The sequence below is a fragment of the Achromobacter sp. FW305-C-30-7 genome (assembly GCF_058783105.1).
This window is the reverse complement of record NZ_JBYSYI010000004.1, coordinates 301931-358034: the sequence shown is the minus strand read 5'-3', so window position 1 is coordinate 358034 and position 56104 is coordinate 301931. Positions and strand designations below refer to the sequence as shown.

At 67.0% G+C, this 56104-nt stretch carries 53 protein-coding genes and 3 pseudogenes (2 of these 56 cut by a window edge); 31 read left to right on the top strand and 25 right to left on the bottom strand.

The window, feature by feature from the left end:
• Both AC3WOB_RS15535 and AC3WOB_RS15530 read left to right on the top strand, forming a co-directional pair.
• A protein-coding gene (locus AC3WOB_RS15535) for an aminoglycoside phosphotransferase family protein (RefSeq protein WP_492275509.1) crosses the window boundary here: on the top strand, nt 1-181 show its end. The gene continues 629 nt to the left of window position 1, outside the view; 181 of the gene's 810 nt are visible here — the last part of the coding sequence; the start codon falls outside the window, past its left edge; the stop codon is at nt 179-181.
• 91 nt (nt 182-272) lie between these two features.
• On the top strand, nt 273-1667 hold the full coding sequence (locus AC3WOB_RS15530; protein ID WP_013393133.1) for a GntP family permease: 1395 nt from the start codon (nt 273-275) through the stop codon (nt 1665-1667).
• On the opposite strand, the gene AC3WOB_RS15525 is transcribed toward AC3WOB_RS15530, so the two are convergent.
• Nucleotides 1646-2557: a LysR family transcriptional regulator gene (locus tag AC3WOB_RS15525; RefSeq protein WP_013393132.1), complete on the bottom strand. Its 912-nt coding sequence runs from the start codon at nt 2555-2557 to the stop codon at nt 1646-1648. The genes AC3WOB_RS15530 and AC3WOB_RS15525 overlap by 22 nt on opposite strands.
• A gap of 116 nt (nt 2558-2673) precedes the next feature.
• Between AC3WOB_RS15525 and AC3WOB_RS15520 the strand changes: the two genes are divergently transcribed.
• Nucleotides 2674-3417, top strand: a complete 744-nt coding sequence (locus tag AC3WOB_RS15520) for an SDR family oxidoreductase (RefSeq protein ID WP_492275508.1) — start codon at nt 2674-2676, stop codon at nt 3415-3417.
• 68 nt (nt 3418-3485) lie between these two features.
• Here AC3WOB_RS15520 and AC3WOB_RS15515 read toward each other — a convergent pair whose 3' ends face one another.
• Complete coding sequence (locus tag AC3WOB_RS15515) at nt 3486-3629, bottom strand: hypothetical protein (RefSeq protein WP_158307665.1); 144 nt, start codon at nt 3627-3629, stop codon at nt 3486-3488.
• A 134-nt stretch (nt 3630-3763) separates the two neighbouring features.
• Here AC3WOB_RS15515 and AC3WOB_RS15510 point away from each other — a divergent pair, with 134 nt between their 5' ends.
• On the top strand, nt 3764-4648 hold the full coding sequence (locus AC3WOB_RS15510) for a crotonase/enoyl-CoA hydratase family protein (protein WP_013393130.1): 885 nt from the start codon (nt 3764-3766) through the stop codon (nt 4646-4648).
• A 24-nt stretch (nt 4649-4672) separates the two neighbouring features.
• Here AC3WOB_RS15510 and pdeR read toward each other — a convergent pair whose 3' ends face one another.
• Nucleotides 4673-6670, bottom strand: a complete 1998-nt coding sequence (gene pdeR / locus AC3WOB_RS15505) for a cyclic di-GMP phosphodiesterase (protein WP_013393129.1) — start codon at nt 6668-6670, stop codon at nt 4673-4675.
• A gap of 287 nt (nt 6671-6957) precedes the next feature.
• Nucleotides 6958-7953 (bottom strand): Bug family tripartite tricarboxylate transporter substrate binding protein, encoded by a 996-nt coding sequence (locus tag AC3WOB_RS15500; RefSeq protein WP_492275507.1) that lies wholly within the window; start codon nt 7951-7953, stop codon nt 6958-6960.
• A gap of 220 nt (nt 7954-8173) precedes the next feature.
• Here AC3WOB_RS15500 and AC3WOB_RS15495 point away from each other — a divergent pair, with 220 nt between their 5' ends.
• The 4 genes from AC3WOB_RS15495 (at nt 8174) to AC3WOB_RS15480 (ending at nt 12696) form a co-directional block, all read left to right on the top strand.
• A complete protein-coding gene (locus tag AC3WOB_RS15495) occupies nt 8174-9949 on the top strand; it encodes an IlvD/Edd family dehydratase (protein WP_492275506.1) in 1776 nt (591 codons plus the stop codon).
• A gap of 8 nt (nt 9950-9957) precedes the next feature.
• Nucleotides 9958-10641, top strand: coding sequence for a GntR family transcriptional regulator (locus AC3WOB_RS15490; protein ID WP_332014374.1), 684 nt, complete (start codon nt 9958-9960; stop codon nt 10639-10641).
• A 123-nt stretch (nt 10642-10764) separates the two neighbouring features.
• On the top strand, nt 10765-11589 hold the full coding sequence (locus AC3WOB_RS15485; RefSeq protein ID WP_492275505.1) for a class I SAM-dependent methyltransferase: 825 nt from the start codon (nt 10765-10767) through the stop codon (nt 11587-11589).
• Nucleotides 11590-11892: 303 nt separating this feature from the next.
• Nucleotides 11893-12696, top strand: a complete 804-nt coding sequence (locus tag AC3WOB_RS15480) for a class I SAM-dependent methyltransferase (RefSeq protein ID WP_492275504.1) — start codon at nt 11893-11895, stop codon at nt 12694-12696.
• Between the two features lie 35 nt (nt 12697-12731).
• Here AC3WOB_RS15480 and AC3WOB_RS15475 read toward each other — a convergent pair whose 3' ends face one another.
• The 9 genes from AC3WOB_RS15475 to AC3WOB_RS15435 all read right to left on the bottom strand — a co-directional run bounded on the left by AC3WOB_RS15475 (nt 12732) and on the right by AC3WOB_RS15435 (nt 23343).
• A complete protein-coding gene (locus AC3WOB_RS15475; RefSeq protein ID WP_492275503.1) occupies nt 12732-14390 on the bottom strand; it encodes a TRAP transporter large permease in 1659 nt (552 codons plus the stop codon).
• Nucleotides 14391-14392: 2 nt separating this feature from the next.
• Nucleotides 14393-15019 (bottom strand): TRAP transporter small permease subunit, encoded by a 627-nt coding sequence (locus AC3WOB_RS15470; protein ID WP_332011477.1) that lies wholly within the window; start codon nt 15017-15019, stop codon nt 14393-14395.
• A 74-nt stretch (nt 15020-15093) separates the two neighbouring features.
• On the bottom strand, nt 15094-15870 hold the full coding sequence (locus tag AC3WOB_RS15465) for an ABC transporter permease (protein WP_492275502.1): 777 nt from the start codon (nt 15868-15870) through the stop codon (nt 15094-15096).
• Nucleotides 15867-16676: an ABC transporter ATP-binding protein gene (locus AC3WOB_RS15460; RefSeq protein ID WP_332011479.1), complete on the bottom strand. Its 810-nt coding sequence runs from the start codon at nt 16674-16676 to the stop codon at nt 15867-15869. Before AC3WOB_RS15460 ends, AC3WOB_RS15465 begins: the two co-directional genes overlap by 4 nt.
• Complete coding sequence (locus tag AC3WOB_RS15455; protein WP_332011480.1) at nt 16673-17698, bottom strand: ABC transporter substrate-binding protein; 1026 nt, start codon at nt 17696-17698, stop codon at nt 16673-16675. The genes AC3WOB_RS15460 and AC3WOB_RS15455 overlap by 4 nt, the downstream gene beginning before the upstream one ends.
• 64 nt (nt 17699-17762) lie before the next feature.
• A complete protein-coding gene (locus AC3WOB_RS15450; RefSeq protein ID WP_492275501.1) occupies nt 17763-18974 on the bottom strand; it encodes a xanthine dehydrogenase family Fe-S subunit in 1212 nt (403 codons plus the stop codon).
• Nucleotides 18975-18985: 11 nt separating this feature from the next.
• Entirely contained in the window at nt 18986-19813 is an 828-nt protein-coding gene (locus AC3WOB_RS15445; RefSeq protein ID WP_492275500.1) for an FAD binding domain-containing protein, read from the bottom strand.
• Entirely contained in the window at nt 19810-22212 is a 2403-nt protein-coding gene (locus AC3WOB_RS15440) for a xanthine dehydrogenase family protein molybdopterin-binding subunit (protein ID WP_332015127.1), read from the bottom strand. Before AC3WOB_RS15440 ends, AC3WOB_RS15445 begins: the two co-directional genes overlap by 4 nt.
• 27 nt (nt 22213-22239) lie before the next feature.
• On the bottom strand, nt 22240-23343 hold the full coding sequence (locus AC3WOB_RS15435) for a TRAP transporter substrate-binding protein (RefSeq protein ID WP_492275499.1): 1104 nt from the start codon (nt 23341-23343) through the stop codon (nt 22240-22242).
• A gap of 403 nt (nt 23344-23746) precedes the next feature.
• Between AC3WOB_RS15435 and AC3WOB_RS15430 the strand changes: the two genes are divergently transcribed.
• Genes AC3WOB_RS15430 through AC3WOB_RS15415 form a run of 4 tightly spaced genes read left to right on the top strand, consistent with a single transcriptional unit; the run spans nt 23747 to nt 27224 of the window.
• Nucleotides 23747-24061: a non-heme iron oxygenase ferredoxin subunit gene (locus AC3WOB_RS15430; protein WP_013393112.1), complete on the top strand. Its 315-nt coding sequence runs from the start codon at nt 23747-23749 to the stop codon at nt 24059-24061.
• Nucleotides 24062-24063: 2 nt separating this feature from the next.
• Entirely contained in the window at nt 24064-25362 is a 1299-nt protein-coding gene (locus tag AC3WOB_RS15425; protein ID WP_492275498.1) for an NAD(P)/FAD-dependent oxidoreductase, read from the top strand.
• 36 nt (nt 25363-25398) lie between these two features.
• On the top strand, nt 25399-26688 hold the full coding sequence (locus tag AC3WOB_RS15420) for an aromatic ring-hydroxylating dioxygenase subunit alpha (RefSeq protein ID WP_492275497.1): 1290 nt from the start codon (nt 25399-25401) through the stop codon (nt 26686-26688).
• Nucleotides 26689-26705: 17 nt separating this feature from the next.
• The gene (locus tag AC3WOB_RS15415; RefSeq protein ID WP_088139888.1) at nt 26706-27224 is read left to right on the top strand and encodes an aromatic-ring-hydroxylating dioxygenase subunit beta; all 519 of its coding nucleotides are present in this window, start codon (nt 26706-26708) and stop codon (nt 27222-27224) included.
• A 78-nt stretch (nt 27225-27302) separates the two neighbouring features.
• On the opposite strand, the gene AC3WOB_RS15410 is transcribed toward AC3WOB_RS15415, so the two are convergent.
• The 5 genes from AC3WOB_RS15410 to AC3WOB_RS15390 all read right to left on the bottom strand — a co-directional run bounded on the left by AC3WOB_RS15410 (nt 27303) and on the right by AC3WOB_RS15390 (nt 31717).
• Complete coding sequence (locus tag AC3WOB_RS15410) at nt 27303-27923, bottom strand: N-carbamoylsarcosine amidohydrolase (protein ID WP_013393108.1); 621 nt, start codon at nt 27921-27923, stop codon at nt 27303-27305.
• A gap of 31 nt (nt 27924-27954) precedes the next feature.
• Nucleotides 27955-29004, bottom strand: coding sequence for a 2,5-dihydroxypyridine 5,6-dioxygenase NicX family protein (locus AC3WOB_RS15405; protein WP_492275496.1), 1050 nt, complete (start codon nt 29002-29004; stop codon nt 27955-27957).
• A gap of 30 nt (nt 29005-29034) precedes the next feature.
• A complete protein-coding gene (locus AC3WOB_RS15400) occupies nt 29035-29859 on the bottom strand; it encodes an alpha/beta fold hydrolase (protein WP_492275495.1) in 825 nt (274 codons plus the stop codon).
• Between the two features lie 20 nt (nt 29860-29879).
• Nucleotides 29880-30842, bottom strand: coding sequence for an amidohydrolase family protein (locus AC3WOB_RS15395; protein WP_492275494.1), 963 nt, complete (start codon nt 30840-30842; stop codon nt 29880-29882).
• Between the two features lie 248 nt (nt 30843-31090).
• Nucleotides 31091-31717: a nucleotidyltransferase family protein gene (locus tag AC3WOB_RS15390; protein WP_492275493.1), complete on the bottom strand. Its 627-nt coding sequence runs from the start codon at nt 31715-31717 to the stop codon at nt 31091-31093.
• Nucleotides 31718-31778: 61 nt separating this feature from the next.
• Here AC3WOB_RS15390 and AC3WOB_RS15385 point away from each other — a divergent pair, with 61 nt between their 5' ends.
• Nucleotides 31779-32768 (top strand): XdhC family protein, encoded by a 990-nt coding sequence (locus AC3WOB_RS15385; protein WP_492275492.1) that lies wholly within the window; start codon nt 31779-31781, stop codon nt 32766-32768.
• Nucleotides 32769-32789: 21 nt separating this feature from the next.
• Here AC3WOB_RS15385 and AC3WOB_RS15380 read toward each other — a convergent pair whose 3' ends face one another.
• Together AC3WOB_RS15380 and AC3WOB_RS15375 are read right to left on the bottom strand one after the other, a co-directional pair.
• On the bottom strand, nt 32790-33257 hold the full coding sequence (locus AC3WOB_RS15380) for a MarR family winged helix-turn-helix transcriptional regulator (protein WP_371818898.1): 468 nt from the start codon (nt 33255-33257) through the stop codon (nt 32790-32792).
• Between the two features lie 209 nt (nt 33258-33466).
• Nucleotides 33467-34375 carry a LysR family transcriptional regulator gene (locus AC3WOB_RS15375; protein ID WP_332012392.1) on the bottom strand — a complete coding sequence of 303 codons (909 nt, stop codon included), beginning with the start codon at nt 34373-34375 and terminating at the stop codon, nt 33467-33469.
• Nucleotides 34376-34497: 122 nt separating this feature from the next.
• Between AC3WOB_RS15375 and AC3WOB_RS15370 the strand changes: the two genes are divergently transcribed.
• Nucleotides 34498-35460, top strand: coding sequence for a 3-hydroxyacyl-CoA dehydrogenase family protein (locus AC3WOB_RS15370; RefSeq protein ID WP_332012393.1), 963 nt, complete (start codon nt 34498-34500; stop codon nt 35458-35460).
• A complete protein-coding gene (locus tag AC3WOB_RS15365; RefSeq protein ID WP_492275491.1) occupies nt 35457-36311 on the top strand; it encodes a beta-keto acid cleavage family enzyme in 855 nt (284 codons plus the stop codon). The genes AC3WOB_RS15370 and AC3WOB_RS15365 overlap by 4 nt, the downstream gene beginning before the upstream one ends.
• Nucleotides 36312-36327: 16 nt before the next feature.
• Here the strand turns inward: AC3WOB_RS15365 and AC3WOB_RS15360 are convergent, their stop codons facing one another.
• The 4 genes and pseudogenes from AC3WOB_RS15360 to AC3WOB_RS15345 all read right to left on the bottom strand — a co-directional run.
• Nucleotides 36328-36858, bottom strand: a complete 531-nt coding sequence (locus tag AC3WOB_RS15360; protein WP_492275490.1) for a SecDF P1 head subdomain-containing protein — start codon at nt 36856-36858, stop codon at nt 36328-36330.
• A 71-nt stretch (nt 36859-36929) separates the two neighbouring features.
• A pseudogene (locus AC3WOB_RS15355) lies at nt 36930-37103 on the bottom strand (YadA C-terminal domain-containing protein); the annotation flags it as partial.
• A 125-nt stretch (nt 37104-37228) separates the two neighbouring features.
• A pseudogene (locus tag AC3WOB_RS15350) lies at nt 37229-41240 on the bottom strand (hypothetical protein); the annotation flags it as partial.
• Nucleotides 41241-41393: 153 nt separating this feature from the next.
• Nucleotides 41394-41726: pseudogene (locus AC3WOB_RS15345) on the bottom strand (hypothetical protein); the annotation flags it as partial.
• A gap of 871 nt (nt 41727-42597) precedes the next feature.
• Between AC3WOB_RS15345 and AC3WOB_RS15340 the strand changes: the two are divergent.
• From AC3WOB_RS15340 to AC3WOB_RS15265, 16 genes are all read left to right on the top strand, one after another.
• On the top strand, nt 42598-43506 hold the full coding sequence (locus tag AC3WOB_RS15340; RefSeq protein WP_492275489.1) for a LysR family transcriptional regulator: 909 nt from the start codon (nt 42598-42600) through the stop codon (nt 43504-43506).
• 235 nt (nt 43507-43741) lie between these two features.
• Entirely contained in the window at nt 43742-43900 is a 159-nt protein-coding gene (gene napE / locus AC3WOB_RS15335; protein WP_013393095.1) for a periplasmic nitrate reductase, NapE protein, read from the top strand.
• 23 nt (nt 43901-43923) lie between these two features.
• Complete coding sequence (locus AC3WOB_RS15330; RefSeq protein ID WP_332014771.1) at nt 43924-44241, top strand: chaperone NapD; 318 nt, start codon at nt 43924-43926, stop codon at nt 44239-44241.
• Nucleotides 44225-46720 (top strand): periplasmic nitrate reductase subunit alpha, encoded by a 2496-nt coding sequence (gene napA, locus AC3WOB_RS15325; RefSeq protein ID WP_492275488.1) that lies wholly within the window; start codon nt 44225-44227, stop codon nt 46718-46720. Before AC3WOB_RS15330 ends, napA begins: the two co-directional genes overlap by 17 nt.
• Nucleotides 46721-46740: 20 nt before the next feature.
• Nucleotides 46741-47217: a nitrate reductase cytochrome c-type subunit gene (locus AC3WOB_RS15320; RefSeq protein WP_041653353.1), complete on the top strand. Its 477-nt coding sequence runs from the start codon at nt 46741-46743 to the stop codon at nt 47215-47217.
• Nucleotides 47218-47233: 16 nt separating this feature from the next.
• The gene (locus tag AC3WOB_RS15315; protein ID WP_013393091.1) at nt 47234-47872 is read left to right on the top strand and encodes a cytochrome c3 family protein; all 639 of its coding nucleotides are present in this window, start codon (nt 47234-47236) and stop codon (nt 47870-47872) included.
• Entirely contained in the window at nt 47859-48533 is a 675-nt protein-coding gene (gene ccmA / locus AC3WOB_RS15310) for a heme ABC exporter ATP-binding protein CcmA (RefSeq protein ID WP_492275487.1), read from the top strand. Before AC3WOB_RS15315 ends, ccmA begins: the two co-directional genes overlap by 14 nt.
• Nucleotides 48499-49164, top strand: coding sequence for a heme exporter protein CcmB (gene ccmB, locus AC3WOB_RS15305; protein ID WP_013393089.1), 666 nt, complete (start codon nt 48499-48501; stop codon nt 49162-49164). Before ccmA ends, ccmB begins: the two co-directional genes overlap by 35 nt.
• Nucleotides 49165-49171: 7 nt before the next feature.
• Nucleotides 49172-49960 carry a heme ABC transporter permease CcmC gene (gene ccmC / locus AC3WOB_RS15300; RefSeq protein ID WP_013393088.1) on the top strand — a complete coding sequence of 263 codons (789 nt, stop codon included), beginning with the start codon at nt 49172-49174 and terminating at the stop codon, nt 49958-49960.
• Nucleotides 49957-50133 (top strand): heme exporter protein CcmD, encoded by a 177-nt coding sequence (gene ccmD / locus AC3WOB_RS15295; RefSeq protein WP_013393087.1) that lies wholly within the window; start codon nt 49957-49959, stop codon nt 50131-50133. Before ccmC ends, ccmD begins: the two co-directional genes overlap by 4 nt.
• Nucleotides 50130-50585: a cytochrome c maturation protein CcmE gene (gene ccmE, locus AC3WOB_RS15290; RefSeq protein WP_013393086.1), complete on the top strand. Its 456-nt coding sequence runs from the start codon at nt 50130-50132 to the stop codon at nt 50583-50585. Before ccmD ends, ccmE begins: the two co-directional genes overlap by 4 nt.
• Nucleotides 50582-52588, top strand: a complete 2007-nt coding sequence (locus AC3WOB_RS15285; RefSeq protein WP_013393085.1) for a heme lyase CcmF/NrfE family subunit — start codon at nt 50582-50584, stop codon at nt 52586-52588. Before ccmE ends, AC3WOB_RS15285 begins: the two co-directional genes overlap by 4 nt.
• A complete protein-coding gene (locus tag AC3WOB_RS15280; RefSeq protein WP_013393084.1) occupies nt 52588-53109 on the top strand; it encodes a DsbE family thiol:disulfide interchange protein in 522 nt (173 codons plus the stop codon). Before AC3WOB_RS15285 ends, AC3WOB_RS15280 begins: the two co-directional genes overlap by 1 nt.
• On the top strand, nt 53106-53630 hold the full coding sequence (locus AC3WOB_RS15275; RefSeq protein WP_492275486.1) for a cytochrome c-type biogenesis protein: 525 nt from the start codon (nt 53106-53108) through the stop codon (nt 53628-53630). Before AC3WOB_RS15280 ends, AC3WOB_RS15275 begins: the two co-directional genes overlap by 4 nt.
• On the top strand, nt 53627-54961 hold the full coding sequence (ccmI, locus tag AC3WOB_RS15270; RefSeq protein ID WP_492275485.1) for a c-type cytochrome biogenesis protein CcmI: 1335 nt from the start codon (nt 53627-53629) through the stop codon (nt 54959-54961). The genes AC3WOB_RS15275 and ccmI overlap by 4 nt, the downstream gene beginning before the upstream one ends.
• 167 nt (nt 54962-55128) lie before the next feature.
• Nucleotides 55129-55917 carry a bestrophin-like domain gene (locus AC3WOB_RS15265; protein WP_492275484.1) on the top strand — a complete coding sequence of 263 codons (789 nt, stop codon included), beginning with the start codon at nt 55129-55131 and terminating at the stop codon, nt 55915-55917.
• Between the two features lie 132 nt (nt 55918-56049).
• Here the strand turns inward: AC3WOB_RS15265 and AC3WOB_RS15260 are convergent, their stop codons facing one another.
• On the bottom strand, nt 56050-56104 hold the 3' end of the coding sequence (locus AC3WOB_RS15260) for a tetrathionate reductase subunit A (protein WP_492275483.1). The gene runs 3146 nt beyond the window's last position; only the last 55 of its 3201 coding nucleotides appear in the window; its start codon lies beyond the right edge, outside the window; its stop codon occupies nt 56050-56052.

The following is a 56104-nucleotide window of genomic DNA, read 5'->3' as shown; positions in this document are numbered from 1 at the left end:
CGGACGCTTCGAAAGCCGGCTGGAGTTCATCGTCGCGCAGTCGGGCCTGGAACGCCGCCGGCTGCTGCAATGGATCCTGGCCTGGTGCGGGCTATCCGCCGCCTGGTTCATGAGCGGCGGCGAGGATGCCACGATCGACCTGGACATCGCGCGCCAGGCACAGGCGCTGCTGGAACGCTGAATCCCGGCCGCTGCAAGCAAGACATCCGGTTTCATGCGGTAAGGTGTAGGCCCTGTTCCCACCCCTTATCTCTTCATTCCTGGAGTATCGAATGACCGGATTGTTCATCGTGGTGGCGGCGCTGGCATTTCTGATGCTGGCGGCGTATCGCGGCTACAGCGTGATCCTGTGCGCACCCATCGCGGCCATGGGCGCGGTGCTGCTGACCGACCCGTCGGCGCTGGCGCCCGTATTCTCGGGCATCTTCATGGAGCGCATGGCGGGCTTCGCCAAGCTCTACTTCCCCGTGTTCCTGCTGGGCGCCGTGTTCGGCAAGCTGATCGAGCTGTCGGGCTTTTCGCGCGCCATCGTGCAGGCGGTGCTGCGCCTGATCGGGGCCGAGCGCGCCATCATGGCCATCGTGCTGGTCTGCGCGGTGCTGACCTATGGCGGCGTGTCGCTGTTCGTGGTGGTGTTCGCGGTGTACCCGTTCGCGGCCGAGATGTTCCGCCAGGGCGGCATCCCGAAGCGACTGATGCCGGGCGCGATCGCCCTGGGCGCGTTCACCTTCACCATGACCGCCCTGCCCGGCACGCCGCAGATCCAGAACATCATCCCCACCACCTTCTTCGAAACCACCACCTGGGCCGCGCCCTGGCTGGGCCTGATCGGCGCCTGCTTCACGCTGAGCGTCGGCATCGCCTATCTGGAGTGGCGGCGCAAGCGCGCGGCCGCCGCCGGCGAGACCTATGGCACGGACCTGCGCAACGAGCCGGTCACGCCACCCAACGAACGCGAGCACCATCCGCTGATCGCGCTGCTGCCGCTGGTGGTGGTGGGCGTTGCCAACTACCTGCTCACGCGCTGGATTCCGGGCTGGTATCCAGCCGGCTCCGAAGTCGCGCTGCCTGGCCTGCCCAAGCCCATGCCCGTCAACGCCGAAGACCAGGTGGCGCTGTGGGCGGTGATGGGCGCGCTGATCGCGGGCATCGTCACCATCCTGCTGTTCTCGTTCCGCGGCATCAAGGCGCACTTCGCCGAAGGCAGCAAGAACGCGGTGTCCGGCGCGCTGCTGGCTTCGATGAACACGGCGGCGGAATACGGCTTTGGCGGCGTCATCGCCGCCCTGCCCGGCTTCCTGCTGGTTGCCGACGCGCTCAAGGCCATCCCCGATCCCCTGGTGGGCGAAGCGGTCGCCGTGACCTCGCTGGCCGGCATCACCGGCTCGGCCTCGGGCGGCATGAGCATTGCGCTGGCGGCGATGGCGCAGACCTTCATCGACAGCGCCCACGCGGCGGGCATCCCGATGGAAGTGCTGCACCGGATCGCCGCCATGGCCAGCGGCGGCATGGACACGCTGCCGCACAACGGCGCGGTCATCACCCTGCTGGCGGTCACCGGCCTGACGCACCGCCAGTCCTATGGCGACATCTTCGCCATCACGCTGATATCGACCACCTCGGTATTCCTGGCGATCGCGGTGTACTACCTGACCGGCATCGTCTGAGCCAGGCCGGCGGCGATGATCTCCGCCAGCCATTGCGTGAAGACGCGCACCCGCGCCGATACCTGGCGGTTCTGCGGATACAGCACCGACACGGGCATGGGCGCGGGCGGCGCGTCGGGCAGCACGATCTTCAATTCACCCGCCGCCAGTTCGCGTTCGACGCGGTAGCGCGGCACCTGCACCAGGCCCAGGCCGGCCAGCGCCGCGCCGGTATAGAGTTCCGCGCCGGTGACGCTGACCACGGCCCTGGGCCGCATCTGCACGTTGCGCCCATCGACCATGAAATCCAGCGGCAGGCTGCGCCCCGTGGCGCTGGACAGGTAGTCCACCGCGCAATGGCCCTCCAGGTCTTCCAGCCGCCGGGGCTCGCCGAAGCGCGCCAGATAGGCCGGGCTGGCCACCGTCACTTGCGGCATCAGCGCGATCTGGCGCCCGACCAGCGACGAATCCTGCAGCGCGCCGGTGCGCAGCACGCAGTCCACGCCTTCGCGCACCAGATCCACCAGGCGGTCGTCCTCGCCCAGCTGCAGCACGATGTCGGGGTAGCGTTGCAGGAACGCGGGCAGGCCCGGCATGACGAAGAACCGGGCCAGCGTGCCCTGCGCATTGACCCGCAGCAGGCCCTTGGGCGAGGTATCCAGAAAGGCTCCGTCGGCCTCTTCCAGATCCGCCAGCAGCCGCACGCAGCGCCGGTAATGGGCCTCGCCATCGTGCGTGAGCCGCACCTGGCGCGTGGTCCGTTCGAGCAGCCGGGCGCCCAGGCGCGCTTCCATCCGCTTGACCAGATTGGTGACCGTGGGCCGGGGGATCTGCAGATCCTCGGCGGCCTTGGAAAAGCTGCGCCTTTCGGCGATGCGCACGAACACCTGCATTTCCTGGAACCGATCCATGCTCCGTCGCTCATTATTAATACAAATGAAATTATGTTAGCGAATATAGAGTAATTATCTTTTTTCTGGAATAGTTCAAGATACGCCTCACCCCCCTATCCAACCGGAGATACCACATGAACATCCAGGCCACGCAACGCATTGCGCTCGTCACCGGCGGGTCGCGCGGCATAGGCGCCGCCATCGTCCGCCGCCTGGCGCGCGACGGCCACGCCGTCGCCATCAACTACGCCTCCAGCGCCGCCGAAGCCGAGGCCCTGGCCGATGAAATCCGCGCGGCTGGCGGCCGCGCCCTGGCCGTGCGCGCCGACGTGTCGCAGGCCGCCGAGGTGCGCGCCATGTTCGACCAGGTCGAAGCCGGCCTCGGCCGCATCGACGTGCTGGTCAACAGCGCCGGCATCCTGAAGATGGTGCCGCTGGCCGAGACCAGCGACGAGCTCTACGAACAGACCTTCGGCATCAACACCCGCGGCACCTTCAACACGCTGCGCGAAGCCGCCACCCGGCTGGCCGACGGCGGCAGCATCGTCAACGTGTCCAGCACCACCATCGCGCTCAACCTGCCGAACTACTCCGTCTACATCGCCAGCAAGGCAGCGGTCGAAAGCCTCACCCAGGTATTCGCCAAGGAACTGCGCGGACGCCACATCACCGTCAACGCCGTGGCGCCCGGTCCCGTCGCCACCGAACTCTTCCTCAACGGCAAGAGCCCCGAGCTGATCGAGCACTACGCCAAGATGCCGCCGCTGGAACGCCTGGGCCAACCCGAGGACATCTCCAACGTGGTGTCGTTCCTGGCAGGCCCGGATGCCGGGTGGGTCAACGGCCAGATCCTGCGCGCCAACGGCGGCGTCGCCTGAACCGGCGCATTCCCAAACCGCAGAACGCAAGCCCGCGCGCGGCCGTCCGGCCGCGCCATCCCTCATCCCTACGCATGAGCGCGCAGCCGCAGGCGCGCGCGCGGCGCATCGCCCGGATCGCCGCGAATTTGCGTGTATCCCTCATCCGTTTTACCCATGCCGCCATCGCCTGATGGGTTGAGCGGCCGCGCGCGCTGATTGCTTTTCTCCACTGATCACTCGGGCCTTTGACTTACGGACAAGTCTGGCCAGCTGGACGAGGTTTGCATGAGACGGAAGCCGGAAGGTCTGTATTAGGCTGACCCCGTAGTACTCCGACTCACCTTGATCAATTGGACGAAAGTAAATGAATCAACTCATTCATCCGGATTGCCACCCCTTCACCGCCGCGGGCAACCTGAAGCAGCTCTCGGCGTTTTATGAGGAGGGACGCCGGGTCATGTGGATGATGCTTCGCGCTCAACCGCGTCCGTGCTTCAACCATGAACTGATCGACGAGATCATGACCCTGGCGCGCGCCGCCAAGGACTCCGGCCTGCCCATCGACTTCTGGGTCACCGGCTCGCTCGTCCCTCAGATCTACAACGTGGGCGGCGATTTGAATTTCTTCGCGGAAGCCATACGCACCGGCAAGCGCGAAGCGCTGCGGGCGTACGCCCGGGCTTGCGTGGATTGCGTGCATGCCGCCACCCGCGGCTTCGACACCGGCGCGATTTCGCTGGCGATGATCGAAGGCACCGCCCTGGGCGGCGGCTTCGAGGCTGCGCTGGCCCACCACTTCGTGCTGGCGCAGAATACCGCCCGCATGGGCTTTCCTGAAATGGCGTTCAACCTCTTCCCCGGCATGGGCGGCTACTCGCTGGTGGCGCGGCGCTCGGGCATGAAGCTGGCGGAAGAACTGATCAGCACGGGCGAATCGCACACCGCCGAATGGTTCCATGGCAGGGGCCTGGTCGATGTGCTGTTCGAGCCGGGCGACGCCTACAAAGCCACCCGCACCTTCATCGACGTGATGCGGCCCAAGCTCAACGGCATGCGCGCCATGCTGCGCGCGCGCCAGCGCGTGCTGAGCCTGCCGCGTTCAGAGCTGATGGACATTACCGAGGATTGGGTCGAAGCCGCGTTCTCGATCGACCCGAAGGACCGCGCCTACATGGAGCGCCTGGTGATGGCGCAGAACCGCCGCAGTTCTTCCAGCGCGGAGTCCGCGCTGGAAGCCACCATGCATTGATGCGGTAAGGCGCTACCGGCTGCGTCAGGCAATGAGATGCAGCCGGCGGCGCTGGGCCAGCCAGGCGGTGAACTCCGCCGCAGGCATGGGCTTGGCATACAGGTAGCCCTGTTTGGCGTCCACGCCCAGGGTGTCGACGAACACGGCCTCTTCGGTCGTTTCCACGCCCTCGGCGATGACCTTCAGCTCCAGCGTGCGCGCCACGGCGACGATGGCGCGCGCCAGCGCCTGCGACACCGGGTTCTCGTTGACGCCGCGCACGAAGCTGGCGTCCAGCTTGATCGCGTCCAGCGGAATGCGGGCGAGCTGCGACAACGACGAATAGCCGGTGCCGAAATCGTCCAGGTGGACGCGCGCGCCCAATTGGCGGAATTGCTTGATCAGTTCGATGGCGGCGCCCTCGTCGTCGATCAGGCAGCTTTCCGTCAATTCGATGTCCAGCAGGCAGGGATCCAGGCTGGCGTCGTTGATGGCGCGCATGAAGTCGCTGACCACGCCCTTGTCGTTCAACTGCCGCGCCGACACGTTGATGGCGATGCGGATGTTCAGGCCGTCGCGCTTCCAGGCAGCGGCCTGCCGGGCCGCTTCGCGCATGACCCACACGCCTAGCGGCGAGATCAGGCCCGATTCCTCGGCATAGGGAATGAAGACGTTGGGGCCGACCATGCCGCGCTCCGGCGAGCGCCAGCGCACCAGGGCTTCGACCCCGTCGACCTCGCCGTTGCGCCCCGCCAGCTTGGGCTGGTAGTACAGCATCAGGTGGTCTTCGGCCAGGGCCTTGCGCAGATTGGTGTCCAGCCAGACGTAGTCCGCGTTGCGGCGGTCCATCTCGGGCTGGAACACGCGGTAAGTATGGCGCCCCGCTTCCTTGGCCACATACATGGCGATGTCGGCGCTGCGCACCACGCTGTCCAGGTCGGCGCCGTGCTCGGGATACATGGCGATGCCGATGGAGCAGCTGGTATAGACCTCGATCAGCCCCTGGCGGAAAGGCTCGCGCAGGCGCTCGATGATGCGCTGCGCGGTGGCCTCCAGTTCCCAGGTCTGGGCGGCTTCGTGCAGCACGATGAATTCGTCGCCGCCCAGCCGCGCCAGGGTCTGGCCTTCGGACAGGCAGGACGAGATCGCAACCGCCACCGACTTGAGCAGGCGGTCGCCGAAGCCGTGGCCGTAGTGGTCGTTGATGCGCTTGAAATTGTCCAGGTCCAGGAACAGCACGCCGCCCCGCCCATCCTGGCCCGCCGCCAGCGCCGCCTTCAGCCGCGTGGTAATCGCATGGCGGTTGGGCAGGTTGGTCAGCATGTCGGTGTTGGCCAACACCCGCAGGCGCTCCTGCGCCTGGCGCTCCTCGGTGATGTCGGTGCCCGAGCAGATCAGGTAGACGCGCTTTTCGCCGCTGCCGCTGGTGACGAACTTGTTGCGGAACAGGAAAAGGCGCGGCCCCTTGACCGTATTGATGAGGCGCTCGGCCTCGTAGGACTGCCCGCGCTTGTAGAACTCGGCGATATTGCGGCGCGAGGCGATCGCCTCTTCACGCGTCATGAACATTTCGAAGACGCTGCGGCCGATGATGTCCTGCTCGCGCTTGCCGGTGTATTCCTCGCTGAGCTTGTTGAAACGCTGCACGCGGCCGTTCTGGTCGACAATGACGATGACCGAGTTGGCCTCGGACACCACGGTCTCGGCGAAGGACAGGCCTTCGACCAGATCCTTGGCCACGGATTCGGTATCGGAATGCGCGGATGCGGTGCCCGCCCATTCATTCGGATTGATCTTGCGGCCCACCAGATGGAGCCGCAGCATGTCGCCGTACAGCGCGATGTCGATGCGCACGCTGGAAGTGATGCCCGTCAGGCTGCGTATCGTCTCGGCCTGTTCCGGACGCAGCGCCATCGCGATGTTGGCCGCGCCCTTGACCGCTGCGAGTTCGAACGCGTCGCTATCGGCGGACAGGCGCCAATAAGGACTGTGCGTTCCGAAATGCGTGTACAGAATCGACTTCTCGTCCTGGTCGTCTGTCATTGTTATCCCCCTTCTGCCGCCCTGGGAAGGCCCGCAAAGTACATTACGGCCTAGTCTATTCGGGGTCAACCACTGTATACAATCTCGCGCAGCCTTTGTTGCGGTTTATTGCGTCCCCATTGGTGGTTCATAGCGCAAAACTTTGCATGTGCAGCTTTTTCAGTGCGTCTTGCGTACTTGACACGCAAGCCTTGTTGCGTCTTTCGCGACCGCGCGCGCAAACAAAATCGCCGGGAGTTCCAAGCGGAACTTCCGGCGTATGACGTAAAGCCGCAACCTTGGGAGGTTTAGTCCCCCTTCACGCCCGATTCGTCGATGACTTTGGTCCAGCGGGCCAGTTCGGCCGAAACGCGGGCGCCGGCGTCGGCCGGCGTGGTCCAGGTAGCGATGGCGCCCTGGTTCAGCAGAGAGGCCTTGACCTCGGGCTTGGCCAAGATTTTCTTCAGCTCGCTATTCAGGCGTTCAATCACGGGCGCCGGGGTATTGGCAGGCGCCACGATGCCAAACATCGAACTGACCTCGAAATCCTTCAGGCCCGCCTCGGCCGCCGTCGGCACATCCGGCAGCGCGTCCACGCGCGCAGCCGACGTCACCGCCAGCGCGCGCAGCTTGCCGGCCTTGATGCTGCCCTGCGCCGCGGGCACGGTTTCGATCATGCTGAGCACCTGTCCGCCCATCAGGTCGGTCATGGCCGGACCGCTGCCCTTGTAGGGCACGTGCAGCACTTCCACGCCGGCGGTGCGCTTGAACATTTCGGCGGCCAGATGCTGGGGCGAGCCGTTGCCGGCCGAACCCATGGTGATGTAGCCGGGCTTGGACTTGGCCAGCGCGATGAATTCGGCCAGCGTTTTCGCCTGCACCGACGGGTTCACCACGAACACCAGCGGCACCGTGCCGACGATGGAAACCGGTGCGAAGCTCTTCTCCACGTCGTAGGTGACGCGGCCGCGATACAGCGCGGCGTTGATGGAATGGCTGGTCAGCGCGCCCATCAGCAGCGTGTAGCCGTCGGGCTGCGCCTTGGCCACCTGATCGGCGCCGATGTTGCCGGCGGCGCCGGCGCGGTTCTCCACGATCACCGACTGGCCGAGCGCGCCGGTCAGTTCCTGCGCCAGCACGCGGCCGATCACGTCGGTCGCGCCGCCGGGCGGGTACGGCACGATCATGCGGATGGGCTTGTCGGGGTAGGCGTCGGCGGCCAGGGCGGGAGCGGAAACGCCGGCGCACAAGGCCAGCAGGGAAAACAACACGGCGCGGCGCGGCCGCAGACGCAGGTCTGACATGTAGGTCTCCTGCCGGGATGGGTATAGGAATGAAACGGACGCCCGGCTCGTCAACCGCGCCAGTGTAGGGTCCGGAACTTGATTGAAGAAGCAGAATTTTTCTATCGACTGATCTATATAGAAGATCAATTGAACAGCACCGATAAATCGCTTGCGGGCGCTTTCAAAGGCTGGATATGATGCTCCCGTTAAATTATCAATAATATTATCGAGATCAAAAATGAAGGACCAGACCAAGAACGGCGCAGCGGCACCGGGGCCTTTCGACAGCGCAGGCACGGCCGCGCGCGGCGTGGCCCGGGGGCTCACCAACTACGGCGACACCGGCTTTTCGCTGTTCCTGCGCAAGGCCTTTATCAAGGGCGCGGGCTATACCGACGACGCCCTGTCGCGTCCCATCATCGGCATCGTCAACACGGGCAGCAGCTATAACCCCTGCCACGGCAACGCCCCGCAGTTGATCGAGGCGGTCAAGCGCGGCGTCATGCTGGCGGGCGGCCTGCCCATGGACTTCCCCACCATTTCGGTGCACGAGAGCTTCTCCCAGCCCACCAGCATGTACTTGCGCAACCTCATGTCCATGGACACCGAGGAAATGATCCGCGCCCAGCCCATGGATGCGGTGGTGCTGATCGGCGGCTGCGACAAGACCGTGCCGGCCCAGCTGATGGGCGCGGCTTCCGCCGGCGTGCCCGCCATCCAGCTGGTCACTGGTTCCATGCTGACCGGCTCGCACCGCGGCGAGCGCGTGGGCGCCTGCACCGACTGCCGCCGCTACTGGGGCCGCTACCGCGCCGAAGAGATCGACGCGGCCGAGATCGCGGACGTGAACAACCAGCTGGTCGCCAGCGTGGGCACCTGTTCCGTGATGGGTACGGCCAGCACCATGGCCTGCATCACCGAAGCCCTGGGCATGATGGTGGCCGGCGGCGCTTCGGCCCCGGCCGTCACCGCCGACCGGGTGCGCGTCGCCGAGAAAACCGGCGCCACGGCGGTCGCCATGGCCGCTACGCGCCAGACCCCGGACCGCATCCTCACCGGCAAGTCCATCGAGAACGCGTTGCGCGTGCTGCTGGCCATCGGCGGGTCCACCAACGGCATCGTGCACCTGACGGCCATAGCCGGCCGCCTGGGCATAGACATCGACCTGGCCGGCCTGGACCGCATCAGCCGCGAGACGCCCGTGCTGGTGGACCTGAAGCCCTCGGGCCAGCACTACATGGAAGACTTCCACCACGCCGGCGGCATGCCGGCGCTGTTGCGCGAACTGCGCCCCTACCTGCACCTGGACGCGCTGACCGTGTCGGGCCGCACGTTGGGCGAGGAACTGGACGATGCCCCTGCCGCCTTCCCGCAGGACGTGATCCGCACGGCAGCCTCGCCCATCTACCCGGTGGGCGGCCTGGCCGTGCTCCGCGGCAACCTGGCCCCGGGCGGCGCCATCATCAAGCAATCCGCCGCCAACCCCAAGCTGATGGAGCACGAGGGCCGCGCGGTGGTGTTCGAGGACGCCGAGGACATGGCGCGGCGCATCGACGACGAAGCGCTGGACGTCACCGCCAATGACATCCTGGTGCTCAAGCGCATCGGCCCGACCGGCGCGCCCGGCATGCCCGAAGCCGGCTACATGCCCATCCCCAAGAAGCTGGCGCGCGCCGGCGTGAAAGACATGGTGCGCATCTCCGACGGCCGCATGAGCGGCACCGCGGCAGGCACCATCGTGCTGCACGTCACGCCCGAAGCCGCCATCGGCGGCCCGCTGGCCTATGTGCAGAATGGCGACCGCATCCGCCTGTCGGTGGCCAACCGCGAGATCGCGCTGCTGGTGGACGACGCCGAACTGGCGCGCCGCGCCGAGGCCCAGCCCATGGTCCGCCCCACGGCCGAACGCGGCTACCGCAAGCTGTTCCTGCAGACCGTGACCCAGGCCGACCAGGGCGTGGACTTCGACTTCCTGCGCGCCGGCGTCACGCACGACACCGTGCCGAAGAAGTAAGCAGGCCCATGGACGCCATCACGCCCGACGCCTTGCAATCCCAGGCCCTCGACGCCGCGCAGGCGGCGGTCGCCATCCTGGAAGAAGACATCGTCTTCGGCCGGCTGCACCCGCGCCAGCGCCTGACCGAGGACGAACTGATGGCGCGCTTCGCCCTGAAGCGCCATGTGGTGCGCCAGGTCCTGGCCGACCTGGAAGCGCTGGGCGTGGTGGAGAAAAAGCGCAACATCGGCGCGGTGGTGCGCGCGTACTCGGTGCGTGAAGTCATGGAGCTGTACGCGCTGCGCCAAGTGCTGGAGGTGCATGCCGCCAGCCAGATCCCGCTGCCCGTGCAGCAGGCGCGGCTGGCGGCGCTGGTGGCCGTGCAGCGCGAACACGACGCGGCGGTCGCCGACGGCGACGCGCGCCGCGTGTTCCGCAGCAACCAGCGCTTTCACCGCGAACTCTTCGGCCTGCTGGACAACGCGGTGCTGGGCCAGGCCATCCAGGAATACGCCCGCCGCACCCACCCCATCCGCTTTGGATCGCTGGCCGCCGCCGGCTACCGCGAACGCGCCCGCCAGGAACACTGGGCCATGATCCACGCCCTGCGCGATGGCGACCGGGAGGCGTTGATGGTGCTATGCCGGGAGCATCTGCTCCCGTCGCGGGATGCCTATCTGGCGGCGGAACAGGCGCGGTTGGGGGCATAGGTCCATGCCGAGCGCCTGTCGCCAGGCGGTCTCGCCTCGCCTAAAATAGAGTTTCCCAGCCGCCGGACGCGGCTGCGTTCAATCTGAAGACCGCCCCGCGCGGCCGCTTTGGAGTCGAACACCATGAACACTTCCACTGGCGATCGAGTCTTCTCCGGATCCATCCCGCAGTTCTATCAGCGGTACATGGTTCCCCTTATCTTCGAACCCTATGCCACGGACCTCGCCCGGCGAGCGGCGGCGCTGCGTCCTGCGGCCGTCCTGGAAATCGCGGCCGGCACGGGCGCGGTGACACGGCAGCTCGCGGAGCAGTTGCCCGCCGCCACGGCCATCGTCGCGACCGACCTCAACCCGGCCATGCTGGAGCAGGCCCAGGGCCTGGGCACCAGCCGCGCCGTCACTTGGCGCCAGGCCGACGCCTTGCAGCTGCCTTTTGAGGACCAGGCTTTCGATGCCGTGGTGTGCCAGTTCGGCTACATGTTCCTGCCGGACAAGGCCGCCGGCTTCGCTGAGGCCCGCCGGGTCCTGCGACCAGGCGGAACATTCCTGTTCAACGTCTGGGACCGCATCGAGGACAACGCGTTTGCCGACACCGTGGAACAGGCCCTGGCGCGGCTGTTTCCCGGCGATCCCCCCAAGTTCATGAGCCGGGTGCCCCACGGCTACTATGACGCGGCCGTCATCGGCGCCGATCTGGCTCGCGCTGGATTCAGCGGGCAGCGAACGTTGGAAACCGTCGCCCTTGAAAGCCGGGCGGACACGCCACAAACGGCCGCCATCGCCTATTGCCAAGGCACGCCGCTGCGCAACGAGATCGAGGCCCGCGGCGCGGACATGCTGGAGCAGGCCGTCGATGTCGCGACCGATGCGCTGCGTGCACGCTACGGCGCGGGGCCCATCGCGGGAAAGATCCAGGCGCATGTGATCACGGCGCCGCGCAGCGCATAGCTGCGCGACGACCGCGTAATGAACCGGCGGCGGGCAGCCATTTGTCCCCGCCGCGCCGTCCGGGTTAAGCTTGCAACCCTCTCCCACATCCACCGGAGCACTCAGAGTGAACAAGTAAATGCCGGGATGCCCACGCATCTTGCCTCCCCTCGCTGCCTGGCGCGCGAGCCGCATTGCTTGTTCCATTCTGATGTCTTGCAGGTCCCGGCCCCTATCGGCGCGCCGCGGCCGGCTCTTGTGAGGCACAGGCTCGCGGATTGCGCGTCCATCGGCAGTTTTCCCCATCAACAGAAGGAAAACGCAATGCCTGCCCCGCAGACTGACACTATCGATATCTACCATCACAACCGCGCCGCCTGGGACCGCCAGGCCGCGCAGCAATGCGCCTGGTCGCAACCGGTAAGCGCCGAAACGATCCAGGCCGCGCGCCGCGGCGACTGGCAGGTGCACATCACGCCGCGCGCCCTGCCCGCGGATTGGCTGCCGGCCATGAACCCGGCGCCGCGCATCCTGTGCCTGGCCTCGGCCGGCGGCCAGCAGGCGCCCGTGCTGGCTGCCGCCGGCGCCGAGGTGACCGTGTTCGACGCTTCGCCGCTACAGCTGGCCCAGGACGAAATGGTCGCGCGCCGCGATGGCCTGACGCTCAAGGCCGTGCAGGGCGACATGCGCGATCTCTCGGCATTTGCAGACGCGTCCTTCGACTGCATCGTGCATCCGATCTCCAACCTGTATGTGCCCGACGTGCGGCCTGTGTGGCGCGAGTGCTTCAGGGTGCTCAAGCATGGCGGCAGGCTGCTCAGCAGCTTCTACAACCCGGTCGTGTTCGTCGGCGACCGCGCGCCGGAACTGGCGGAACAGGGCTTGATCCGCCCGCGCTTCAAATTGCCCTACTCGGATGTGCGCGACCTGACTGCGTCCGAGTTGGCCGAGAAGCAAGACCGGGGGGATGCCCTGGTGTTCGGACACAGCCTGGGCGAGCAGATCGGCGGCCAGTTGGACGCCGGGTTCCTGCTCAAGGGGTTTTATGAGGATGAACAGCCCCAGCCGCGGTTCCTGATCGACCGCTTCATGCCGACCTTCCTGGCGACGCACGCGGTCAAGCCCTGAGGACCAAGGGGCGCCGCTTGGGCGCCCCTTGCGTATCACTTGAACGGGTTGGAATCCGTCCCGTAGGCGCTGGCGCCGTAACCGCTACCCCCGACCTCCAGCGAGACCGAACTCGGATCGACGACGGCGGCCGTTCCCTTGTAGTGCATCACCATGCCCGGGAAGGCCATCACGGCCGCGACCATCAGCAGCTGGATCACGATGAACGGCACCGAGCCCCAGTAGATCTGTCCGGTCGTGACGGGCTCGATCATCTTGCCCGTGACCCTGTCCTTGTAGCGGTCCCGTGGCGCCACCGATCGCAGGTAGAACAGCGCAAAGCCGAATGGCGGATGCATGAACGAGGTTTGCATATTGACTGCCAGGATCACGCCGAACCAGATCAGGTCTATGCCCAGCTTGTCGGCCACCGGCCCCAGCAGCGGCACGATGATGAACGCCAGTTCGAAGAAGTCCAGGAAGAAGGCCAGCACAAAGGTCAGGATGCTGACCACGATCAGGAAGCCCCACTGCCCGCCCGGCAAGCCGGTCAGCAGATGCTCGACCCACAGGTCGCCGTTGACGGCGCGGAAGGTCAGGCCGAATACAGTGGAACCCACCAGGATGAACACCACGAAGCAGGACAGCTTGGTGGTGGTGTCCATGGCCTGCTTGAGCAGGTCCAGCGACAGGCGGCGTCGCGCCACGGCCATCAGGATGGCGCCCACCGCGCCCATGGCGCCGCCTTCGGTCGGCGTGGCGACGCCGATGAAGATGGTGCCCAGCACCAGGAAGATCAGCGCCAGCGGCGGGATCATCACGAAGGTCACCCGCTCGGCCAGGGCCGACAGCAGGCCCAGGCCCAGCGCCTTGTTGATCAGCGCGATGACGAAGGCCGTGGCGCCCCAGAACAGCAGCGCCACCACGATGCGCTCGTCCATCGGCGCCGTGTTGTTCTCGACCCAGAGGCCCAGGAAGTACGCCGACACGGCGGAAATCACCATCAGCACCAGCAGCGAACGTCCGCCGCGGCCGCCGTTCGGCTCCTGGAAGCGGCGCGCCTCTTCCGGCAGCGCGGGCGCGGAGTCCGGCTTCAGCAGGCTCACGATGACGATGTAGACGATGTACAGCCCGGCCAGGATGAAGCCAGGCACCATGGCCGCGCGGTAGATGTCGCCGATGGAGCGCCCGAGCTGGTCCGCCAGGATGATCAGCACCAGCGAAGGCGGGATGATCTGCGACAGCGTGCCGGACGCGGCGATCACACCGCTGGCCAGCTTGCGGTCATAACCGTTGCGCAACATGATGGGCAGCGAGATCAGGCCCATCGAGATGACCGAGGCCGACACCACGCCCGTGGTCGCGGCCAGCATCGCACCGACGAAGACCACCGCGATGGCCAGGCCGCCGCGAACCGAGCCGAACAGCTGGCCTATGGTCTCCAGCAGATCCTCGGCCATGCCTGACCGCTCCAGCACCAGTCCCATCAATGTGAAGAATGGCACCGCCAGCAACGTGTCGTTGGAAATGATGCCGAACACCCGCTGCGGCAGCGCTTGGAACAGTGAGGAATTGAGCAGGTCCAGCTCCATCCCCACCAGGCCGAACAGGATGCCGTTGGCCGCCAGCGCGAACGCCACCGGAAAGCCCAGCAGCAGAAAGATGATCAGCGTCGCGAACATGATCGGCGCCAGATTGGCAATGAGAAACTCCATGATCAGCGGCCCTTGTTGTTCAGTTCGTTCTGCGCGGCCGCTTCGCGCGCCTGCGCCTCGCGGGCGATTTCCTCGGCCAGCTCTTCTTCGGCGCTCCTGGCGCCCTCGCGTTCGCGCGGGTCGCGGCAGCGTCCCATCAGGAAGCCCACGCACTTGATCAAGTGCGACAGTCCGGCCAGCACCAGCAGCGCGAAGCCCACCGGAATCAGCAGTTTGACCGGCCAGCGGATCAACCCGCCCGAGTTGGAGGAATGCTCGTTGCTGAGGTACGAATCCATGAACACCGGCCAGGACAGGTACATGATCAACAGGCAGGCCGGCATCAGGAAGAACAGCACGCCGAAGATCTCGATCCCGATCTGCGCGCGGCGCGACAGCCGCGAGGAGATGATGTCCACCCTGACGTGGTCGTTCTTCAGCAAGGTGTAGCCTGCGGTCAGCAGGAACATGGCGCCGAACATGTACCACTGCAGCTCCAGCCAGGCATTGGAGCTGTCGTGGAATATCTTGCGCATGATGGCGTTGCCGGCGCTGACCAGGACCACCAGCAGCGTGACCCAGGACACGATCCGGCCCATGCGCAGATTGATCGCGTCTATGCCACGCGACAAGGCGAGTAGTGCTTGCATCTGTTTTCCCCAGAATTGTTTCTAATCACGCACCTGCCCCAAACACAGCCCGTGGTGCCCCGGGCTTGAAACTGTCAATCGTCTTCGCGGTCATGCCGCAGCCAGGGCGTCACGCGCCGTTCCAGCCACACCAGCAAGGCGAACAGCAGCATGCCCATCAGGGCCAGCACGAAGATCGCGGCGAACACCCGCACCGTGTCGAAGGTGCCCTGGGCGCTCATGATCACGTAGCCCAATCCGCGCTGCGAGGACACGAACTCGCCGACGATGGCGCCCACCAGCGCCAGCGAGATCGAGACCTTCATGCCCGCCAGGATCGAGGGCAGCGCGCTGGGCAGCCGCACCTTGAAGAAGAAATCGAGGCGCGAGCCCTTCAGCACGCGGCCCAGGTCCAGCACGTCCTGCGGCACGGAGCGCAGGCCGTGGACGGTGTCGACGATCATCGCGAACACGGCGATCAGGAAGGCGATGGCGATCTTTGGCTCCGCGCCCGTGCCCATCCAGATCACGAACAAGGGTGCGATGGCGACCTTGGGCACGCTGTTCAGGGCCACGATCAGGGGATAGATGAAGCGCTCGAACCAGCGCGAGCCCACCAGCATGACGGCGATCGCCACGCCGGCCGCCACCGCCAACGCAAAGCCGGCCAGCGTGGTCATCAACGTGTAGGCGGCATGGCCGGCATACCAGCTCCACTCCGCGGCCAGTTCCAGCGCTACCTGGCCCGGCAACGGCAGCATGATGGCGCGCACATGGAACACCCGGGCGGCAGCCTCCCACAGCAGCAAGAACACCAGCACCGAGACCAGCCCGGCCATGCGCCGGCCCGCCCCTTTCAATAGCGCGCTCATTGGACGGACTCCAGGCCGGATGCGGCGCGCACGCCCTCGTCTATCAGGCCCATGTTCTGGAACATGCCGCGGATGTGCCGCACGTACTCGCCGAACTGCGGCGTTTCGCGCAGCGCCAGCGGCCGGGGCCGCGGCAGGTCGATCTCTATGGTTTCGAGGATGCGGCCCGGGCGCGGCGAGAACACCATCACCACGTCGCCCAGGAATACCGCTTCGGCGATGCCATGCGTCACGAACAGTACCGTGTTGCGCGTCTCCATCCAGATCCGCTGCAGCTCGACGTTCATCTGGTCGCGCGTCAGCGCGTCCAGCGCGCCGAAGGGCTCGTCCATCAAGAGCAGCTTGGGATCGTCCACCAGCGCCCGGCAGATCGCCGCGCGCTGGCGCATGCCGCCGGACAGTTCGCGCGGATAGCTATCGGCAAACTTCTCCAGGCCCGTCAGGGCCAGCAGCGCCCGCACCTTGTCGGCATAGGCCGCCACCGGCTTGTGCGCAAGCTCCACCGGCAGCAGGATATTGCGGCGCACGCTGCGCCATTCAAGCAGCGCGTCGCGCTGGAACACCATGCCCATGCCGTCCGGCGGCCCCTGCACCGGCACGCCCTCTACCCGCAAGTCGCCGCTGGAGACCGTCTCCAGGCCGGCCACGCAGCGCAGGAAGGTGCTCTTGCCGCAGCCGCTGGGGCCCAGGATGCTGACGAAGCGGCCACGCGGCACCTCGACCGACACCGATGCCAGCGCCTCCACTCCAGCCGCGCCGGGATAGCGCTTGCGCACGTCTGTTGCGGCCACGGCCCACTGCGTCATGGCTGCACCAGGCTGTCGTAGCGTTCCGCGTGCACCAGGCCGGGCACATAGAACGAAGAGGCCTCGGCGCTTGCGCTGATCAGCCCGACCGTCGACAAGGTCGTGACGGCCTGGGTCCAATCCTGCGGCACGATGGCGCCCAGGCGCGCGCCCGCCGCCGGCTGGCCGAAGTACGGCTGCAGGGCGTCGATCTGGCCGCGCAGCACCTTCTTGTCCAGGCGCGCCTGCGGCCGCTGCGCCAGGATGGCGGCGACCGCCTCGTCCTGGTGGCCGGCATAGATGTATTCCCAGGCGCGTGCGCTCACGCTGGCGAAACGCTCGATGGCATCGCGCCGCTGCGCCAGCTTGGATTCATTGGCGAACAAGCCGAAGCTGGGCATGTTCAGGCCGAAGTCGGCGAAGCGCACCGCGCTGGAGGGGCGGTTCTGCGAGACCACGGGAAGAAAGAACGGGATGGTGGAGAACGCCGCATCGGCCCGTCCCACCGCATAGGTCGAGGCCTTGCTGGCGGCGTCCACGTTGATCAGTTCCAGATCGCTCTTCTTTAGCTTGCCCGCGGCCAGGAAGGCATCGATGAATGGCGCTTCCAGCGAGCCAGCGGTATAGGCCACCTTCTTGCCCTTGAGCTGCGCAGGCCCGGTGATGCCGGCGTCGGCAGGCACCAGCAGCCCGATGTCGCTCTGCCTGGCGAACACGGCCACCGCCTTCACCGGCATGCCTTTCTCGCGGGCGATCATGGCCGAGGCCAGCGCGGCATGCCCCAGGTCGAAGCTGTCGCCGGCGCCGACGATCTGCACCGTCGTCACCGAACCGTTGCCGTCTTCCAGCGACACGTCCAGGCCGGCCTGTTTGTACCAGCCCTTCTGCTGCGCCAGGTGGAATGCGCCGTGCACGCCCCAGGGCGTCCAGTCCAGTCGCACCCGCAGCGGCTCCAGGGCCTGCGACCAGGCGGGCGCGCTCAGCGCGACAGCCGCCAGGCCCAACAATGCGTTGCGCCAATTCCTTGCGAATACCGCGAGCATGATTTTCCCCGTTATGTGCCGACACTGGGCGGCCGCGCCCGCGGCCGCCGGTACTACGTCGCGCTCAGCCGCCGCGGCCGAACCACCGTTTGATGCGCGCCCACAGCACGCTGAAGAACATGGCCGTGGGATTGAAGCTGGCCTGGGCCGGCGCCTCGCCCGCCGCGACAGGCCGGCGCAGCCGGGCGGTGACGTTGTTGCCGAAGTCCGCGATCATCCGGCGCACGAAGTCCTGCACCAGGCCGGACCGCGAAAACTGCGCCAGCGGCCCCTGCAGCGAATACAGCAGGTTCACGTGGACCTGCGTCTCGGTGGCCGACAACGCTTCCAGGCGATAGGTGATGTCGCCGTTGGCGCGCGATTGGCTGAGCGAGTCCTGCCCTGCCCCGCGGAACACCGCCTGCATGGCGGCATCGTCGCGTTCCAGGCGGGCCGCGCCATTGAAGGCGGCGGACATGGGACCGAACTTGATGGCGATCTTGCCCTTGACGCGGTCCCCTTCGTGCTCTTCGATCGAGGCGCCCGGCAGGCAGCTGGCCAGCGCCGGCAGGTCCACCATGAAGGCCCAGACCTCGGCGGCCGGGAACGGCACCTTGAAGCCCCCGTCGATCTGGCTGCCGCGGCCTTCCTTCTTGCCCGCCGCGGCAGCGGGCGCAGCCGCAGGAGTCGGCGCTGCAGCCGCGCTTGCGGCCGGCTGGCTGGCCGCCGCCGGCGTGAATCCCGCGAAAGCCACTGGTTTTTCTGCTGCAGGCGCGGCGCCGCGCCCTTGCGCCTGGGCTGCGCGCAGCGCCTTCACCGCGGGGTCGGGCTGTTCCCTGAGTTCGGCCAGCACCGACATGACGGCGGCGACGATGCCCATGTAGCCGGTGCAGCGGCACAGATTGCCGGACAGTTCCACCCGAACCCGGCTCTCGTCCGCATCCGGCAAGCGCAGCACGATATCGCGCGAAGTCGCCAGCATGCCCGGAGTGCAATAGCCGCATTGCAGGGCGTGGTGCTTGGTAAAGGCGGCGCGCAGCCGCTGCATCACCGGATCGGCGTCATAGCCTTCGATGGTGGTCACCTGCCGGCCTTCGCAGGCCACTGCGAAGGAAATACAGGAACGCACCGGCGCCCCGTCCACCAGCACCGTGCAGGCGCCGCAGACGCCATGTTCGCAGCCGAGATGGGTGCCGGTCAGGCGCGCCTGATCCCGCAGGAAATCCCCCAGATGCATGCGCGCGGGCGCCTCGTGCGATACGCGCTTGCCGTTTACTTCCAATGTCACCTGAACCATGGTCTTTCCTGTCAAGCCAGAGCCTGCGCCAGGCAGCGCGTCACCGCGGTCCCGTGCAGCTTGCGATGGTGTTCGTCCTTGTCCTGCATGATGCCGGCCAGCTCGCTGGCCAACAGCGTCTCGTCCAGGCCCGCCAAGCCCTGCTGCGCGATACGCGCGGCCAGTTGGGGCAGCAGCCTGGGCGCGCCGTCCAGGGCTCCCACCGCGATGCGCGCCGTCTTTGAAGACGGATCGAACCATGCGGCGCAACTGGCCTCGGCGAACTCGCCGGTCTTGCGGCAGAACTTGTAATAGCCCCAGCGCGCCTGCGGCCCGGCTTCCGGTATGTGCACGGCGGCGATCAGCTCGTCTTCGCGCAGTCCGGTGGTGTAGGCGCCCTGCATATAGTCTTCCGCCGCCAGCATGCGCACGCCGTCCGGCCCCGCGATCTCCAGCGTCGCGCCCAGGCCGACCACGGTCAGCACCCAGTCGGCCGCCGGGTCGGCATGCGCCAGGCTGCCGCCCAGCGTGCCGCGGTTACGGATGGCGCGATAGGCGATGCCCGGCGCCACCTGCTGCAAGGGCGTGCCGCGCAGCAATTCGTGCACGCCATCCTCGATTTCGGCATGGGTCACGGCCGCGCCTACGCGCAGCTTGCCGTCCTTGCGCGAGACCGTGCGCAGTTCGGACAGGCCGGAAATGTCGATGACGACCGGCGGACGCGCCAGGCGCAGGTTCAGCATCGGCCCCAGCGATTGGCCGCCGGCCATGAGCTTGGCACGGCCCTCGTGTCCGCGCAGCGCCCGCAAGGCGTCCTGCAGCGTGTCCGGGCGGGTGTATTCGAATGCGGCCGCCTTCATGCCGTCACCTCCGCGGCAACGGTTGCGGTCTTGCGGCTGCCCTCTGCGATGGCGGCCAGCACGCGGGTCGGCGACAGCGGCGTGCGCAGCAATTCAGCCGCGCCCAGCGGGCGCAAGGCGTCGTTGACCGCGTTGAACAGTACCGCAGGCGGCGCGATGGCGCCGCCCTCGCCCATGCCCTTGGCGCCGAACTCCGTATGCGGCGACGGCGTCTCGAAGTGATGCAGGCGCATGTTCGGCACTTCAGTGGCGCCCGGCAGCATGTAGTCCGCCAGCGTCGACGCCAGCGGCTGGCCGTTGTCGTCGTAAGGCGTTTCCTCGTAGAAGGCGGTGCCTATGCCCTGGGCCACGCCGCCTATGGTCTGGCCTTCGACCACCATGGGGTTGATCATGGTCCCGCAGTCCTCCACCACCACATAATCCAGGATCTCCACGCCGCCCGTGCCCGGATCCACCGCCACCACCGCCGCATGGGTGGCGTAGGTGAAACAGCCGGTGTCGACCTTGGGCTTGTAGCCCACGGTGACTTCCAGGCCGCTGGGGTCCACGTCCGGCGGCAGCAATTGCGGCCGCAGATACCAGGCGTCGGCCACGTCCTTGACCGACACCGACTTGCCGCCGGATTCCAGCCGGTCGCCGTTCCAGGCCACGTTGGCCGGATCGGCCTGCAACAGATGCGCGCCGATATGCGTGAGCCGCGGCAGCAGGCGTTTGCAGGCCTGCGACACCGCGCCGCCGGACATCACCAGCGAACGCGAGGCGTAGGTCCCGGTGGAGAACGGCGTCTGCCCGGTGTCGCCGTGCAGCAGCTTGATGCTGGCCACGTCCACGCCCAGAATCTCGTTGGCGATCTGGGCAAACGTGGTTTCCATGCCTTGTCCGTGCGAATGCACGCCGACCCGCAGCTCCAGCCCGCCGTCCGGCGTGACCCGCGCGGTGGCCTGGTCAAAGCCCGGAATCACCGGCGTGCCCCAGGCCGCGAACACCGAGGTGCCGTGCGCCGCCTGCTCGGTATATGTCGCCAGGCCCACGCCGATGAGGCGGCCGTCGGCTTCCCCCTGGCGCTGGCGCGCGCGGATGGCGTCCACGCCTATCATGTCCATGGCCTGCTGCAGGCTGGCCGGATAGTCGCCGCTGTCCAGGTGCTTGCCGGTGACGTTGACGTAGGGCATCTGCTCGCCTGGCACCAGGTTTTCGTGGCGGATCTCCCAGGGTTCGCGCCCGACCTCGCGGGCGATCGCGTCCATGGTCAGTTCGATGGCGAAGCAGACGCCGGTGCGCGCCACGCCGCGATAGGGCACGAAGCCCGGTTTGTTGGTGGCCACCGCCCGCGTCACGCAGCGATAGCCCTTGAATGCGTACGGCCCCGGCAGGTTGCCGATGGCCTGGCCCGGTTCCAGGCCGATGGTGAACGGCCAGACCGAGTAAGCCCCACCGTCGATGGTGATCTTGGCGTCCAGCGCCAGCAGCTTGCCGCGGCGGTCGGCGTAGGCCACCATTTCATAATGGTGCTCGCGCGAATTGGCGCCCGCGGTCAGGTGCTCGCGGCGGTCTTCGATGAAGCGGAACGGCTTCTTGAAGGTCTTCGCCAGCCAGGCCACGCACAGTTCTTCCTGCTGCAGCACGCACTTGTAGCCGAAGGCGCCGCCCACGTCCGGCGACACCACCCGCACCCGGCCCTGCTCCAGGTCCAGGCACTGGGCCAGCACGCTGCGGATCATGTGCGGCACCTGGGTCGCGCTGACCACCACCAGCTGGTCGGCCTGGTGGTCCCAGTAGGCCAGCACCGCCTTGCCTTCCATCGGCACCATGCATTGCCGCGACAGGTCGATCTTGCGGCGCACGACCACATCCGCCTGCGCCGCCAGTTCATCGAACTGTTTGTCGACATTGAGCGTGACGAAGACGTTGTCGCGCCATTGCTCGTGCACAAAATCGCCCTGGGCGGCCTGGGCGCTGACTACGTCCGCATACACAGGCAGGTCGTCGTAGTCGACCTCGATCAGTTCGGCGTAGTCTTCTGCCTCGGCCCGGGTCGGCGCGAACACCATGGCGATAGGCTCGCCCACGAAGCGCACCTTGCCCGAGGCCAGCGGCGGCTGGGCCGAGACCTGGTAGCTGGGCAGCGTCGAGTCCGCCACGATGTCGCGCGCGTCGACCATGGCCTGGCGCACAAACGCCTTGTCCGCGATCTGCTCGGCCACGCGCACCGAAGTGATGCGCGCGTGCGCCAGCGGACTGCGCAGGAAGGCCACCTCGCACAGGCCGGGCATGGCCATGTCAGCCACGAAATTGCCCTTGCCGTGCAGATGGCGCGCGTCTTCCTTGCGCGGCACCCGCGCGCCCACTCCCTGCGGCTTGCCTGGCCGGCCGTGCGTATCGGCGTTTGCTGTCGTCATGACTACCCTTTGTCTCCTGCTTGCTTGTTACTTGGCCTGGGCCTTCGCCACGGCGGCGAAGGTGTAGTTGTCCAACGGGCTTTCGGCCACCCGGAACCAGCCCGCCTGCTCGGCCTGGAATTTCTTCCAGTCGGGGAAGATGGCGGCGAAGTCGGGGTTCTTGGCCGAGAGTTCAACCCACAGTTCCTGCGACGCGTTGTACGCCGCGTCCATCACTTCCTTGGGGAAGAAGCTGACCTTGGCGCCGCCGGCGATCAGTTTGCGTAGCGCCAGCGGATTGCGCGCGTCGTAGTTGGCCAGCATGCGCATGGTCTGTTCGCCCGCAGCGGCCTCGAAGGCGGCCTGATAGGCCGGCGGCAAGGCTTCCCAGGCCTTATCGTGCACCATGCTGGTAATGGAGGCGCTGCCTTCGAACCAGCCCGGCGAGTAGTAGTACGGCGCCACCTTGTTGAAGCCCAGCTTCTCGTCGTCGTAGGGGCCGATCCATTCGGCCGCGTCGATGGTGCCCTTTTCCAGCGCGGGATAGATGTCGCCCGGCGGGATCTGCTGCGGCACCGCGCCCAGTTTGGACAGCACCATGCCGCCGATGCCGCCGATGCGCATGTTCAAGCCCTTCAGGTCGGCGACCGACTTGATTTCCTTGCGGTACCAGCCGCCCATCTGCACACCGACGTTGCCACAGACGTGGTTGACGATGTTGTACTTCTTATAGAGCGCGCGCAGCATCATCAGGCCGCCGCCGGAATGGATCCAGGCGTTGTGCTGGCGGGCGCTCAGGCCGAAGGACAGGCCGGTGTCGAAAGTCAGCGCCGTGTTCTTGCCGATGTAGGCCGTGCTCAGCACGTGGTTGCATTCCACCGTGCCGTTGCTGACCGCATCCATGTTCTGCGCGGCCGGCACCAGTTCGCCACCGGGAAAAGCGCGGATCTCGAACTTGCCGTCCGTCAGCTGCGCCACGCGCTTGCACAGATCCTCGGCCGAGCCGTAGATGGTGTCCAGGCTCTTCGGCCAGCTGGTGGACATGCGCCAGCGCACCGACGGCGCGGATTGCGCGACGGCAGGCATGCCGACGGTGGCGAGGCCCGCGCCGGCTGCGCCGGCGGCTTGTGCGAGGAAACGGCGTCGTTGCATTCATTGCTCCCGATCTGGTTCGATTGAGTCCCTTTGGACCCGCCTCAACTCATGCCAACGCCACTCGCGTACATCCGAAAAAAACGTTAGCACACTGAATTGTTGATCAGCATACTGACAGTAATTTTGAGTGTCAACAAGGTAAATCCCCACTGCTGACACCCGCGGAATGCCTAGCTTTTCCCCGTTTCGGGCGGCATTTTCCGCGAGACTCGCGTGCTGTTTGTGGGTACTCCTTACATATAGTGGACACCCGCGGACATGGGCCGAATCAGGCGTGCATAATAGGCCCGCGCCGCAGCCCTTTCCGCCGCCTCATGTCGGGGAAATCCCTAGCTCCTGACTTGTTTTTTTAGGCAGTACACTGACGACAATTACTCAGCATACTGACGAGCGAGTTGATATGAACTGGATCCGCATTGCCTCTACCGACCAACTCACCGACGACGACGAGGTGATCCCCGTCGCAGCCGGCGAAAAGCAGCTTGCGCTGTATCGCAGCGAAGGCGAGTTCTACGCCTCCGACAACGTCTGTACGCACGCCTACGCGCTGCTGTCCGACGGCTATCTGGAAGATGGCTGCATCGAATGCCCGCTGCACCAGGCCAGGTTCGACATCCGCACCGGCCAGGCCATGTGCGCGCCAGCCACCAGCGGCATCCGCGTCTATCCGGTCAAGGTCGAAGGCCAGGACATCTACGCCAACCTGCAGGGCTGACCATGGCTGACGCAGATCCTATCCTCATCATCGGCGCCGGCCAGACCGGCGCGGTGGCGGCCGCCACGCTGCGCGACCTGGGTCACGACGGCCCCATCACGCTGATCGGCCAGGAAGCGCATGCGCCTTACGAGCGCCCGCCGCTGTCCAAGGCCGTGCTGCAAACGGCCGACGCGCGCGGCCAGACGGCGGTGCATGCCGGCGACTTCTACGAACGGCAGCGCATCACGCTGCTGACCGGCACCGAAGCACAGGCCATCGACGCTGCCCGCCGCCTGGTCCGGCTGGCCGACGGCGGGGCCCTCCCCTACAGCCGCTGCCTGCTCGCCACCGGCGGCCGCGCACGCGAACTGCCCAGCCTGCCGCGCGGCACGCCGGGCGTGCACTACATCAGGACGCTGGACGACGCCGCCGCGCTGCGCACCGGCCTCACGCCGCAGGCGCGTGTTGCCGTCATCGGCGGCGGTTTCCTGGGCCTGGAAGTGGCATCCACCGCGCGCGCCCTGGGTGCCACGGTCACCGTCCTGGAAAGCGCGCCGCGCTTGCTGGAACGCGTGCTGCCCCCGGCGCTGTCGGATTGGCTGGCCGAGCGCGTCCGCCATGCCGGCGTGGACCTGCGCCTGGGCGCGCGGATCGCGCACAGCGACTGGCAGCCTCATGCCGATGCCGCGACCCGGCATCAGGCACGTTTCAGGATAGAACTGCAGGATGGCGCCACGATGGAAGCTGACGTCGTGGTGGTGGCCATTGGCCTGGTGCCGGCAGTATCCCTGGCCGCCCAGGCCGGCCTGGCGCTGGACCCCGCCAATGGCGGCATCGCGGTGGACGCCGCCTGCCGCAGCAGCGATCCCTATATTTACGCTGCTGGCGATTGCGCCAGCCAGCACCGCCGCCACCTGAACATGGCGCTGCGGCTGGAGTCCTGGCAGAACGCCAATGAACAGGCGCGCGCGGCCGCAGCCGGCATGCTGGGCCAGCTCGCGCCCGCCGAGCCCTATCCCTGGTTCTGGACCGACCAATACGGCTGCAACGTGCAGATGCTGGGCCTGCCCCAGCCGGACCTGGTCTACGCCTGCCGCGGCGTACCGCAGGTCCAGGCCGAGGCGCCCAAGTTCATCTGGCTGGGCCACCGCGACGGCGTGCCGGTGCACGCCATCGCCATCAACGCAGGCGGCGATCTGCGCCAGCTGCGCGTGCTGTTCGAACAAGGCATACCCATCGACCCGCAGCGCTATGCCGATGAGTCCGTGGCGCTCAAGCCATTGGTGAAGGCCTGCCAGCAAAGCGCCGCCGCGTCCTGAAATTCATTATCGCCCCCGCATCGACAGGAGCTTTTCATGTATCAATCACAAACCGTCATCGGCCTCACGGTGGCGTCCAAGGACGCCGCGCTGGCCGACTGTGTCTGGCCGGAAGACGCGCTGCATTACATTCCGGACTGGGTCTACACCAGCCGCGCCGTCTACGATCAGGAAGTGGAAAAGATCTTCCGCGGCAAGACCTGGAACTACGTGGCCCTGGAAGCCGAACTGCCGAATCCGGGCGACTACAAGCGGTCCTATGTGGGGCCGACCCCGGTGGTGGTATCGCGCGCCGAGGACGGTTCGGTCAACGTCTTCGAGAATCGCTGCGCCCACCGCGGCGCGGAGTTCTGCCGCCATAGCCAGGGCAATGCCAAGGAATTCGTCTGCCCCTACCACCAGTGGTCCTACGACCTGAAGGGCAATCTGCAGGGCATTCCCTTCAAGCGCGGCGTGAACCGCGAAGGCGGCATGCCCAAGGACTTCAAGAACGAAGAGCACGGCCTGCGCAAGCTGCGCGTCACCACGCGCAACGGCGTCATCTTCGCGTCCTACAGCGATGAGGTCGAACCCATCGAGGAATACCTGACGCCCGAGATCCTGGCCGATTTCGACACGGTCTTCCCGGGCAAGAAGCTCAAGATCCACGGCTACTACCGCAACGAGCTGCCGTGCAACTGGAAGATGTACCACGAGAACCTGAAGGATCCGTACCACGCGACCCTGCTGCATTCGTTCCTGGTGGTGTTCGGGCTGCTGGTGGCGGGCAACAAGTCCGCCATGCTGGTCGATCCGGTGCATGGCCGCCACGGCACCATGGCCTCGGCCAAGAGCGAGGACAAGTACGCCAGCGTCAGCGAAGAGAATAAGAAGGAAATGCGCTCCTTCCACGACGGCCTGCACCTGCAGGACGACCGCTTCCTGGAATTCGTCAAGGAGTTCGACTCGCCCTGGTCCGTCACCATGCAGACGGTGTGGCCCAACCTGATCGTGCAGCGCGAAATGAACACGCTGGGCGTGCGCCAGATCGTGCCCAACGGGCCCGACAGCATGATCATGCAATGGACCATGTTCGGCTACGAGGACGACACGCCCGAGATGGAGCGCCACCGGCTGCGCCAAGGCAACCTGATGGGCCCGGCAGGCTTCCTCGGCCTGGAGGACAACGAGGCCATGAAGTTCGTGCAGGAAGGCGTGCGCCGCGCCAGCACCGACGTCAACGTGCTGAAGCTGGAATCCGGCAAGCAAGGCACCTCCAACACGCTGATCTCGGAAGCCGCGATCCGCTCCATGTACAGCTATTACCGCGGCGTGATGGGCTTCTGAGGCAGGAACACAGACACATGAGAACCCGATTCGAATATTCCCCCCGCAAGATCGATCCCGCGCGCGCCATCGCGCTACGCCTGGAGATCGAGGAATTCCACGCCGATTACTGCGCCGCCCTGGACGCGGGCCAGGTCGAGGCCTGGCCGGACTTCTTCACCGAGGACGGCCTGTACCGCGTCACCGCACGCGAGAACGCCGAGCTGGGCCTGCCCGTCGGCCTGGTGTACTCCGAAGGACGCGCCATGATGCACGACCGCGCCGTGGCCATCTCACGCACCCAGATGTTCGCCCCGCGCTACATGCTGCACCTGGTCAGCAACACCCGCGTCATCAGCGAATCCGCCGACGGCGAGATCGAGTCCCAGGCCGCGTTCATGCTGATGCAGACGCTGGTGGAAGGTCCCACCACGCTGCACCTGGCCGGCACCTACTACGACCGCCATACGCGACAGGACGGCGTGCTCAAGCTGAAGGAACGGCAGGTGGTGTATGACACCACCATCCTGGCCAACGACCTGGTCTATCCGGTCTGACAGCAGGAGCGTCACTGAAAAAGGGTTGCGCCGCGAGAGGCGCAACCCTTTCTTTTTGTGCAAGCGCCAGGCGCCGGCTCAGGCCTGCGTGGCGCGCACGGCCTCGTCGCGCGTCAGCACGGTGGCGTACTTCTGCTGCATGTCGAAGAGATTGGCGTCGTGAGGGCCGATGGCGCGATCGCCCACGCAGTCCGACACCACCAGCGGCCGGAAGCCGTATTGCATGGCATCCACCACGCTGGCCCGCACGCAGCCGCTGGTGACCGCGCCCGCCACCAGCAGCGTCTGCACGCCGCGCTGCGACAGCCAGGCCGCCAAACTGGTGCCGAAGAACGCCGAGGGCACCGTCTTGCGCACCACCAGCTCACCAGCGGCGGGCGCGAGTTGCGGCACGATGGCGCTGTTGTGGTCCGCTTCCTTCAAGGTCAGCATCCCCGGTACCTTCAGGGTGAAGATATTGTGGTCCGCGTCGTCGTCGGCGAACACGATGCGGCTGTGCGCCACCGGCCAGCCCTGCTTGCGCGCATGCGCCAGCAGGCCCGTCGTCTGCTCGATGGCCTGGGGGATATTGCCGCCGCCGAACACCGCCGGATCGGCAAAGCCGTTGACCAGGTCCACGATCAGCAGGCCGTAGGGCGGCTTGGGCGCCATGGCCGCGCCGAAGCCCTGGCGTTCGTAGGCGGAGATATCGTCATTCATGGTTGGAACTCCTTGAGCAGTGATTGCGTGCTTAAGCCTGGGGGCCGCCGCCGTCCAGCACCTTGCCCTGGCGCACCACGTCTTCCCCGTCCAGCCGCACCGTGCAGGCGCGCAGCGGAATGTCGATGTGGCAGGTGGTGGTCCGGTTGCCGCCAGCCTCGTTGTTGGGTCCGAGCGAGAACAGGAAGTTGCCCTCGTAGGCCCGCGCGTCCATGCCTATGGTGGCTTCGCGGTCGTACAGGCCCAGCGTGGTCCAGTGCGCGCGCGGCTGCAGGCCCCAGCCTATGTGCGAAATCGCGTAGGCTTCCGGGTCCTTGAACGAGGCCACGTACTCGCGCAGCAGTTCCGCGTCCACGCCGCCGTCGATGCGCGTGGCATAGCCGTTTTCGACCGTCAGTTCGATGGCCGAGCGCACATAGAGCTTCTGCGGCAACAGGATGTCGCCCACGTCGATCACGATCTTGCCATGGGCGCCGCCTTCGTTCGGCCAGGTCAGCACGAAGCCACTGGGCCAATGGTCCCAGCGGCCCGGCTCGTCGACGAAGCCGTATTCGCTGATGGCCGGGAACTCGCCCAGCGGGCAGCGCAGGTCCGTACCCGCGTCCGAGACCACGCTCATCTCGCGCGCCGCGCCGATGCGCGCGGCGGCCGCCTTGACCCGGGCGCGGTCAGCCTCGGTCGGCACCAGCCGCGCCAACACTTCCGGCGGTTCCACCGCCAGCAGGATCTTGGTGCCCGTGGCCAGGATCTCGTGCTGTTCCGGCGAGAACAGCAGCGTCATCAGATCCAGCACCAGGTCGCTTTCCTTCAGCGCGGCGATCGCGGCCTTGTTGCCGGTCAGCGGGGTGGTGCCCAGGTAGGCCAGCGAATCCCGGCTCAGCGCCCGCTCGCCATTGATGGGCGGCAGGTCCAGGCGGTTCACGATGGCGCCCATGGCTTGCGTCGCGATCAGCGCCGTGGCCAGGGTTTGCGGATGGGTCGCCGCACTGGTCAGCACCGTGACGGTCTGCCCCGCTTGCAGCTTGGACAGGGTCAGCACCTGCTGCCAGGCCTTCACCATTTCAAAATCGCTAATAGGCATGATGCCCTCCTTGCCAGTCAGTGCCGCGCTTCATGCGCGCGCCAGCGGCGCACCCAGGAAGTCGCCGAAGGCCGCATAAAAGCCTTCCTCGTTGTCCCACGGGATCATGTGGCCGGCGGCAGGCACGCGGTGATGCTGCGTGCCGGGCGCCAGCCGCTGGATCTCGGCCACGTCGGCGTCCAGCACCACATCGCCCCGCTCCGCCGTCATCAGCAGGACCGGTACGTCCAACAGCGGCAGGTCGGCGTGGATATCGTCGCTCTGGAAGGCCTCGAAGCTCTGGATGATGGCGCGCTCGTCGCAGGTATGCAGCCATTCGGCACGCAGCTGGCGCTGCTCCTCGGTCCAGGTCGGGCAGAACGCGCGCATGGCCTCGGCGTCCATGCCCAGGCGCGCCTGCGCCATGGAGTCGACGTACCAGGGCAGCTTGGCGGGATACGGCCGGCGGCCGGGACCGGACACCGGCGGGTCCACCAGGACCAGACGGCTCAAGCCGGCAGGCTTGCCGCGCCCGGCGCGCACGCCGATGCGGCCTCCCATCGAATGGCCGACCACGCTGTAGCGCGCCAGGCCCAGCGCCTCGGCAAAGGCCAGCACGTCGGCGGCCTGCGCGTCCAGGCTGTAGTCCAGCCCCGCGCCGGCTTCCGACAGGCCGCGGCCGCGCACGTCCAGCACATAGGTGTCGAAGGACTGGCCGAAGCGCTCGCCCACGAAACCCCAGGTGACCGCCGGGCTGGTGATGCCCGGCACGATGATGACCGGATCGCGCCCCGCGCCACGTTCGCCGCCGTAGCGCAGGTAATGCTGGCGAATGCCGTTGGCGTGGACGTTGCCGCCGTACAGGAAGTTGCTCATGTCAGTCTCCCAGGCTGGGCTCAGAGTTTGAACAGGCGCCGCGCGTTGCCGCTGCAGATCAGTTCGCGGGTCGCGTCGTCCATCGGCGTCTGCTCGATGAATTCCACGGCCAGCGCGGTCGATTCGTAGGGATAGTCCACCGAGAACATCACCGCCTCGCGGCCCATTTCGGCGATGGCGGCCATCAGCGTGGGAGGCGAACAGACGCCCGAGGTGGTGATGAGGATGTTGCTGCCCAGATATTCGGAGGGCGCGCGCGCCAGCTTGATGCCGTGCGAATACACCGCGAAGCGGCTGTCGAAGCGCCAGCGCAGGAACGGCAGGCCCTCGCCCATGTGCCCGAGGACCAGCTTGACGCCGGGGTAGCGGTCGAACACGCCGCCGAACAGCAGCCGCAGCGCATGGGTAGCCGTTTCGACGCCCCAGCCCCAGCACGCGCCCACCAGTTCGGGATGACCCGAGTAGGCCTGCGGAATGACGTAGGGATCGGACGGATGCAGGTAGACGGGCACGTCCAGTTCCTGCACCTTTTCCCAGAACGGATCGTAGGCGCGGCCGTCGTAGTACACGCCATTGGTGTGGCCGTTGATCAAGGCGCCCTTGAAGCCCAGCTGCTTGACGCAGCGTTCCAGTTCGGCGGCTGCGACCAGCGGATCATGCATGGGCACGGTGGCGAAGGCGCCGTAGCGCGTCGGGTGCCTGGCCACCTGCTCGACCAGGAAATCGTTGTTCTCCTTGGCGCGGCGCAGCGCGACGGCGGCGTCGGCTTCGGCCTGCACGCCGGGTCCGGTCTGCGACAGGATGACGTAGTCGATGCCGCCACGGTCCATTTCGCCCAAGCGCACCTCGTCGAAGTCCACCAGGCGCGCAGCCAGGTCGGCCAGCACGGCGGGATCGATGTGCTGCGCGAAGCTCTTCGAATAGTCCTTGAATCCGACCGCGGTGTAGTGCTCCTCAAACGCGATCTTGCGTACTTTGCTCATTCCCCTACTCCCAGTTTGATGGCCAGGACCCTGTCCTGCCACGGCGCGCCAGCATTGTTTATCAGTACACTGACTATTAAATCGGAAATACCGGAATCGCGCGCAGCCGCTTTCCCATTGGGAAGAGTCCTGCGAGGGCATCCGAATTTACGTCAGTATACTGACTTTATAGTCAGCGTACTGACAAATTAGGGAAATCCCGGAGCGCAAAAAAAGGCCGCCGCAGCGGCCTTGCCAGCAGGCGGCGCTCAGCCGCCGCCGTCCAGGTCGGCTGGCGTGTCGACATCGCGCAACACGCCGGGATCATCCACCAGGACCAGCTGCAAGCCGGGCTGCTTGAGCACTCGCCGCGCGCCTTCGTCGCCGCTCAAGGCAGCCAGCTGCGGCAGCAGTTCCGCGCGGAACCCTACCGGATGGCCGCGCTGCCCTTGGTACGAAGGCGCGGCCATCGGCGCGTGGCGCAGCGCGTCCAGCACGCCCTCCAGGCTTGTGCGGCGAATCCAGGGCATGTCGGCAAGCGCGACCAGCACGGCTTCGGGTGTGTCGGGCAAGTCCTGCAGATACTGCGCCGCGGCGGCCAGGCTGGCCCCCATGCCCTCCCCCGCCCGGTCAGTCTCCAGCACCCGGCAATCTTCCGTCCGCAGCAAGCCGGCCAGGGCGGCGCTGCCGGGACGCACCACGGCGACGACCAGGTCTACCGCCGCGCGCAGCGCCCGGGCGCTGGCCACGGCCACGCACACGCCTTGCGGCAAGGGCGCCAGCAGCTTGTCGGCGCCCGGCCGCTGTGCGGCGTAGCGCGAGCCCTGCCCCGCAGCCAGCAGGATGCCGACTCGCAAGGGGCCCGGGTAGGGATAGACACTAGAGACATTCGCCATAATGATCAGTATAGTGAATATAAGCCGTGACAGCGCCACGGCCCTTCACTGTGAGAAGCCGATGAACGCTCTGGATCTGGACGTATTGCAACATGCCCGGGACTGGGTGGCCGCGGGCAGCCGCGTGCACCTGGTGACCGTGGTGCAGACTTGGGGCTCGGCGCCGCGCCAGGCGGGCGCCATGCTGGCCCTGCGCGACGATGGCCGCATGGCCGGTTCGGTTTCCGGCGGCTGCATCGAGGACGACCTGATTCTCCGCGCCCGCGAGGGCGCGCTGGAAGACGCCCCCGCCCGCCTGACCTATGGCGTCACGCGCGACGAGGCCGCGCGCTTCGGCCTGCCTTGCGGCGGCACGCTGCGCCTGATCAGCGAACCGCTGCGCGACACGCAATGGCTGGACCTGGTGCTGGAAGCCGTACGCGGCCATCGCCTGGTCCAGCGCACGGTGGATCTGCACGACGGCAGCAGCTCGGTATCTGCCGCCGGCCCGGCCGATGGCCCGGACTTCGACGGCCGCATCTTCCGCAGCGTGTACGGCCCGCGCTGGCGGCTGCTCATCATCGGCGCCAACCAGACTGCCCAGGTGCTGGCCAACGTCGCCGCGACGCTGGATTTCCACGTCACGGTCTGCGACCCGCGCGAAGAATTCTTCGGCGATTGGAATCTGTCCCAAACTACCCTGCTCACCAGCATGCCCGACGACGCGGTGCTGGAGATCGGCACCGACGAGCGCACCGCCATCGTGGCGGTCACCCACGACCCCAAGCTCGACGACATGGCCCTGCTGGAAGCGCTGAAATCCCCGGCGTTCTACGTGGGCGCGCTGGGTTCGCGCGCCAACCAGCAAAAGCGCCGCGAACGGCTGCGGCTGTTCGACCTGGACGACAGCCAGATCGCGCGCCTGCACGGCCCGGTGGGGCTACGCATTGCCAGCAAGACCCCGGCCGAGATCGCGGTGGCAATCGCCGCCGAACTGATCTGGGTGCGCAACACCTTGGGGGACGGCGAGGCTGCGCGCAGCGCGCCTCAGGTCAACGCGCTGCAAGGTTGAGACAGGCGGCCGGTTCCCGCCCTACATAGGCTTGAGCGTAGTGCGGCTGTACTGGTTGTTGGCTTCCACCAGGGTGGAAAGCAGCTTCATGAAGATTTCCTGATTGCGCGTGGACAAGGGCTCCAGCAGGCGCTGCTGGGCGCGCGCCATGCCTTCCTGCAGGATGCCCATGATGCGCAACCCTTCCTGGGTGATGACAGCCTGGCGCGAGCGCTTGTCGTTGGGATTGACGCGCCGTTCCACCAAGCCGCGCTCCTGCAGGCGCTTGACCACGTCCGCGGTGGTGGTGCGGTCCAGTCCCAGTTCCATGCCGATGGCGGTCTGGTCCAGCCAGGGGCTGAGCGACAGCGCGGTCAACACGCCATACTGCACCGGCGTCACGTTCTGCGTCTTGCACTCCTCGTAGAACATGGCGTAGTGGATCTGGTTCAGGCGCCGCACCAGATAGCCTGGACGCGACCAAAGTACCTGCTTGGCCGGATCGAAAATCTTGGTGTCCATCTTATGAGTTGCGACGCGCTTCAGGGACGTCGTCTTTTTCTGTACATCCGGCACGTTGAGGCAGCTCCAATTTAGTTAGTGCACTGAGGATAATACCACCGGGCGCTTCCTGTCGAGCGGCACGCTGCAAGCGTTTGCCTGAAATCAAAACCGCGCCGCGCAGAAGCGCGCGGCGGGTCGAAAATACGCCGCGACGCCTAGCGCGACTGCTCCGCCAGATAGTCCTTCAAAGACTGCACCAGCGCCGCCGCGGCCGGCGACAGGCTGCGGTTGCGCGCGGTCACCAACCCGATGGAACGCTCGGCCACGGGGCCGATCAGCGGACGCTGCACAATGCCATTTTGCGCCACCGCGCTGGCGGCGATTTCAGGCAATGCCGCAACGCCGAATCCGCACTCGACCATGGCGACGATGGTGGTCAGATGCTCGGCCTCGAACGCCGGCGTGAAGCGGATCCGGTTCTGCAAAAAGGCCCACTCGGTATATTGCCGCACGCTGCTCGGCTGCACCATCGACACGTGCGCCGCGTCGGCGGTATCGGCCCAGCGCAGCGGGCCACGGGCGCGCGCCAGCGGATGGGCTTGGGGGATCAGCAGCAGAAAGCTGTCGGACATCAACGGCACGTAGTGCAGGTCCGCATGCTGCGGATCGGCAGCGGTCAGGGCGAAGTCGACCTCACCCGCGCGTACCAGATCGAAGGACGGACCCGACAAGGTGTCGCGCACCTTCAGGGCGACCTGCGGGTGGGCCTGGCGGTAGGCCATCAGCACCCGCGGCAACAGACGGGCGGCGATCGAAGGCAAGGCCGCCACCGACACCTGGCCCTGCTCCGCATTGACGATGCCGCTGACGGCGGCGATGGCGTCACGGAAGGCCACTTGCAGGACGGCGGCCTGTTGCATGAAGACTTCGCCGGCGGCCGTGAGGCGGACCGTGCGCGTGGTGCGGTCGAACAGGCGCACGCCCAGCGCGTCCTCGATACGCTGGATCTGCGTGGACAGGGCCGATTGCGACAGATGTAGCTGCGCGGCGGCCTGGCGGAAGTTGAGCGTGCGGCCCAGCACCAGGGTCGTGTCGATATCGCGCATCGAAAGATTGATCTGCATGCCGGCAGCGGCCTCTTTATTGATCTAAATTGACGATCATTCTATCCAAAAAATCTGATTCATCAATCAAATCGGGTTCTCTACACTCGCCTCCAGCGAAATTTCAGATGAAGGAGCAAACCATGCAGACGGACGCGATAGCGCTGCCCAATCCGGGCGCGGCGCATGCGGTGGTGGTGGGCGGCGGCACCATGGGAGCCGACGTGGCGGTGGTGTTGACCCGCGCGGCCTGCCGCACGACCGTGATCGAATCGAATGCCGGACGCGCGGCGGGCCTGCCCGCCCGCGTCGCGGAAAACCTCAAGACCATAGGCCGGGACGCGAACGCCGCCCTGCTATCCACCGCATCCAGCCTGGACGAGGTGGACTGGTCCGGCGTGGACCTGGTCATCGAATGCATCCCCGAACGCCTGGACATCAAGCAGGCGCTGTTCGCGGACCTGGCGCAACGCGCCCGGCCCGGCGCCATCCTGGCCAGCAACAGTTCCAGCTTCCCGATCAGCGCCATCAGCCAGGGCCTGGACACTCGCGGCCGCATGCTGGGCTTGCATTTCTTCATGCCCGCGCATCTGGTACCGCTGGTGGAAGTGGTGCTGGGCGAAGCCAGCGACCATGCCTGCGCGGATACGCTGATCGAATTCATGCGCCGCTGCGGCAGCGTGCCGGTCAAGGTGCGGCAGGACCTGCCGGGCTTCCTGGCCAACCGCCTGCAGCACGCGCTGTCGCGCGAGGCCTTCGACCTGATCGACCGCGGCATCGCCTCGCCGGAAGACGTGGATGCGGCGGTGCGTTTCGGCTTCGGCTTCCGCTTCCTGGCGGCCGGCCCCGTGATGCAGCGCGACCATGCCGGCATCGACGTGCACGCCGCGGCCGGCGCCACCATGTACCCCACCTTCTGCAACGCCAGCGAGCCGGCGCGCTGCCTGACCGAACGCGCCCAGGACGGCCGCCACGGCATGAAGACCGGCGAGGGCTTTTACGCCTGGACGCCCGAGACCATCGCCGCCGAACGCGCGCGCTACGACCGCCTGTTGCGCGCGGGCCTGGACCTGATTGCGCCGGAACTGCCGGAGATCAAGCCATGAGCAACGCGCCCCTGCCCCGCGCCGCCCTGGCCGACTCGCCCGTCATCATCACGGTGGCGCCCAATGGCGCCTACAAGAAGGCGGCCGACCACCCGGCCGTGCCGCTCACGTCCGAAGCCCTGGCGCGCGAAGCGCGCGCCTGTCTGGACGCCGGCGCCGCCATGATGCACATGCACGTGCGCAAACCTGATGGCAGCCACCTGCTGGACGCGCAGGCCTACCGCGACGCCCTGGCTGCCGTGCGCAACGCCGTGGGCGATGAGTTGCTGGTGCAGGTGACCAGTGAAGCCGCCGGCGTTTACAAAGCGGCTGAGCAGATCGCCCTGGTGCGCGAACTGCAGCCGGAGGCCGTGTCCATCGGGCTGCGCGAGATCGCAGTGCCGGACATCCCGGAGACCGAGCTGGCGGCCTTCCTGGCCTGGATCGCGGAGCGCCGCATCATGACGCAGATCATCCTGTACGACGAAACCGACGTGCGCCGCTGGCTGTCGCTGCGCGCGCGCGGCCTGGTGCCGCCGGGAGCGTGGTCGGTGCTGTTCGTGCTGGGCCGCTACAGCGCAGGCCAGACCTCCTCTGCCTACGACCTGCTGCCCTTCCTGGCCGCGTACGACCAGTCCCTGCCCTGGGCCGTCTGCGCCTTCGGTCCTGAAGAAAACGCCTGCGTCACCACGGCCGCGGCGTTCGGGGGCCACATGCGCGTGGGCTTCGAGAACAACCTGAAGCTGCGCGACGGCAGTACCGCGTCCGGCAATTCGGCGTTGGTGCTGCAAGCCGCGCAAGGCGCGCAGGCGCTGGGCCGCCCGCTGGCCACGGCCGCCGACGCGCGCCGCATTTACGGGGCGGTCGGCTGACGCGGCCACGGCGGCGCTAGTGCGCCGCTCCCAGGATCGCTTGCGCGACGTTGATCGCCTGCTCTTCCGAATTCATCGTCAGGTTCAGGATGCCCTCGTCCATGGGCCCCGCGATGCGCGGCACGCCCACCAGCTTGCCGTCTATGGTGAAGACCAGCCACTTGCCCGGGTACTGGCGGCCGATCTGCGCAAGCTTGCGCGCGCCCGGCGGCGTGAAGCGCAGGCTCACGAAAGGCTGCCCCGAGCGGGACCTCATAGGCGTGGCGGCATTCAGGTCGGCGCGGGTAAGCGCGGGCGCCAACAAGAAGTAGTAGGTCTTGTCGGACATGCGCAGTTCGCGCAGATCGTCACCCGGCTGGTCCTGCGCCAGGCGGAACTCGACGGCAGGCGCGGCGGGTCGCGTCTGCGTGGCGGCGTCTTGCGCCGCCGGCGCGGACTGGGCGGCGCGAGGCGCCGCATTGGCGCCCTTCTGGGCCGTCATGGGCTGGCAAGCGGCCAGCAACGCGCTCGTTGCAATCAAGGCTGGAAGAATGATGCGACGTGTCATGGCTGTGTACCTCTCAGGAATCCTTGAGGATGCGGCGACTGGCCGCGTGCCTGCGTTCGTGCTGCACCTGCTCACCATTGATACCCCACGCCCACGCTCGCGCCATAGTCGCCGCGCGAACTGCTGCTGGCCAGGCCCTTCACCACCCATTTGCCGCTGTCGGAAACCGTCGACAGCCCCATGGCGAAGCCGCTTTCGCCGCGCCACGTGCCGCCGCCCATGCTGAGCATGCTCCTGCCGGGCAGGTACGCCTGGGGCAGCGCGGACATGGCCATGGCGGAAGCGACGCCGGCGCTCAGCCGGTTATCCAGTCCTTGCACGTCCTTGCGCAAGCCCGCCACCTGGTTGGTCAGACCGTTCTCGATTTCCCGCAACTGGTTCACATTGACCGCGTCGGTTCCCGCAGTGCCGCGGGCCAGGTTCGCGATCTGGCGTTCCGACCCTGCGACGCCGACCGACACGGTGTTGTCGCGGTCGGCGACTGAGCCTGCCCCGAGGGCCACCGCATTGCTGCCGGATGCCTTGCTGCCGTTGCCCAACGCCGTCGCCCCCTTGCCAGACGCCTGCGCACCGTTGCCGATCGCGGTGCTGTTCTTGCCCGAAGCCACGGCGCCCGCGCCACCCGCTGCCGAGTTGCCGCCGCTGGCCTTGGGCGGCTTGGCCGCCTTTTCTTCCTGGCTGGTCTGGAACATGCCGGCCGCGCCGTTGCTGATGTTCGTCACATCGCCTTCGACGCCGGCCACGCGCTCGTCCAGCGCGGTGAGCTGGTCGCCGACCTGAAGCACATTGCCCGCCACGTCCTGCAAGCGCTTGTCGGTGTAGTCGTTGGCCTGCTTGAGCGCGCCGTCCAGCTGCCGCAGGTTCACGGCGTCCGTGGCCTCGCGGCCGTCAGCCAGGTTGCTGAGCGTGCGCTCCGCGCCCGACGTCCCCACCGACACCGTGCCCACCGACTGGTTTTGCGCATCCGAGTACTTGCCGGCGTAGCTCTCTGCGCCCCGGCCCGCCACGGCGCCTGCGCCCAGCGCCACATCGCCCTCCTTGCCTGCGGCGGCGCCGTTGCCCAAAGCCACCGTGTTGGCGCCGTTGGCCGCCGCGCCCGGGCCCATTGCGATGCTGCCGAGACCGTTGGCCTGGGAATCCGGCAAGGCCGCCGACGCTCCGCCATTGGCGTGGAAGTACTTGATGCCGGCCCCGCCCTGGGTGAAGGTATCGATCGTATCGCCTATCGATTTGACGTACTGATTGGTCTCGAACAATTGCGAGCCGTTGACCGCCTCGGTGCTGTCCGCCGACAAGGCGCCCCGCGCCACGTTCCTCAGCACCGTAGCCGAGCCGCCAGGGTTCAAGGTCACCATGCCGTAGTTGATGGTGCCGTCCGGATTGCGGTCGTACTTCACTCCCCCTGCGTCGAGCCCGCTCACGTTCGAGGCCAACGCTTTCAGTTGGCTGACGTTTACCGCGTCGGAATCCACCGTCCCCGCGGCCACTCCGGTGATCTGCCGATAGTTGCCGGCATCGACGTCACCCACGGAAAGCGCCGCCAGCTTGCTGCGCGTGGCGTTCACGGCTGCGTCATCGCCGCCCAGGGGCATATACCCGGCAGCTCCGGCTGCCACTTTGGCGATCGAGCCCGCGCCCAACGCTACGCCGCCACCCGTGATGACCCTGCTGCCCGCGCCCAGGGCCACCCCCTGGACCGCATCGGACAATGCCTGCGTGCCCACCGCGATGCCATCCGCGGATGTCGCGCGTGCCTGTTGCCCCAGGGCGATACCGCCGGGCGCGGTCTGCTCCACCACAGCCCGCTCGCCAATTCCCAAGCCGCGATCGCCGTTGACAACCGCCTGCGGTCCGATGGCGATCGACTCCACGCCTGTCGCCAATGAATCAGTAGCCGTCGAGTTGGCGTGGAAGTACTGGGTACCCGTGGACGTCAAGGACCCGATCGCCCCGGTCAACTGGCGCAAGGTCACCGCGTCATGCTCCTCGGTACCGTCCGCCACGTTGGTAATCTGGCGATACGCGCCGTCGTGGCCCACGGACACCGCCCCCAGCAATGTGAGATCCGCGGTGTTGAATGGCACCAGGGCGCCACCGCTGCCTACCGCAAGGCTGCCAGTGATCGGCGCCGACGCCCGGTCGGAGATGGAACCGGTACCCAACGCCACGCTCCCTTCCTGGCTCGCCACGGCATCGTGGCCCAGCGCCAGCGCGTTGCCGGCCGTGGCCCGCGCGGTGTAGCCCAGCGCCGTGCTGCCCACGCCCTGCGCGTACGCGTCGTCTTCCGCCAGCCCCGACTCGTTGGTCCGCGCATAACGCAGGCCAAGCCCCTTGTCGGCCTTGCTGATCAGATTGGTGTCTCCCGTCAGGTTCGTGAACGTATCGCCCATGTTCGTCAACGTGTCGCCCATCCGCTGCACGCCCTGATTGATATCGTAGAGCTGCGAACCATTCACCGCATCGGTGCTGGCGGCCGACACGGCCCCGCGCGCCAGGTTGGTGAGTTTGGTCCCGCCCGTCACGCCGCCATCCGCGGACGCAGGACCGGCCAGGGTGATCAAGCTCTTGGGATCACCCGACCTGCCGTCGTAGGTCACCGCCCGGTCGCCCAGGCTGCCGACGCTGTCGGCCACGGACTTGAGCTGGCTCACGTTCACCGCGTCCGTGTCGACCGCGCCCGCAGCCAGGTTGGTGAGGCGCCGTTCGGCGCCTGCCGAACCTATGCTCACCTCGCCAACCGGCGACGCGCCGGCCACCGCTGTCGTGCCCGGCCGATACGCTCCGTCCGACAGCGTGGAGCCACTGGCGACCGCATTGGCGCCCAGCGCCACGCTGCCGGCATGGCTGGCCTGCGCTTCGCGGCCCAGCGCCAGCGCGTTGTCGGCCGCGGCCCGCGCGTTGTAGCCCAACGCCGTGCTGCCAGGATTCTGGGCATAGGCGTCAGCGGGCGTCAGCCCACGCTCGTTGGTCCGCGCATAGCGGATGCCCAGGCCGTTGGCGTCCGTGTACGCCAAGCTCGTGTCGCCGGTCAGGTTCACCAACGCGCCGCCAAGGCTGGTGAGCGTATCGCCCAGGGTCGTGACCGTGCCTCCCATGTCCGTCACCGTGTCGCCCATGCTCGTCACCGTGTCACCCAGATTCGTCACGGTATCGCCCATGGTCGTCACCCTGTCGCCCATCCGCAGCACGTCCTGGTTCGTCTCGTGCAGCTGCGAACCGTTCACCGCATCGGTGCTGGTGGCCGACAGTTCTGCGCGCGCCAGGTTGGTAAGCTTGGTCCCGCCCGTCAGGCCGCCATCCGCGGACGCAGGGCCGGCCAGCGTGATCAGGTTCTTGGGATCTCCCGACTTGCCGTCGTAGGCCACCGCCCGGTCGCCCAGGCTGCCGACGTTGTCGGCCACGGACTTGAGCTGGCTCACGTTCACCGCGTCCGTGTCGGCCGCGCCCGCGGCCAAATTGGTGAGACGCCGTTCGGCGCCCGCCGAGCCTATGCTCACTTCGCCCACCGGCGCTGCGCCAGCCACCGCCGCCGTACCCGACCGGTACGCTGACGCGGCCAGCGTCGCGCCATTGGCGACCGCATTGGCGCCCAGCGCCACGCTGCCAACATGGCTGGCCTGCGCTTCGCGGCCCAGCGCCAGCGCGTTGTCGGCTGTGGCCCGCGCGCTATAGCCCAGCGCCGTGCTGCCAGGGCTCTGGGCGTAGGCGTCAGCGGGCGTCAGCCCACGCTCGTTGGTCCGCGCATAGCGGATGCCCAGGCCGTTGGCGTCCGTGTATGCCACGCTCGTATCGCCGGTCAGGTTCGCCAAGGTGCCGCCGAGACTCGTGAGCGTATCGCCCAGGGTCGTGACCGTGCCTCCCATGTCCGTCACCGTGTCGCCGAGATTCCTCACGGTGTCGCCCAGGTTAGTCACCGTACCGCCCATGGTCGTCACCCTGTCGCCCACCCGCAGCACGTCCTGGTTCGTCTCGTGCAGTTGCGAACCGTTCACCGCGTCGGTACTGGTGGCCGACACGATCCCGCGCGCCAGATTGGTGAGTTTGGTCCCGCCCGTCGCGCCGCCATCCGCGGACGCGGGGCCGGCCAGCGTGATCAAGCCTTTCGGGTCACCCGCGTTGCCGTCGTAGGTCACCGCCCGGTCGCCCAATGCATCCACCGCCTGATTCGTGGCATGGAGCTGCGAGCCGTTGATGGCATCCGTGCTGAGAGCGCCGAGCCGCCCTGCCGCGACATTCGTGACGGAGCGCTCCGCGCCTGTGCTGCCCACGCTGACCGTGCTGGTGGGCGCCGACCCGGCGAACGAATAGGAGCGTCCCGCGATTGCGGCGCCGGACGTGCCGACGGCTGCCGCGGTCGCGGATCCCGCCCCGAGCGCGACGTCGTCCGAGTTCGTCGCGACCGAATCGAACCCTAACGCCATGCTCCGCGCCGCCAGCGCGTTGGCATCGTTGCCAACGGCTAACGCCGCGGCACCTGTAGCCGCCGAGCTATTGCCCAGCGCGACGGCCCCTGGTCCCGTGGCCCGATTGGCATTACCGAACGCCACCGAGTTTTCACCGATCGCCGAGCTGTCGCGGCCGATGGCCACCGCGGAGAAGTTCCCTGTGGAACCATCAGCCACGCTGCCTATGCCGATGGCCACGTCGCCATCGCTACGCGCCTGCGCCCGCGTGCCAAGGGCGACGGAGTCAGAGCCCAGGGCGCGCGACTCTCCGGCAATCGCCACGGCGCCAGGGCCCGATGCCTGCGCGCCCGCCGCCGCCGTGTTGGAAGACGTATTGCCGCCTATGGCAATGCTGCCGGCCGCCGTGGCGCGGGCCCATTGGCCAAGCGCGGTAGCGCCCGCCGCCAGGGCACTGGCCTGCATGCCCACGGCGGTGCTCCGGATTGCCGCGGTCGCCGCAAAACCCAGGGCGGTCGCACCGTTGCCTGTCGCCGCCGCATTGAAGCCAAAGACCTGCACGCCGGTGTAGCCGCCGCCGTCGGCATCGCAGCCGAGCACGTTGGACCACAGGCCGGACCCGTCTTTCGGATTCTTGCCCGCGGGATAGGCCACGCCGTCCGGCCCCGTCCCTTTGGGGGAACCGCAATTGGTCGGGTTGTACGTTGCTGCATGAGCCTGCGGGTCCGCGCCCATCAAGCCCGCGAAGAGCGCAAGCCCCGCCGCGATGGGCGCCAGGCGCATGTCCCGCTTCAGGTGCTTCCGAACGGACTGCCCGCGTACCATCGCGTACTCATCCGCATCGATCCATACGTTCCCCAACATCTTGTTCATGAATGGTTGCTCCAGTTCAAAAACTCAATGGAATCTCTCATCTCCGCGGCCCATCGCGACGGCCCTGACAGGACCGGGAACAAGCCGCGGCTACTTTCGCCACGCTGCCTCGCAAGCGCTCCAGGCGAAGCCGGGCTGGCGCTAACTGTGTCTAACTAGCGGTCGATCTATTGATGAAGATGGAAAAGGAAGTGAGCCGAGATCATCGCGGGACGCCTGGCTAGCCGGCGGAGGAGTCCCGCAGCGACTGCATCGGGTGATGCATTGAGGCAAAGACTACGGCGCGCAATTGCAACCGCACATTGCATTCGGGCCTATGGGACGTATCGGCCTGGACTACCTATACCGGCACGCCGCTAGCGGGTAGCACACGGAATTAAGATTTCCAGCACCCTGCCGTTGGTAAACAAATGGACCGCTCATTCGTCCTAGTGACGACATGGGTTTCATGAGGAGCGGCTCCATGGATTTGCTGGCAACAATACGCATCTTTCTCCGCGTGGTGGAACGCGGAACGATCTCTGGGGCAGCGCGCGATCTCGACATGAGCCAGCCGTCCGTAAGCGAACGCATCGACAAGCTGGAGCGTTTCCTCAGCGCCCGCCTGTTGGTGCGCAGTTCTCGCAAACTGACCTGTACCGCCGAAGGCCGGACATTCTACGAACAGGGCAAGCACCTGATGGATGCCGCCGAAATAACGATAAATTCAGTATCACTAAGCAATAATAAGATACAAGGAAGCCTGAGGCTCGCCGCACCGCAGTGCCTGGGCGAGATCGTCGTGCCCAAGGCTTTGATGAACGTGCGCGCAGCCCATCCTGAGCTGCGCATGGACCTCACGTTGAGCGACGCCATCTCCGATCCGGTCATCGAAGGGGTCGACATCTCGCTGCGGCTGGGCCGTCTCAACGAAAACGGGGGCTATATCGCTTTTCCGCTGGGATGGGTGGGCCGCAAGCTGGTCGCAGCCCCCTCCTACCTTGCGACTTGCGGCCCGCTGGAAACGCCGGCGGACCTGGCCTGCCACCCATTCATCCGCGTGAAGGCCGCTTTCATGAACGACCTGATGCCGCTGATGCGGGAGAACGGGCCGGCGGTCCAAACGCGAATCAAGACCGCCATGACGGTCAGCCACTGGCGTCCCATGTACGACCTGATCCTCTCGGGCGGCGGCATCGGCGTCCTGCAGCATCCCGCATGCGCCAGGGCGCTGGCGCAAGGACGCCTCGTGGAACTACTGGACGGCTATCGCGTCCCGCCTCTTCCGCTCAATGCGCTGGTTCCCCCCCTGCGGCCATTGCCGCTACGCGTGCGGACGGTCCTCGACCTGCTGAAGCGGGACATCCCGGCGTTCCTCCAGCCCGCTGCTTGAACTGGCCCGAGGCCTCCGCGTCGTCACGCATGAGCGCCGCTTGCCCATGCGCCACCAGGACCGTTCATCGGTAACGTTTTTCATCGTTGCCCTACCCGTTTTGCATCTCGCTATACAGCGCTGGCGCGCATTGTTACGCGGTGGTGCAACATTGACGCCCTTCAAAGCCATCTGCTAAAAGCTTCGGTATCCGCACGTTAAACGCAATGCCCCAACTGTCGTAGTGAGGTGGTGTGTGCAAAACGAGTCCGATGGCTACACCAAGCCTCAGGAGCTACGTAGTTTCCTGTTCCTGACGGCTGTCATGGCCCCCGTCCTGTCGGTCATCATCGTGGCAGGCTACGGTTTCCTGGTCTGGTTCTATCAGCTGATCGCCGGCCCCCCCGGTAGCTGATGCGACGCGACGGAACCCCTCCCATGTCCGCGTCCCCCCACTCCGCGCCGCTTGCGGCGCCGCCAGAGCTGCATATCGCCAGCATGGTGGTGCACGCCTCGCCGCGCCGCTTGCCCGACGTCCGCCTGGCGATTCTTGCGATCGCCGGCGCGGAAATCCATGGCGCCTCCGACACCGGGAAACTGGTGGTCACCCTGGAAGCCCCCTCCACCGACGACATGATGGCCCGGATCTCCGAGATCCAGCGCCTGGATGGCGTGCTGGCTTCGGCGCTGGTGTACCAGCATGCCGACTCGCTGGACGCGATGAACGAGGAGATTGACGATGGCAATGGCTCGTAGAGACTTCATCAAGCAATCCGCCGCCGCCGCGGCCGCGACGGTGGCCGGCATTCCCATCGTCGGCTACACCCAGAACATCGTCACTGAATCAGAGGCCGCCAAGCTCAAGTGGTCCAAGGCGCCCTGTAGGTTCTGCGGGACCGGCTGCGGCGTGAACGTCGCCGTGAAGGACAATCAGGTCGTGGCCACGCACGGCGATTTCAACGCCGAGGTGAACAAGGGCCTGAACTGCGTCAAGGGCTATTTCCTGTCCAAGATCATGTACGGCAACGACCGGCTGACCACGCCGCTCCTGCGCATGAAGGACGGCAAGTACGCCAAGGACGGCGAATTTGCGCCAGTGTCCTGGGACCAGGCCTTCGACGTCATGGCGGAACAGTTCAAGCGGGTGCTCAAGGATAAGGGCCCGGAAGCCGTGGGTATGTTCGGCTCGGGCCAATGGACCATCTGGGAAGGCTACGCCGCGCTCAAGCTGATGAAGGCGGGCTTCCGCACAAACAACTTGGACCCGAATGCGCGCCACTGCATGGCCTCGGCCGCGGTGGGCTTCATGCGCACCTTTGGCGCCGACGAGCCCATGGGCTGCTACGACGACATCGAAAACGCCGATGCCTTCGTGCTGTGGGGCTCCAATATGGCGGAGATGCACCCCATCCTGTGGACCCGCGTGACCGACCGCCGTTTGTCCGCGCCCAAGACCCGGGTAGTGGTGCTGTCCACCTTCGAGCACCGCTCCTACGAGCTGGCCGACAGTGCATTGACGTTCACGCCGCAGACCGACCTGGCGATCCTTAACTACATTGCCAACCACATCATCCAGACCAAGCGCGTGAACCGCGACTTCGTCGACAAGCACACGGTGTTCCGCGAAGGCAATACCGACATCGGCTACGGGCTGCGCCCCGATCATCCCTTGCAGAAGGCCGCCAAGAACGCGGGCGACGCCGGCGGCTCCAAGCCGATGACCTTCGATGAATTCGCCAAGTTCGTCTCCAAGTACGACCTGGACTACACCGCCAAGCTGAGCGGAGTGCCCAAGAAGCAGCTGGAGGAGCTGGCCGAACTCTATGCCGACCCGAAGGTGCGCGTGACCTCGTTCTGGACCATGGGCTTCAACCAGCACACGCGCGGCGTGTGGGCCAACAATATGGCCTACAACATCCATCTGCTGACCGGCAAGATCTCCACCCCGGGCAACAGCCCGTTCTCGCTGACCGGCCAGCCCTCCGCCTGTGGCACCGCCCGCGAAGTGGGCACGTTCTCGCACCGTCTGCCGGCCGATCTGGTGGTGACCAATCCCAAGCACCGCGCGCACGCCGAGGAAATCTGGCAACTGCCCGACGGCACCATCCCCAGCAAGGTGGGCGCGCATGCGGTGTTGCAGAACCGCATGCTCAAGGACGGCAAGATCAACGCCTACTGGGTGATGGTCAACAACAATATGCAGGCGGCCGCCAACCTGATGAACGAGGGGCTGCCGGGCTATCGCAACCCCGAGAACTTCATCGTGGTCTCGGACGCCTACCCCACGGTCACGACGATATCGGCCGACCTGATCCTGCCCACCGCCATGTGGGTGGAAAAGGAAGGCGCCTACGGCAATGCCGAAAGGCGCACCCAGTTCTGGCACCAGTTGGTCAACGCGCCGGGCGAGGCGCGCTCGGACCTGTGGCAGCTGATGGAATTCTCCAAGCGTTTCAAGGTCGAGGAAGTCTGGCCCGCCGATCTGCTGGCCAAGAAGCCCGAATACCGCGGCAAGACGCTGTTCGACGTGCTGTACGCCAACGGCAAAGTCAACCGCTATCCCAACACCGAGCGCGCCAAGGACTACGCCAACCAGGAGGCCGAGGCTTTCGGCTTCTATGCGCAGAAGGGGCTGTTCGAAGAATACGCCGAATTCGGCCGCGGCCACGGCCACGACCTGGCGCCGTTCGACACCTATCATGAAGTGCGCGGCCTGCGCTGGCCGGTGGTCAAGGGCAAGGAAACGCTGTGGCGCTACCGCGAAGGCAGCGACCCCTACGTGAAAGCGGGCGCGGGCTTCGAGTTCTACGGCAACCCGGACGGCCGCGCGGTGATCTATGCCCTGCCTTATGAACCGCCCGCGGAATCGCCGGACAAGGAGTACCCGTTCTGGCTGTCCACCGGGCGCGTGCTGGAACACTGGCATTCTGGCTCGATGACCCGGCGGGTGCCGGAGCTGTACCGAGCCTTCCCCAACGCGGTCTGTTTCATGCACCCCGACGACGCCCAGGAAATGGGCCTGCGGCGCGGCGTCGAAGTCGAGGTCGTATCGCGCCGCGGCAAGATGCGCACCCGGCTGGAGACCCGCGGCCGCGACAAGCCGCCGCGCGGCCTGGTCTTCGTGCCCTGGTTCGACGCCGGCCAGCTGATCAACAAGGTCACGCTGGACGCCACCGATCCGATCTCGTTCCAGACCGACTTCAAGAAGTGCGCGGTCAAGATCGTCAAGGTCTGAAAGGCGAACCGGAGACAGCCATGAACCTACGCGCCCTTACTCTCGCGACGTGTGTCATCCTCGGTTCGGCCGCGTGGGCGGCGCCACCGCTGGAGGTCGAAGACCCGATGCGCGGCCCCACCCCGATCGCGCAGGAAGCCGACCCGCCGCTCATCAGCCCGGTCGAAAACAAGGACATCCGGCGCATGCGGACGTATTCGATGCAGCCGCCCACCATTCCGCACAAGATCGACGGCTATCAGGTCGACAAGGACTTCAACCGCTGCCTGGCCTGTCACGCGCGCGTGAACACCGAGGAAACCCAGGCCCCGCCCCTGAGCGTGACCCACTATATGGACCGCGACAGCAACGTGCTGGCGGAAGTCTCGCCGCGCCGCTACTTCTGTGTGCAATGCCACGTGCCGCAAACGGAGGCCAAGCCGCTGGTGTCCAATACCTACCAGGACATCGACGTGATCCTCAAGCGCCTGACCGCCCCGGCGCCCGCCAAGAAGTAAGCGACCGGAGGCAGCCATGCTCGGACTCATCAAGCGCTACTGGAACATCATCCGACGGCCCAGCGTGCATTTCAGCCTGGGCTTCCTGACGGTCGGCGGATTCATCGGCGGCATCCTGTTCTGGGGCGCCTTCAACACCGCCATGGAGCTCACCAACACCGAGAAGTTCTGCACCGGCTGCCACGAGATGCGCGACAACGTGTACGCCGAACTCAAGGGCACGATTCACTTCACCAACCGTTCCGGCGTGCGGGCGCTGTGCTCGGACTGCCACGTGCCACACAACTGGACCGACAAGATTGCGCGCAAGATGCAGGCGTCCAAGGAAGTGTGGGGCAAGATCTTCGGCACCATCGACACGCGCGAAAAGTTCGTGGAAAAGCGCCTGGAACTGGCCCAGCACGAGTGGGCACGCTTCAAGGCCAACGACTCGCTGGAATGCCGCAACTGCCACAACTACGAGTACATGGACTTCACGCGCCAGAGCCCGCGCGCGCAGAACATGCATTCCACCTATCTGGCGGACAAGAGCAAGACCTGCATCGACTGCCACAAGGGCATCGCCCACAAGCTGCCCAATATGGGCCCGGGCCCGACCTCGATGGCGCCCGAGCCGGCCGGCCCGGCCAAGGAAGTGGCGCATGCGGCCCGCTGACGCGCCGTTGCCCCTGCTCTGCGCGCGCGGCCTCGCCAGCCGTCGCGGCCATTGCGCGCCCGTGGATTTCGAACTGCATGGCGGCCAGCTGCTGCACGTGCGCGGTGCCAATGGCAGCGGCAAGACCAGCCTGTTGCGCATGCTGGCCGGCCTGTTGCGGCCGCTGGCGGGCAGCGTGCTGTGGCGCGGCAGCGACGCGCGCCGCGATCCCGCAAGCTACCGCGCCTGCATGGCCTACCTGGGACACGGCAATGGCCTGTGCGGCGAGCTGAGCGCCGCCGAAAACCTGCGCTACGCCCTGCATGTCGCCGGCACCCCGCAGGCGGAAACACGCCTATCGGACACCTTGCGCGCGTGGCGCCTGGAGTCCTGCGCCGATGCTCCCGCGCGGCGCCTGTCCCAAGGCCAGGGCCGGCGGCTGGCGCTGGCTGCCGTGGTGCTCGGCGGCAAACCCTTGTGGCTGCTGGACGAGCCCGATGCGGGCCTGGATTCGGCCAGCCTGGAACAGTTGCGCCTGGCGCTGGCAACCCATCTGGCAGCCGGCGGCGCCGTGGTGCTCGCCTCGCACCGCGAGCCGGGCACCGCCGCCGCGCATACCCAAACCCTGGACATGGATGACTACGCGGATGCTGGCTACGCTGTCGCAGTTGGCGTTGCGTGAAATCCGCCTGGCCTGGAGACGGCCCGCGGACACGCTGGGCGCCACCTTGTTCTTCATCGTGGCCGGCACGCTGTTCCCCCTGGCGGTCGGTCCCGATCCCGCGCTGCTGCTGGCCATCGGGCCGGGCGTGCTGTGGGTCTGCGCCCTGCTGGGCATTCTGTTGACACTGAACCGCCCCTTCGCCCAGGACTACGACAACGGCGCGCTGGAGCAACTGCTGGTGTCGCCGCATCCGCTGCCGCTGCTGGTGGGCGCGAAGCTGGCGGCGCACTGGTTCAGCAGCTGCCTGCCCTTGATCCTGGCTAGTCCGGTGCTGGCCCTGCAGTTCGGCCTGTCGCCGCAGGCCATCGGCATTCTGGTCCTGTCGCTGCTGCTGGGCACGCCGACGCTGGCGCTGGTGGGCGGACTGGGCGCGGCGCTGACGCTGGGCCTGCGCGGCGGCGCCCTGCTGCCGCTGCTGGTGCTGCCGCTGTACGTGCCGGTGCTGATCTTCGGCGCGGGCGCGGTGTCGGCCTCGCATGCCGGCATGGGCGCCGGGCCGCAACTGTCGCTGCTGGGCGCATGCCTGTGCCTGGCCATCCTGTTATGCCCCTGGAGCGCCTCGGCGGCGCTGCGCGTGGCGCTGGACTGAGGACGCCATGCACAAGCACCCTGCCCTGGACGCGTATCCGCCCGCCGCCGCAGCAGGCGCGGGCTGGCTGCGGTACGCCTCGCCCGCCGCCTTCTATCCGCTGGCAGGCCGGATGATTCCATGGCTGGCGTTGGGCGCCGCGCTGTTCGCGGCTGCGGGCCTGTACGTGGGGCTGGCCGTGGCGCCCACCGACAGCCAGCAGGGCGAGGTCTACCGCATTCTGTTCATCCACGTCGGGGCGGCGTGGATGTCGATGTTCCTGTATCTGGTCATGGCGCTGTACGCCGCGCTGGGGCTGATCTTCAATACCCGCTTGTCGTTCATGATGATGCGGGCGCTCGCGCCCACCGGCGCGCTGTTCACCTTTCTGACCCTGTGGACCGGCGCGCTGTGGGGCAAGCCCACCTGGGGCGCCTGGTGGGTATGGGACGCGCGGCTCACCTCCGAACTGATACTGCTGTTCCTGTACCTGGGCTTCATGGCCTTGCAGGCGGCCGCCGACGACGACACGCAACGGGCCGACCGCGGCGGCGCCATCCTAGTGCTGGCCGGCGTGATCAACGTGCCCATCATTTATTTCTCGGTGCGCTGGTGGAGCACCCTGCACCAGGGCGCGTCGATCAATCTCACCACCGCGCCCAGCATGGCCCACATCATGGTGACGTCGATGCTGCTGATGGTGGCGGCGTTCTGGCTCTACAGCGCGGCGGCGGCGCTGGCGCGCGTGCGCGGCATCATCGCCGAGCGCGAGCCGGGCGCCGTCCGCGCGGGCCGCGCGCGGCGGGAGGCGCCATGAGCTGGGAAGCGCTGTTTTCGCTGCAGGGCCATAGCCCCTACCTGCTGGGCGCCTATGGCGTGACGCTGGCCCTGATCGGACTGGAAGCCGCGCTGTTGTGGCGCCGCAGCCGCAGCCGCGCCCGGCGCGCGGCGCAGCAAACCGCCAGGCGCGCGGACGGGGCTGCGTCATGAGCCCGCGCAAGCGCCGCGCGCTGGCCATCGTCGGCGGCCTGGGGCTGCTGGCCGCGGCCGCCGCGCTGGTGCTCAATGCCCTGCAATCCAATCTGGTGTTTTTCTTCAGCCCCACGCAAGTGGTGGCCAGGGAAGCGCCGGCCAGCGGCAGCTTCCGCGTCGGCGGCCTGGTGGAGCAAGGCTCGCTGCGCCGCGAGGCCGACGGCCTGACGCTGCGCTTCGTGGTGACGGACACCGCGCACACCGTGCCGGTGACGTATCAGGGCCTGCTGCCTGACCTGTTCCGGGAAGGCAAGGGTGTGGTAGTGGCCGGCAAGCTGGGGCCGGACGGCGTGTTCCGCGCCACCGAGGTACTGGCCAAGCACGACGAGAACTACATGCCGCCCGAGGCCGCCGACGCGCTCAAGCGCGCGGGCGCCGGAGCGGGCACCATGCGGGCGGAGGCGCAATGATTCCCGAGATCGGACTGTTCAGCCTGATCCTGGCGCTGCTGGTGGCGCTGGCGCAAGGCGTGCTGCCGCTGGTGGGCGCCGCCACCGGCTGGCAGGCGGGGCTACGGGTGGCGCGGCCCGCCGCCGTCGGCCAATTCGGCCTGACCACCGTGGCCATCGGCTGCCTGGCCTGGGCCTTCGTGGACAACGATTTTTCCGTGCTGTACGTGGCCGCCAATTCGCATGCGGACCTGCCGGCCGCCTACCGCTTCGCCGCAGTCTGGGGCGGACATGAAGGCTCGCTGCTGCTATGGCTGTACCTGCTGACCGCCTGGACCCTGGCCGTGGCGCTGTGCAGCCGCCGCCTGCCCCTGCCCTTCGTCGGCCGCGTGCTGGCGGTGATGGGCTGGATCAGCGTGGGCTTCCTGCTGTTCCTGCTGTTCCTGTCCAATCCCTTCGAACGCCTGATGCCGCCGGCCATGGCGGGCCGCGACCTGAATCCGCTGCTGCAGGATCCGGGCATGATCGTGCATCCACCGATGCTGTACATGGGCTACGTGGGTTTCTCCGTGGCCTTCGCCTTCGCCATCGCTGCGCTGCTGTCGGGCGAGCTGGATGCCATGTGGGCGCGCTGGGTACGCCCCTGGACGCTCGCCGCCTGGACCTTCCTGACCATAGGCATCCTGCTGGGCAGCGCCTGGGCCTATTACGTGCTGGGCTGGGGCGGCTGGTGGTTCTGGGATCCGGTGGAGAACGCCTCGTTCATGCCCTGGCTGGCGGGGACCGCGCTGATCCACTCGCTGATCGTGACCGAGAGGCGCGGCGCCTTCCGCAGCTGGACCGTGCTGCTGGCGATCTGCACCTTCTCGCTCAGCATCCTGGGGACTTTCCTGGTGCGCTCGGGCGTGCTGACTTCCGTGCATGCCTTCGCGGTGGACCCGGGACGCGGCCTGTACATCCTGGGATTCATGCTGGTGATCGTGGGCGGATCGCTGGCGCTCTATGCCTGGCGCGCGCCCAAGGTGGGCCTGGGCGGCGGATTCTCGCTGCTGTCGCGCGAGTCCCTGCTGCTGTCCAACAATGTGGTGCTGACGGTGGCGGCCGGCTCGGTGCTGCTGGGCACGCTCTACCCCGTGGTGCTGGACGTGCTGGAGTGGGGCAAGATCTCCATCGGCCCGCCCTATTTTGAAGCGGTGTTCGTGCCGCTGATGACGCCCGCGATCTTCCTGATGGGTGTCGGTCCGGTAGCGCGCTGGAAGCAGGCGGAGCTGCCGGACCTGGGCCGCCGCCTGCGCATCGCTTTCGCGGTCAGCGTGGCGACCGCGCTGCTGCTGCCGCTGGCCATGCCGGGCCCGGCGCGCCTGGGTTCGCCCATGGTGATGCTGGGCCTGTGGCTGGCGGCGTGGTCGGTCGCCAGCGCCGCCACGCACGCCTGGCAGCGCCTGACGGATGGCGACGGCCACTGGCTGCGCCGGTTGGGCCGCCAGCCGCGCTCCTGGTACGGCATGCTGCTGGCGCATGCGGGCATCGGCATCTTCATCGCCGGGGTCACGCTGGCCAATGGCTACGAGGTCAAGCAGGAGCTGCGGATGGAGATAGGCTCCACCCAGGAGGCCGGCGGCTATGCATTCACCTTCGCCAGCATCGGCCCGGCCGCCGGACCCAACTACAGCGCCCAGCGCGCCGTGTTCCCGGTGACCCGTGACGGCAAGCCGGTGCTGACCCTCTACCCGGAAAAACGTCTCTACACGGTACAGGACATGGCCTTGAGCCAGGCCGACATCGACAGCGGCTTTACCCGCGACCTGTTCGTGGCGCTGGGCGACCCCGTGGGCGACAAGGCCTGGACGGTACGCCTGCAGGTCAAGCCCTTCATGACCTGGATCTGGACGGGCTGCATCCTGATGGCGCTGGGCGGCCTGCTGGCGGCCGGCGACAAGCGCTACCGCCGCGCGCAGGAACAGGCCCGCGCGCCGCAGCCGGCCATGGCCGGCGCCGCGCGGCCCACGCGGGAGGGCGCCTGATGTTGCGCTACCTGGTGCCGTTGGCGGCCTTCCTGGCGATGGCCGTGTTCCTGGCGATGGGCCTGTCGCGCGACCCGCGGGCCGTACCCTCGGCCATGATAGACAAGCCCGCCCCCGCCATCGGCCTGCCCGTATTGCTGACGCCCGGCCAGAAGCTGGAGGTGCAGTCGCTGCGCGGCCAGGTCTGGCTGCTGAATGTTTGGGCCTCCTGGTGCGGGCCGTGCAAGGACGAACTGCCCGTGCTGCGCGAGGCCGCCAGCCGCCACGGCATTCCGCTGTATGGCTTGAACTACAAGGACAAGCCGGAAGACGCCGAAGCCTGGCTGGCGCGCAACGGCAATCCCTACATCGCGTCCGCCAGCGACATCGACGGCCGCGTCGGCATCGAGTATGGCGTCTACGGCGTGCCCGAGACCTTCGTGATCGACCGCGACGGCCGCATCCGCTACAAGCAGCTGGGCCTGATCACGCCCGAGATCTGGCGCGACCGGATCCAGCCCGCGATAGAGGCGCTGCGATGATCCGGCTGCCTGCCCAGCTGTGCCGCCTGTTGCACAATCCGTGCCGGGCCAGACTCTACACCCTGATCCGCGCTGGGCTTTGCGCCCTTCTGCTGGCCCTGCCCGGCGCCGCGCGCGCCCAAGTCCACGCGTCCGCCGCGCAGCCCTTGCCGCCTGTCCTGGAACAACGTGCCGACAAGCTGGCCCACGGGCTGCGCTGCCTGGTATGCCAGAACCAGACCCTGGCCGAGTCGAACGCGCCATTGGCCCAGGACATGCGCAAGCTGATCCGCGACCAATTGGCCGCTGGCCGCAGCGACGCGCAGATCATGCGTTTCTTCGAAGACCGCTATGGCGACTTCGTACGCTATGACCCGCCCTTCAAACCCATCACCTGGCTGCTGTGGCTGGGGCCGTTCGCGCTGCTGGCGCTGGGCTTCTTCGTGCTGGTGCGCACCTTGAAGCGCCGCGCCGGCGCGCGCGCGCCGCTGACCGCCGACGAACGCGAGCGCGCCGCCCGCTTCCTGGATACCGGATCATGACGTCGCTCTGGCTCATCGTGCTGCTCTTGCTGCTGGCGACGCTGCTCTGCCTGATCCCGCCCCTGCTGCGCCGCGCGCCAGCCGCGGAACCCGCATCCGAAGCCAACGTGCGCGATTTCTATCTGGCGCAGCGCGAGCAATTGCGGCGCGACTTGAACAACGGCAGCCTTAGCGCCGCCGCCATCGTGCGCGCGGAAGAAGAGCTGCAGCGCGACCTGCTGCAGGACCTGGAATTGCGGCGCACCCGCAGCGCGCCCTGGGCCGGGCAACGCGCAGGCGTCGCGGCCGCCTGCCTGCTGACCGTGTTGATTCCGGTGGCCGCCGTGCTGCTGTACGGTCATCTGGGCAATCCGCGCGCGGCGGCCAGCGCCGGGGTGGGCCAGCAGGCCGAACCGCATGCCGCGGAAACCGCCAATGACATGACACAAGCCATCAACGCGCTGGCCCTACGGCTGCGGACGGCGCCAGATGACGCCGACGGCTGGTACGTGCTGGCGCGCTCGTATGAAACCCTGGGGCGCTATACCGATGCGGTGGCCGCCTATCAACAAGTGCTGCGCCTGGTGCCGGGACAGCCCGCAGTCCTGGCCGACCTGGCCGACGCGCTGCTTTCCGCCAACCAGGGCAACCCCGACGAAGCTTCCATCGCGGCGGTAGCACAAGCGCTGGCCGCGCAGCCGGACCAGCCCAAGGCCCTGGCCTTGGCCGGCATGATGGCGCTGCGCCGTGGCGACGCGGCCGAAGCGCTGGCGCACTGGGAACGCCTGCAAGCTCAGCTGCCGCCGGAATCGGAAGCGGCGCGGCAGATCCAGTCGAACATCGCACAGGCGCGCGCCATGGCGGCCGCGCCTGCGGGAACATCCGCTGCGAAGTCTGTCATTGCTTCCTCCGGGACGTCCGCGGCGGCATCCGCAGCCTCGGTGCCGCCTTCGGCCTCCACTCCCCCCGCCGCCAGCTCGGCACCCGCGCCTGCGGCCACCGCGGCCACCGCCCGCATCAGCGGACGCGCGAGCATCGCCGACGCGCTGCGCGGCCGGGTCCAGCCCTCCGATACCGTGTTCATCCTGGCGCGCCCCGAGCAAGGGTCGCGCATGCCGCTGGCTATCCTGCGCATGCAGGTGTCCGACCTGCCGCGGGACTTCGTGCTGGACGACAGCAGCGCCATGTCGCCTGACGCGACCTTGTCGCAAGCCGGCAAGGTGCGGGTGGAGATCCGGGTCAGCCGGTCCGGCACGGCGGCAGCCCGGCCGGGCGACCTGGGCGGCATGCTATCCGGCGTCGGCGTCCATGCCAGCGGGCTGGAACTGGTGGCCGACGCCGTCGTGCCCTAGGCTGGGCCGTCATTCGGGACTGGCCAACCGCGCATTTTCATGCCTGGTGAAATGGCGGACTTGGCCGCCATTTTGCATGTCGATGCAAACTGACGCGTGGTATAAGACTCGCGCCGCTTCAGCGACGCCGACAAGCATGAGAATGCCAGGGATCAAGCCTAGATAATATGAATCTCTTTAGTGAAGTTTTTTTCTTCGTGCCCTATTCCTGGGAGGTTCTATTTGGCACGTTGACCGCCCTGCTGCTTGCAAGCCTATGCGGCGCCAAACTGGTCAAGCAGATACGGCGCGCTGAAACGCAAACCAGCGACGATGTGCGCATGGTGCTGGGCGCAACCCTCACCCTGCTGGGGCTTGCAGTCGGCTTCTCATTTTCCATGGCGATCAGCGGATACAACGCCCGGCAAGCCAGTGAATCGGCGGAGGCGGCGGCCATCGGTTCGGCCTACGCCAAGGCTGACCTGCTACCCGCGCAGACCACGGAAAAAATGAAGCAAGTCCTTGCCGAGTACGTTGCGCAACGCATCCGGTTCTACACGGCAAGATCGGAAGATGCACGCCTGGCCGAAGAACGCCAAGCGGCTACGCTGCGGCGAGATGCCTGGCAAATTGCCGTCCAAGGCTCGCTATCCCAGCCCAACTCCCTGACGGCCCTGGCGGTGGCGACGGTTGGAGATCTGCAGAAGTCCTACGAAACCACAAGCTCCACCTGGCGCAAGCAGATACCGTCCGCGGCCTGGGGGCTCATTTTCATACTCGCAGTGTTTTGCAATGTCCTGGTCGGATACAGTGCCGGGGCGCGCGGGCATCGCGGGCTGCTGATCGTGTTCCCGTTGGTCATTGCCATTTCCCTTGCCCTGATCAACGACATCGATGTCCCGGGCCATGGCCTGATCCATGTCAGTCCGGTCAATCTTGAGCGCATGGCAAGTGAACTGGCGGTTCCCTTGAAATGACCGATCGGCGTCAGGCATTTCGGACACTCGGGGAAAGCTCCTAGCGCTTCACCGCAGCAGTGGCGAGAGCGCGCCATCCGAGCGTGCCGAAGACACAGGGCAAGGCTGGATCGCTCCAGCCCGCCCCTCGGCTCAGACCCGTTCGATCCGCGCCGGCAAACCCTGGCGTACCGCCGCGCCCGACACC

Bases quoted from the DNA above. Each gene is read 5' to 3' on its own strand.
- AC3WOB_RS15365 (WP_492275491.1), top strand. From the start codon at position 35,457: ATGAGCAACGCGCCCCTGCCCCGCGCCGCCCTGGCCGACTCGCCCGTC.
- AC3WOB_RS15340 (WP_492275489.1), top strand. From the start codon at position 42,598: ATGGATTTGCTGGCAACAATACGCATCTTTCTCCGCGTGGTGGAACGC.
- AC3WOB_RS15265 (WP_492275484.1), top strand. From the start codon at position 55,129: ATGAATCTCTTTAGTGAAGTTTTTTTCTTCGTGCCCTATTCCTGGGAG.
- AC3WOB_RS15430 (WP_013393112.1), top strand. From the start codon at position 23,747: ATGAACTGGATCCGCATTGCCTCTACCGACCAACTCACCGACGACGAC.
- AC3WOB_RS15420 (WP_492275497.1), top strand. From the start codon at position 25,399: ATGTATCAATCACAAACCGTCATCGGCCTCACGGTGGCGTCCAAGGAC.
- ccmE (WP_013393086.1), top strand. From the start codon at position 50,130: ATGAGCCCGCGCAAGCGCCGCGCGCTGGCCATCGTCGGCGGCCTGGGG.
- AC3WOB_RS15465 (WP_492275502.1), bottom strand. From the start codon at position 15,870: ATGAGCGCGCTATTGAAAGGGGCGGGCCGGCGCATGGCCGGGCTGGTC.
- AC3WOB_RS15530 (WP_013393133.1), top strand. From the start codon at position 273: ATGACCGGATTGTTCATCGTGGTGGCGGCGCTGGCATTTCTGATGCTG.
- ccmD (WP_013393087.1), top strand. From the start codon at position 49,957: ATGAGCTGGGAAGCGCTGTTTTCGCTGCAGGGCCATAGCCCCTACCTG.
- AC3WOB_RS15405 (WP_492275496.1), bottom strand. From the start codon at position 29,004: ATGCCTATTAGCGATTTTGAAATGGTGAAGGCCTGGCAGCAGGTGCTG.
- ccmB (WP_013393089.1), top strand. From the start codon at position 48,499: ATGCTGGCTACGCTGTCGCAGTTGGCGTTGCGTGAAATCCGCCTGGCC.
- AC3WOB_RS15320 (WP_041653353.1), top strand. From the start codon at position 46,741: ATGAACCTACGCGCCCTTACTCTCGCGACGTGTGTCATCCTCGGTTCG.
- AC3WOB_RS15370 (WP_332012393.1), top strand. From the start codon at position 34,498: ATGCAGACGGACGCGATAGCGCTGCCCAATCCGGGCGCGGCGCATGCG.
- AC3WOB_RS15495 (WP_492275506.1), top strand. From the start codon at position 8,174: ATGAAGGACCAGACCAAGAACGGCGCAGCGGCACCGGGGCCTTTCGAC.
- AC3WOB_RS15375 (WP_332012392.1), bottom strand. From the start codon at position 34,375: ATGCAGATCAATCTTTCGATGCGCGATATCGACACGACCCTGGTGCTG.
- AC3WOB_RS15450 (WP_492275501.1), bottom strand. From the start codon at position 18,974: ATGGTTCAGGTGACATTGGAAGTAAACGGCAAGCGCGTATCGCACGAG.
- AC3WOB_RS15395 (WP_492275494.1), bottom strand. From the start codon at position 30,842: ATGAGCAAAGTACGCAAGATCGCGTTTGAGGAGCACTACACCGCGGTC.
- AC3WOB_RS15490 (WP_332014374.1), top strand. From the start codon at position 9,958: ATGGACGCCATCACGCCCGACGCCTTGCAATCCCAGGCCCTCGACGCC.
- AC3WOB_RS15415 (WP_088139888.1), top strand. From the start codon at position 26,706: ATGAGAACCCGATTCGAATATTCCCCCCGCAAGATCGATCCCGCGCGC.
- AC3WOB_RS15480 (WP_492275504.1), top strand. From the start codon at position 11,893: ATGCCTGCCCCGCAGACTGACACTATCGATATCTACCATCACAACCGC.
- AC3WOB_RS15520 (WP_492275508.1), top strand. From the start codon at position 2,674: ATGAACATCCAGGCCACGCAACGCATTGCGCTCGTCACCGGCGGGTCG.
- AC3WOB_RS15445 (WP_492275500.1), bottom strand. From the start codon at position 19,813: ATGAAGGCGGCCGCATTCGAATACACCCGCCCGGACACGCTGCAGGAC.
- AC3WOB_RS15385 (WP_492275492.1), top strand. From the start codon at position 31,779: ATGAACGCTCTGGATCTGGACGTATTGCAACATGCCCGGGACTGGGTG.
- AC3WOB_RS15510 (WP_013393130.1), top strand. From the start codon at position 3,764: ATGAATCAACTCATTCATCCGGATTGCCACCCCTTCACCGCCGCGGGC.
- AC3WOB_RS15360 (WP_492275490.1), bottom strand. From the start codon at position 36,858: ATGACACGTCGCATCATTCTTCCAGCCTTGATTGCAACGAGCGCGTTG.
- AC3WOB_RS15500 (WP_492275507.1), bottom strand. From the start codon at position 7,953: ATGTCAGACCTGCGTCTGCGGCCGCGCCGCGCCGTGTTGTTTTCCCTG.
- AC3WOB_RS15410 (WP_013393108.1), bottom strand. From the start codon at position 27,923: ATGAATGACGATATCTCCGCCTACGAACGCCAGGGCTTCGGCGCGGCC.
- AC3WOB_RS15315 (WP_013393091.1), top strand. From the start codon at position 47,234: ATGCTCGGACTCATCAAGCGCTACTGGAACATCATCCGACGGCCCAGC.
- AC3WOB_RS15435 (WP_492275499.1), bottom strand. From the start codon at position 23,343: ATGCAACGACGCCGTTTCCTCGCACAAGCCGCCGGCGCAGCCGGCGCG.
- AC3WOB_RS15470 (WP_332011477.1), bottom strand. From the start codon at position 15,019: ATGCAAGCACTACTCGCCTTGTCGCGTGGCATAGACGCGATCAATCTG.
- AC3WOB_RS15485 (WP_492275505.1), top strand. From the start codon at position 10,765: ATGAACACTTCCACTGGCGATCGAGTCTTCTCCGGATCCATCCCGCAG.
- napA (WP_492275488.1), top strand. From the start codon at position 44,225: ATGGCAATGGCTCGTAGAGACTTCATCAAGCAATCCGCCGCCGCCGCG.
- AC3WOB_RS15280 (WP_013393084.1), top strand. From the start codon at position 52,588: ATGTTGCGCTACCTGGTGCCGTTGGCGGCCTTCCTGGCGATGGCCGTG.
- AC3WOB_RS15455 (WP_332011480.1), bottom strand. From the start codon at position 17,698: ATGCTCGCGGTATTCGCAAGGAATTGGCGCAACGCATTGTTGGGCCTG.
- AC3WOB_RS15460 (WP_332011479.1), bottom strand. From the start codon at position 16,676: ATGACGCAGTGGGCCGTGGCCGCAACAGACGTGCGCAAGCGCTATCCC.
- AC3WOB_RS15525 (WP_013393132.1), bottom strand. From the start codon at position 2,557: ATGGATCGGTTCCAGGAAATGCAGGTGTTCGTGCGCATCGCCGAAAGG.
- AC3WOB_RS15425 (WP_492275498.1), top strand. From the start codon at position 24,064: ATGGCTGACGCAGATCCTATCCTCATCATCGGCGCCGGCCAGACCGGC.
- ccmC (WP_013393088.1), top strand. From the start codon at position 49,172: ATGCACAAGCACCCTGCCCTGGACGCGTATCCGCCCGCCGCCGCAGCA.
- AC3WOB_RS15330 (WP_332014771.1), top strand. From the start codon at position 43,924: ATGTCCGCGTCCCCCCACTCCGCGCCGCTTGCGGCGCCGCCAGAGCTG.
- AC3WOB_RS15400 (WP_492275495.1), bottom strand. From the start codon at position 29,859: ATGAGCAACTTCCTGTACGGCGGCAACGTCCACGCCAACGGCATTCGC.
- AC3WOB_RS15285 (WP_013393085.1), top strand. From the start codon at position 50,582: ATGATTCCCGAGATCGGACTGTTCAGCCTGATCCTGGCGCTGCTGGTG.
- pdeR (WP_013393129.1), bottom strand. From the start codon at position 6,670: ATGACAGACGACCAGGACGAGAAGTCGATTCTGTACACGCATTTCGGA.
- AC3WOB_RS15275 (WP_492275486.1), top strand. From the start codon at position 53,106: ATGATCCGGCTGCCTGCCCAGCTGTGCCGCCTGTTGCACAATCCGTGC.
- AC3WOB_RS15475 (WP_492275503.1), bottom strand. From the start codon at position 14,390: ATGGAGTTTCTCATTGCCAATCTGGCGCCGATCATGTTCGCGACGCTG.
- ccmI (WP_492275485.1), top strand. From the start codon at position 53,627: ATGACGTCGCTCTGGCTCATCGTGCTGCTCTTGCTGCTGGCGACGCTG.
- ccmA (WP_492275487.1), top strand. From the start codon at position 47,859: ATGCGGCCCGCTGACGCGCCGTTGCCCCTGCTCTGCGCGCGCGGCCTC.
- AC3WOB_RS15440 (WP_332015127.1), bottom strand. From the start codon at position 22,212: ATGACGACAGCAAACGCCGATACGCACGGCCGGCCAGGCAAGCCGCAG.
- AC3WOB_RS15390 (WP_492275493.1), bottom strand. From the start codon at position 31,717: ATGGCGAATGTCTCTAGTGTCTATCCCTACCCGGGCCCCTTGCGAGTC.